General features: G+C 36.8%; 57 protein-coding genes and 3 tRNA genes (1 of these 60 running past the window's edge). 13 read left to right on the top strand and 47 right to left on the bottom strand.

Annotation, left to right across the window (positions count from 1 at the left end; genetic code table 11):
• The 7 genes in view from mreC to K4G57_RS08045 are tightly spaced (at most 23 nt apart) and all read right to left on the bottom strand, a layout consistent with a single transcriptional unit that may run on beyond the window.
• On the bottom strand, positions 1–799 hold the 5' portion of the coding sequence (mreC, locus tag K4G57_RS08075; RefSeq protein ID WP_221532678.1) for a rod shape-determining protein MreC. The gene continues 44 nt to the left of window position 1, outside the view; the window shows 799 of its 843 coding nt (coding positions 1–799); it begins with the start codon at positions 797–799; its stop codon lies beyond the left edge, outside the window.
• A 13-nt stretch (positions 800–812) separates the two neighbouring features.
• Positions 813–1847, bottom strand: coding sequence for a rod shape-determining protein (locus tag K4G57_RS08070; protein WP_221532677.1), 1035 nt, complete (start codon positions 1845–1847; stop codon positions 813–815).
• A 23-nt stretch (positions 1848–1870) separates the two neighbouring features.
• Positions 1871–3118 (bottom strand): ATP-dependent Clp protease ATP-binding subunit ClpX, encoded by a 1248-nt coding sequence (clpX, locus tag K4G57_RS08065; RefSeq protein ID WP_221532676.1) that lies wholly within the window; start codon positions 3116–3118, stop codon positions 1871–1873.
• Complete coding sequence (gene lpxA / locus K4G57_RS08060) at positions 3111–3917, bottom strand: acyl-ACP--UDP-N-acetylglucosamine O-acyltransferase (RefSeq protein WP_221532675.1); 807 nt, start codon at positions 3915–3917, stop codon at positions 3111–3113. Before lpxA ends, clpX begins: the two co-directional genes overlap by 8 nt.
• A complete protein-coding gene (fabZ, locus tag K4G57_RS08055) occupies positions 3914–4384 on the bottom strand; it encodes a 3-hydroxyacyl-ACP dehydratase FabZ (RefSeq protein ID WP_221532674.1) in 471 nt (156 codons plus the stop codon). The genes lpxA and fabZ overlap by 4 nt, the downstream gene beginning before the upstream one ends.
• Before the next feature lie 19 nt (positions 4385–4403).
• Positions 4404–5783: a glycolate oxidase subunit GlcD gene (gene glcD, locus K4G57_RS08050; protein WP_221532673.1), complete on the bottom strand. Its 1380-nt coding sequence runs from the start codon at positions 5781–5783 to the stop codon at positions 4404–4406.
• A gap of 9 nt (positions 5784–5792) precedes the next feature.
• Positions 5793–6629: a plasminogen-binding N-terminal domain-containing protein gene (locus K4G57_RS08045; protein ID WP_221532672.1), complete on the bottom strand. Its 837-nt coding sequence runs from the start codon at positions 6627–6629 to the stop codon at positions 5793–5795.
• A gap of 243 nt (positions 6630–6872) precedes the next feature.
• On the opposite strand from K4G57_RS08045, the gene K4G57_RS08040 reads away from it, so the two are divergent.
• From K4G57_RS08040 to K4G57_RS08030, 3 genes are all read left to right on the top strand, one after another.
• On the top strand, positions 6873–7484 hold the full coding sequence (locus K4G57_RS08040; RefSeq protein WP_221532671.1) for an HP1233 family protein: 612 nt from the start codon (positions 6873–6875) through the stop codon (positions 7482–7484).
• A gap of 58 nt (positions 7485–7542) precedes the next feature.
• Positions 7543–7620: transfer RNA gene (locus K4G57_RS08035), tRNA-Met, on the top strand.
• A 27-nt stretch (positions 7621–7647) separates the two neighbouring features.
• Positions 7648–7724, top strand: a tRNA-Arg gene (locus K4G57_RS08030).
• 101 nt (positions 7725–7825) lie between these two features.
• Here K4G57_RS08030 and K4G57_RS08025 read toward each other — a convergent pair.
• From K4G57_RS08025 to K4G57_RS07960, 14 genes are all read right to left on the bottom strand, one after another.
• Complete coding sequence (locus K4G57_RS08025) at positions 7826–9484, bottom strand: cation acetate symporter (protein ID WP_221532670.1); 1659 nt, start codon at positions 9482–9484, stop codon at positions 7826–7828.
• Positions 9468–9812 carry a DUF485 domain-containing protein gene (locus K4G57_RS08020; RefSeq protein WP_221532669.1) on the bottom strand — a complete coding sequence of 115 codons (345 nt, stop codon included), beginning with the start codon at positions 9810–9812 and terminating at the stop codon, positions 9468–9470. The genes K4G57_RS08025 and K4G57_RS08020 overlap by 17 nt, the downstream gene beginning before the upstream one ends.
• A 242-nt stretch (positions 9813–10054) precedes the next feature.
• Positions 10055–11131: a bifunctional diaminohydroxyphosphoribosylaminopyrimidine deaminase/5-amino-6-(5-phosphoribosylamino)uracil reductase RibD gene (gene ribD / locus K4G57_RS08015; protein ID WP_236033281.1), complete on the bottom strand. Its 1077-nt coding sequence runs from the start codon at positions 11129–11131 to the stop codon at positions 10055–10057.
• An 8-nt stretch (positions 11132–11139) separates the two neighbouring features.
• Positions 11140–11604 (bottom strand): ribosome maturation factor RimP, encoded by a 465-nt coding sequence (rimP, locus tag K4G57_RS08010; protein WP_221532668.1) that lies wholly within the window; start codon positions 11602–11604, stop codon positions 11140–11142.
• 1 nt (position 11605) lies between these two features.
• Positions 11606–11974 carry a 30S ribosome-binding factor RbfA gene (gene rbfA, locus K4G57_RS08005; protein ID WP_221532667.1) on the bottom strand — a complete coding sequence of 123 codons (369 nt, stop codon included), beginning with the start codon at positions 11972–11974 and terminating at the stop codon, positions 11606–11608.
• Positions 11974–14721, bottom strand: a complete 2748-nt coding sequence (infB, locus tag K4G57_RS08000; protein ID WP_221532666.1) for a translation initiation factor IF-2 — start codon at positions 14719–14721, stop codon at positions 11974–11976. The genes rbfA and infB overlap by 1 nt, the downstream gene beginning before the upstream one ends.
• Positions 14714–14959 (bottom strand): DUF448 domain-containing protein, encoded by a 246-nt coding sequence (locus K4G57_RS07995; RefSeq protein WP_221532665.1) that lies wholly within the window; start codon positions 14957–14959, stop codon positions 14714–14716. Before K4G57_RS07995 ends, infB begins: the two co-directional genes overlap by 8 nt.
• Before the next feature lie 19 nt (positions 14960–14978).
• The gene (thrB, locus tag K4G57_RS07990) at positions 14979–15902 is read right to left on the bottom strand and encodes a homoserine kinase (protein ID WP_221532664.1); all 924 of its coding nucleotides are present in this window, start codon (positions 15900–15902) and stop codon (positions 14979–14981) included.
• A 9-nt stretch (positions 15903–15911) separates the two neighbouring features.
• Entirely contained in the window at positions 15912–16472 is a 561-nt protein-coding gene (locus tag K4G57_RS07985) for a DUF6115 domain-containing protein (protein ID WP_221532663.1), read from the bottom strand.
• Positions 16465–17007 carry a hypothetical protein gene (locus tag K4G57_RS07980; protein ID WP_221532662.1) on the bottom strand — a complete coding sequence of 181 codons (543 nt, stop codon included), beginning with the start codon at positions 17005–17007 and terminating at the stop codon, positions 16465–16467. The genes K4G57_RS07985 and K4G57_RS07980 overlap by 8 nt, the downstream gene beginning before the upstream one ends.
• A 12-nt stretch (positions 17008–17019) precedes the next feature.
• Complete coding sequence (mqnP, locus tag K4G57_RS07975) at positions 17020–17877, bottom strand: menaquinone biosynthesis prenyltransferase MqnP (protein ID WP_221532661.1); 858 nt, start codon at positions 17875–17877, stop codon at positions 17020–17022.
• An 8-nt stretch (positions 17878–17885) separates the two neighbouring features.
• The gene (locus K4G57_RS07970) at positions 17886–18428 is read right to left on the bottom strand and encodes a DUF502 domain-containing protein (protein ID WP_221532660.1); all 543 of its coding nucleotides are present in this window, start codon (positions 18426–18428) and stop codon (positions 17886–17888) included.
• Between the two features lie 41 nt (positions 18429–18469).
• Positions 18470–19762, bottom strand: coding sequence for a ComEC/Rec2 family competence protein (locus tag K4G57_RS07965; RefSeq protein WP_346727946.1), 1293 nt, complete (start codon positions 19760–19762; stop codon positions 18470–18472).
• A 43-nt stretch (positions 19763–19805) separates the two neighbouring features.
• Entirely contained in the window at positions 19806–20627 is an 822-nt protein-coding gene (locus K4G57_RS07960; RefSeq protein ID WP_221532659.1) for a universal stress protein, read from the bottom strand.
• Positions 20628–20889: 262 nt separating this feature from the next.
• On the opposite strand from K4G57_RS07960, the gene K4G57_RS07955 reads away from it, so the two are divergent.
• Entirely contained in the window at positions 20890–23463 is a 2574-nt protein-coding gene (locus tag K4G57_RS07955; protein WP_221532658.1) for an ATP-dependent Clp protease ATP-binding subunit, read from the top strand.
• A 76-nt stretch (positions 23464–23539) separates the two neighbouring features.
• Here the strand turns inward: K4G57_RS07955 and flgG are convergent, their stop codons facing one another.
• The 3 genes from flgG to K4G57_RS07940 form a co-directional block, all read right to left on the bottom strand.
• Positions 23540–24331, bottom strand: coding sequence for a flagellar basal-body rod protein FlgG (gene flgG / locus K4G57_RS07950; RefSeq protein ID WP_221532657.1), 792 nt, complete (start codon positions 24329–24331; stop codon positions 23540–23542).
• 11 nt (positions 24332–24342) lie between these two features.
• Complete coding sequence (locus K4G57_RS07945) at positions 24343–25176, bottom strand: flagellar hook-basal body protein (RefSeq protein ID WP_221532656.1); 834 nt, start codon at positions 25174–25176, stop codon at positions 24343–24345.
• Positions 25177–25395: 219 nt separating this feature from the next.
• Positions 25396–26883 carry a flagellin B gene (locus K4G57_RS07940; protein ID WP_221532655.1) on the bottom strand — a complete coding sequence of 496 codons (1488 nt, stop codon included), beginning with the start codon at positions 26881–26883 and terminating at the stop codon, positions 25396–25398.
• 291 nt (positions 26884–27174) lie between these two features.
• Here K4G57_RS07940 and K4G57_RS07935 point away from each other — a divergent pair, with 291 nt between their 5' ends.
• Together K4G57_RS07935 and K4G57_RS07930 are read left to right on the top strand one after the other, a co-directional pair.
• Positions 27175–28464 (top strand): O-acetylhomoserine aminocarboxypropyltransferase/cysteine synthase family protein, encoded by a 1290-nt coding sequence (locus tag K4G57_RS07935; RefSeq protein ID WP_221532654.1) that lies wholly within the window; start codon positions 27175–27177, stop codon positions 28462–28464.
• A 9-nt stretch (positions 28465–28473) separates the two neighbouring features.
• Positions 28474–29361: a homoserine O-succinyltransferase gene (locus K4G57_RS07930; protein WP_221532653.1), complete on the top strand. Its 888-nt coding sequence runs from the start codon at positions 28474–28476 to the stop codon at positions 29359–29361.
• Here K4G57_RS07930 and K4G57_RS07925 read toward each other — a convergent pair.
• The 5 genes from K4G57_RS07925 to K4G57_RS07905 form a co-directional block, all read right to left on the bottom strand.
• Complete coding sequence (locus tag K4G57_RS07925; RefSeq protein ID WP_221532652.1) at positions 29348–29812, bottom strand: hypothetical protein; 465 nt, start codon at positions 29810–29812, stop codon at positions 29348–29350. The genes K4G57_RS07930 and K4G57_RS07925 overlap by 14 nt on opposite strands.
• A gap of 3 nt (positions 29813–29815) precedes the next feature.
• Positions 29816–30289: a hypothetical protein gene (locus K4G57_RS07920; RefSeq protein WP_221532651.1), complete on the bottom strand. Its 474-nt coding sequence runs from the start codon at positions 30287–30289 to the stop codon at positions 29816–29818.
• Complete coding sequence (gene carB, locus K4G57_RS07915; protein ID WP_221532650.1) at positions 30289–33555, bottom strand: carbamoyl-phosphate synthase large subunit; 3267 nt, start codon at positions 33553–33555, stop codon at positions 30289–30291. The genes K4G57_RS07920 and carB overlap by 1 nt, the downstream gene beginning before the upstream one ends.
• 72 nt (positions 33556–33627) lie before the next feature.
• A complete protein-coding gene (gene gmk / locus K4G57_RS07910; RefSeq protein ID WP_221532649.1) occupies positions 33628–34242 on the bottom strand; it encodes a guanylate kinase in 615 nt (204 codons plus the stop codon).
• The gene (locus K4G57_RS07905) at positions 34242–35963 is read right to left on the bottom strand and encodes a midas domain-containing protein (RefSeq protein WP_221532648.1); all 1722 of its coding nucleotides are present in this window, start codon (positions 35961–35963) and stop codon (positions 34242–34244) included. Before K4G57_RS07905 ends, gmk begins: the two co-directional genes overlap by 1 nt.
• An 80-nt stretch (positions 35964–36043) precedes the next feature.
• Between K4G57_RS07905 and K4G57_RS07900 the strand changes: the two genes are divergently transcribed.
• A complete protein-coding gene (locus K4G57_RS07900) occupies positions 36044–36577 on the top strand; it encodes a phospholipase D-like domain-containing protein (RefSeq protein WP_221532647.1) in 534 nt (177 codons plus the stop codon).
• Between the two features lie 55 nt (positions 36578–36632).
• Here K4G57_RS07900 and pseH read toward each other — a convergent pair whose 3' ends face one another.
• The 8 genes from pseH to aspS form a co-directional block, all read right to left on the bottom strand.
• A complete protein-coding gene (gene pseH, locus K4G57_RS07895) occupies positions 36633–37091 on the bottom strand; it encodes a UDP-4-amino-4,6-dideoxy-N-acetyl-beta-L-altrosamine N-acetyltransferase (RefSeq protein ID WP_236033280.1) in 459 nt (152 codons plus the stop codon).
• An 8-nt stretch (positions 37092–37099) separates the two neighbouring features.
• Positions 37100–37843, bottom strand: a complete 744-nt coding sequence (locus tag K4G57_RS07890; protein ID WP_221532645.1) for a cytochrome c biogenesis CcdA family protein — start codon at positions 37841–37843, stop codon at positions 37100–37102.
• A gap of 7 nt (positions 37844–37850) precedes the next feature.
• A complete protein-coding gene (locus K4G57_RS07885; RefSeq protein WP_221532644.1) occupies positions 37851–39125 on the bottom strand; it encodes a TRAP transporter large permease in 1275 nt (424 codons plus the stop codon).
• A gap of 16 nt (positions 39126–39141) precedes the next feature.
• Positions 39142–39699 carry a TRAP transporter small permease gene (locus tag K4G57_RS07880; RefSeq protein ID WP_221532643.1) on the bottom strand — a complete coding sequence of 186 codons (558 nt, stop codon included), beginning with the start codon at positions 39697–39699 and terminating at the stop codon, positions 39142–39144.
• A gap of 22 nt (positions 39700–39721) precedes the next feature.
• Positions 39722–40744: a DctP family TRAP transporter solute-binding subunit gene (locus K4G57_RS07875; RefSeq protein ID WP_221532642.1), complete on the bottom strand. Its 1023-nt coding sequence runs from the start codon at positions 40742–40744 to the stop codon at positions 39722–39724.
• 98 nt (positions 40745–40842) lie between these two features.
• Positions 40843–41361 (bottom strand): inorganic diphosphatase, encoded by a 519-nt coding sequence (gene ppa, locus K4G57_RS07870; protein WP_221532641.1) that lies wholly within the window; start codon positions 41359–41361, stop codon positions 40843–40845.
• Positions 41362–41452: 91 nt separating this feature from the next.
• Positions 41453–42025 carry an adenylate kinase gene (locus K4G57_RS07865; protein WP_221532640.1) on the bottom strand — a complete coding sequence of 191 codons (573 nt, stop codon included), beginning with the start codon at positions 42023–42025 and terminating at the stop codon, positions 41453–41455.
• Positions 42026–42035: 10 nt separating this feature from the next.
• Positions 42036–43787, bottom strand: coding sequence for an aspartate--tRNA ligase (gene aspS, locus K4G57_RS07860; RefSeq protein WP_221532639.1), 1752 nt, complete (start codon positions 43785–43787; stop codon positions 42036–42038).
• 213 nt (positions 43788–44000) lie between these two features.
• Between aspS and yedE the strand changes: the two genes are divergently transcribed.
• Genes yedE through K4G57_RS07840 form a run of 4 tightly spaced genes read left to right on the top strand, consistent with a single transcriptional unit; the run spans position 44001 to position 46744 of the window.
• Positions 44001–45059 (top strand): YedE family putative selenium transporter, encoded by a 1059-nt coding sequence (gene yedE, locus K4G57_RS07855; RefSeq protein WP_221532638.1) that lies wholly within the window; start codon positions 44001–44003, stop codon positions 45057–45059.
• 9 nt (positions 45060–45068) lie between these two features.
• Positions 45069–45278 (top strand): sulfurtransferase TusA family protein, encoded by a 210-nt coding sequence (locus K4G57_RS07850; RefSeq protein WP_221532637.1) that lies wholly within the window; start codon positions 45069–45071, stop codon positions 45276–45278.
• 45 nt (positions 45279–45323) lie between these two features.
• The gene (locus tag K4G57_RS07845; protein ID WP_221532636.1) at positions 45324–46493 is read left to right on the top strand and encodes an aminotransferase class V-fold PLP-dependent enzyme; all 1170 of its coding nucleotides are present in this window, start codon (positions 45324–45326) and stop codon (positions 46491–46493) included.
• Between the two features lie 17 nt (positions 46494–46510).
• Complete coding sequence (locus K4G57_RS07840) at positions 46511–46744, top strand: putative Se/S carrier protein (protein ID WP_221532635.1); 234 nt, start codon at positions 46511–46513, stop codon at positions 46742–46744.
• 310 nt (positions 46745–47054) lie between these two features.
• Here K4G57_RS07840 and K4G57_RS07835 read toward each other — a convergent pair.
• Positions 47055–47129 (bottom strand) — tRNA-Asn (locus tag K4G57_RS07835).
• A gap of 144 nt (positions 47130–47273) precedes the next feature.
• On the opposite strand from K4G57_RS07835, the gene K4G57_RS07830 reads away from it, so the two are divergent.
• On the top strand, positions 47274–47987 hold the full coding sequence (locus K4G57_RS07830; protein WP_221532634.1) for a YebC/PmpR family DNA-binding transcriptional regulator: 714 nt from the start codon (positions 47274–47276) through the stop codon (positions 47985–47987).
• 83 nt (positions 47988–48070) lie between these two features.
• Positions 48071–48391 (top strand): thioredoxin family protein, encoded by a 321-nt coding sequence (locus K4G57_RS07825; RefSeq protein WP_221532633.1) that lies wholly within the window; start codon positions 48071–48073, stop codon positions 48389–48391.
• A gap of 273 nt (positions 48392–48664) precedes the next feature.
• On the opposite strand, the gene K4G57_RS07820 is transcribed toward K4G57_RS07825, so the two are convergent.
• The 9 genes from K4G57_RS07820 to K4G57_RS07780 all read right to left on the bottom strand — a co-directional run.
• Positions 48665–49111, bottom strand: a complete 447-nt coding sequence (locus K4G57_RS07820; RefSeq protein WP_221532632.1) for a YqaA family protein — start codon at positions 49109–49111, stop codon at positions 48665–48667.
• Between the two features lie 3 nt (positions 49112–49114).
• Positions 49115–50440 (bottom strand): sodium-dependent transporter, encoded by a 1326-nt coding sequence (locus K4G57_RS07815; RefSeq protein WP_221532631.1) that lies wholly within the window; start codon positions 50438–50440, stop codon positions 49115–49117.
• Positions 50441–50788: 348 nt separating this feature from the next.
• Positions 50789–52519, bottom strand: a complete 1731-nt coding sequence (locus tag K4G57_RS07810) for an ATP-binding protein (RefSeq protein WP_221532630.1) — start codon at positions 52517–52519, stop codon at positions 50789–50791.
• Positions 52507–53388 carry a cation diffusion facilitator family transporter gene (locus tag K4G57_RS07805; RefSeq protein ID WP_221532690.1) on the bottom strand — a complete coding sequence of 294 codons (882 nt, stop codon included), beginning with the start codon at positions 53386–53388 and terminating at the stop codon, positions 52507–52509. Before K4G57_RS07805 ends, K4G57_RS07810 begins: the two co-directional genes overlap by 13 nt.
• 74 nt (positions 53389–53462) lie before the next feature.
• Positions 53463–53954: a hypothetical protein gene (locus tag K4G57_RS07800; protein ID WP_236033277.1), complete on the bottom strand. Its 492-nt coding sequence runs from the start codon at positions 53952–53954 to the stop codon at positions 53463–53465.
• Complete coding sequence (gene lpxC, locus K4G57_RS07795; protein WP_221532629.1) at positions 53947–54834, bottom strand: UDP-3-O-acyl-N-acetylglucosamine deacetylase; 888 nt, start codon at positions 54832–54834, stop codon at positions 53947–53949. The genes K4G57_RS07800 and lpxC overlap by 8 nt, the downstream gene beginning before the upstream one ends.
• Positions 54831–55454, bottom strand: coding sequence for a septum site-determining protein MinC (locus K4G57_RS07790; protein ID WP_221532628.1), 624 nt, complete (start codon positions 55452–55454; stop codon positions 54831–54833). The genes lpxC and K4G57_RS07790 overlap by 4 nt, the downstream gene beginning before the upstream one ends.
• 9 nt (positions 55455–55463) lie before the next feature.
• Complete coding sequence (locus tag K4G57_RS07785; protein WP_221532627.1) at positions 55464–56912, bottom strand: M23 family metallopeptidase; 1449 nt, start codon at positions 56910–56912, stop codon at positions 55464–55466.
• A 63-nt stretch (positions 56913–56975) separates the two neighbouring features.
• Positions 56976–57671: restriction endonuclease subunit S (locus K4G57_RS07780; protein ID WP_236035818.1), on the bottom strand; the 696-nt coding region annotated here is incomplete at its 5' end.

Here is a 57671-nt window from a genome sequence, read left to right as displayed (position 1 = left end):
TGGATTCTATATTTTCCTCTAAGGTAAGCTCTGCTTTTTGACCATCAATATCCACTAGCCAATAAAACTCCACTGCTCTCTCAATGTCTGGCTTAATACTAGCAATCTGATACCCTTGTTGTTCTTCCACAGACTCAACAATACCTACAAGCACACCGGGATAAAAAATCTCATCAAACCCGCTTGTATAAACTTGTTCTCCTACTTCAACCTTAGGATACAAAGGGATATAATCCACTACAAAACCTCTGTTTAAATCGTATTTTGCAACACCCGGAGTTTTCTTGTTTCCTATAATGACACTATAACTGCATTTTTCATTACCATTTAAATAGCCTAACAAACGATTACTTTGTATTACAGCGATTCCTGCTACTTTATTCTCACTAATCAACCCAAAAATCGCATTTTCTCTTTGTCTGAATGCTTCTTCTTGCTCAAGCCAAACCTTTGTGTAATTATTCATCTCCACATAGGAAATCATTCTAGAAAGCGTAATTTGCATTGCGCTTGGCTTAGATTCCAATGCCTGCAAAAGTGCATTGTGTTCCATCTTTAGTGCATCATAGGAGTATTGAAGCTTTTCTTTATCTTTAAGTGCATTTGTCAAGTTTTTAATCTGTTGCACTTGATTAAAATAACGTGTGATAATATTTGAAAAATTATTATTTAAATTTAAAATCCCAATTTTAACTGCATCACTTAGATATAAGACTTTTGCATGGAATTCTTTGGATACTTGAATTGCAAGAAAAAATGTAACCGCTAAGAATACTATCCAAAGAAATAACTTTTTCAATGCGCACCTTCAATCACTCATATGTAAGCTGCTGTAAGATATCAATTTCTTCTAGTGCTTTACCTGTCCCTTTTGCGACACATAGTAAAGGATCATCACCCACATACACAGGAAGCTTTACAATATCAGAAAGATACTTATCAAGCCCACGAATTAATGCTCCACCTCCTGTTAGTGCGATTCCATTCTCTACAATATCCCCTGCTAAATCTGGTGGCATTTGCTCTAGCACATCTTTTAATGCATTAGAAATTTCTTTTAACGTTTCTTTCATTGCCTCTCTTACATCTTCACTTGTAAGTTCAATAGAATTAAGTAAGCCACTTACTTGATCACGTCCTTTAACCTGCATTGAAAGTGGCTCATCAAGGCTAACTGCCGAACCAATTTGAATCTTAATCTCCTCCCCTGTGCGCTCACCAATTAATAAACTATACTTTCTGCGCACATAATCCACAACTGCCATATCTAATTTATCTCCAGCAGTGCGCAGAGACTTTGAAATCACAAGTCCTCCTAAAGAAATCACACCAATTTCTGTTGTTCCCCCACCAATATCTACAACTAAACTTCCTTTTGGTTCTTTAACAGGAAGTCCTGCTCCAATTGCTGCTGCCATTGGCTCTTCAATCAAAAAAACTTCCCTAGCCCCAGCACTAATAGCAGATTCTCTAACTGCCTTGCGCTCAACACCAGTTAGCCCATAAGGCACACACACAATGATTCTAGGGCGCATTAGTGCTTTTCTATGATGTGCCTTTTCAATAAAATGGCGAATCATTTTCTCTGTCATATCAAAATCCGCAATTACTCCATCTTTCATAGGACGCACTGCTGTAATGCTTCCTGGTGTCTTGCCCACCATTTCCTTTGCTTCATGCCCAACAGCTAAAATCTTATTTTTTCCATAGCGATCATTTTGCACTGCCACTACTGAAGGCTCATTAATAATCACTCCCTTCCCTTTTACCAAAACAATCGTATTTGCCGTCCCTAAATCAATTGAAATATCATGTGAAAACCAACCAACTATTTTATCTAGTAACATATTTTCTCTCTTTTTAAGTGGATTTAAGCGCTTTTTTTGCTTGTTTTTTTCTGCTTCACCAACATTGGTTTTGCCTCCTTTAGCACAGCTTCTTTTGTGATGATGACTTCATAACCCTTAAGCTCTGGTAAATCATACATTACATCTAACATAATATCCTCCATAATTGCACGCAAACCTCTAGCCCCAGTCTTTCTAGAAATTGCAAGTTCTGCGATTTCCTGTAATGCCTCTTCTTTAAATGTAAGCTGTGCGCCATCTAGAGCAAAAAGCTTCTTATACTGCTTTGTAAGTGCATTTTTTGGCTTTTGCAGGATTTCTACCATTGCATTCTTTGTGATTTCCTCAAGCGTAGCAAACATATGCAAACGCCCAATTAATTCGGGAATTAACCCATAATTTACTAGATCATCAGGCTCTACAAGATCCAAAAGATGTATAGATTCTGCTTTTTTGCTCTTTTTATTATGGAATCCTAATGTATTACCCCCAAGACGACGTTCAATAATATCTTTTAATCCATCAAATGCACCTCCACAAATAAATAAAATATCCTTTGTGTCAATTTGGATAAAATCTTGGTTTGGATGCTTTCTGCCACCTTTTGGAGGGACATTTACCACACTTCCTTCAATAATCTTTAAAAGTGCTTGTTGCACACCTTCCCCTGAAACATCACGTGTAATGGAACGATTTTCTGAAAGCCTTGAAATTTTATCAATTTCATCAATAAAAACGATTCCTTTTTGCGCCTTTTCCACATCACCACCTGCTTCTTGCAAGAGCCTTGTTAAGATATTCTCCACATCTTCACCCACATAGCCAGCTTCTGTTAGACTTGTTGCATCACAAATAGCAATGGGGATATTTAAAAATTTTGCCAGAGTTTGCGCCATTAGTGTCTTGCCGCTTCCTGTTGGACCGATTAATAAAATATTAGATTTTGCAATTTCTGTATCATCTGTTTCTGTTGCAGCTCCTTGCAACACGCGCTTATAATGATTATACACCGCTACACTAAAAACTTTTTTTGCCTTTTCTTGTCCGATTACATATTCATCAAGCACCGCTTTTAGCTCTTTTGGAGGGACAATTCTTAGCTCACTCTCTTCCTTGTCTATCTCTGCTTCCTCATCTTTATGCCTCATTCCAAAAAGCAAATTATAAGAAGCAATGATACAATTTTTACAAATACAAGTGTCATTACCAGAAATTAAAGGATTCTTATTAGATTCCTTACTTTTACAAAAATCACAAACTCTCTCACTCATAATTCTTCCTTACAAAAGGGATTCCACGCGTGGAATCCATCACAAATTGACACATTTTAACCACATTTTCATCTTGTAAATCTTCTTCTAAAATCTCTTTAGCAATTTCCTTAATGGGTGCATTACCAAAAAATAGACGCTTATAAGCGTTATGGATTTTATCAACTTGATGGTGCTCAAAGTTTTTACGCAATCTATGCAAGTTTAATCCACGAATCACCGCGCGATTCCCCTCTGCCATACAAAAGGGCGGAATATCTTGTGATAGCGCACTTGCTCCTGCAATCATCGCATAATCCCCAACTTTCACAAACTGATGGATAGGAGTTAAGCCACCAATATTGATATAGTCTCCAAGCACGATGTGCCCACCTAGCGTCGCACCATTTGCTAAAATACAAGAATTCCCAATAATACAATCATGTGCAATATGCACATACGCCATTAATAAATTCTTACTTCCAATAATTGTTTTACTCCCTCCGCCTTCTGTACCGGGATTTATCATCGTAAATTCTCTAATTTTGTTGCAATCTCCAAAAATTAGAGAATTTGATTCTCCATTATATTTCAAATCTTGCGGTTGTGTTCCAAGCACTGCATTTGGAAAAACCTCGTTTCCCTTGCCTAAAGTCGTGTTTCCAAGAATGGTTACATGATTATAAAGCTTACAATTATCACCAATTTTTACATCTTTTCCGATGATACTATAATGCCCAATTTCTACATTTTCTCCAATAACTGCACCTTCTTCAATAATTGCAGTTTGGGCAATTTTTGCTGATTTTGCGATGCTCACTTTTGTGCCTTTTTCTTTGCGTTATCCACAACCATTGCCTTAAGTTCCGCTTCTGCAACAAGTTTATCATCTACATACGCATAGCCTTGAAGCACCCAAATTCCTCCTTTTTGTTTAATCACTTCCAGCTTATACACAAGCCTATCCCCAGGAGCTACAGGATTCCTAAACTTCGCCTTATCAATGCTCATAAAATACACAATTTTATCGCCATTATTATACGCTTCTTCACCGAACATACTTACAAATGCTAAAACCCCCCCTGTTTGTGCCATTCCCTCAATAATATAAACTCCCGGATAAATTGGTTGAATCGGAAAATGCCCATTAAACACATCTTCATTAATTGTTACATTTTTGTAACCCTCAATGCATATATTTGGTGTAATTGCCGTAATTCTATCTACTAATAGCAGCGGGTAGCGGTGCGGTAAAATTTCACGAATCTTTTGCACATCAAAAATCATCTCCATTCCTTGTGTTATGTTATAATGCCATTTTGCCCGGATTTAAAATATTATTAGGGTCAAAAGCTTGTTTAATTGCACGAAATAACTGCATCTCTTCTCGTGAAAATGCTAAGTGCATAAAAGGTGCTTTAGAGAGACCAATTCCATGTTCGCCACTTAGAGTTCCGCCAAGCTCAACTGTGATTTTAAAAATCTCCTCAATAGCCTTGTGTCCCTTTTCTAACTCCTGCGGATTTGAGCCATCTACCATTACATTAGTATGCACATTACCATCGCCTGTATGTCCAAAACACGGAATCACAACACCATATTTTTTAGACACTTCGCCAATTTTCTCTAAGAGTTCTGGGAGTTTTGAACGTGGCACAGTAATATCCTCATTTAGCTTTTTACTTCCATAAATGGTAATGCTAGGACTTGCGTTTTTGCGCGCAAACCACAAATCCGCTTCTTCTTGTTCATTGTTTGCCTTAATAAAATCTACCGCACCATTTTCTTGAAATTTCTCTTGAATTTTATTGATTTGGTAAGTAATTTCTTCAGGCAAATTTCCATCTACTTCAGTAATTAAGATTGCTCCAGCATCTCTTGGCAAACCCTTGTTAAACTTCTCTTCCACTGCTCTAATACTAAGATTATCCAAAAACTCCATCGCAACAGGCGTAACTCCGCTAGCCATTGTTTTATACACTGCATTCATTGCAGATTGAATACTAGGAAACACACCCATAGCACTTTGTTTAAATTTTGGCTTACTTAAAAGTTTTAAAGTAATTTCTGTAATTACCCCAAGTGTGCCTTCGCTTGCAATTAGGATTCCAGCAATATTGTAGCCTGCCACATCTTTAATTGTTTTTTTGCCTGCACGAATCACATCTCCATTGGGAAGCACCGCACGCAAAGCCATAACAAAATCTTTTGTGATTCCATATTTTGCAGCACGCATTCCACCAGCATTTTCACTCACATTTCCACCAAGCGTGGAATAATGCTCACTTGCAGGATCAGGAGGATAAAACAATCCAACTGCTTCTACTGCCTTTTGGAGTTGCATATTCACAACACCAGGTTGCACACGCGCTACCATATTCTCCATATCAATTTCTAAAATTTGATTCATATATTTCTCTAATGCTAACACAACACCGCCATTAACCGCCAACGCTCCCCCTGTAAAGCCACTCCCAGCACCGCGTGGAACCACAGGAACCAAATGTGCATTGCAATATTTTAAAACTGCACTCACTTCCTCTTCGTTATGAGGAAAGACCACACATTCTGGATATTTACGCTCTTTTGTTGCATCATAACAATACGCACTTAAATGTGCCTTATCGCTAAAGCACTCACCTTTGCCAACAATAGCTTCAATATCTTTGAAATTTTGCTCCGTCATCTTGCGCCTTTAGAAAATACTTTTAACTTGATTTGTAAAATACTTTGTTAAGCGCCCAAAAAATGTCGCATCTTCATCGCTAATTTCACCTTTTAAAAGAGCATCAAAATATAAATAATAATCACGCGTTGTTACATCGTTAATGAGATAAGAAAACCACTTTTGATTATCATTTCCAATGCGTGAGAAAAAAGGCAACATTCTATCCTTAATCGGCGCACGCCCTGTGATATAATCTTTCTTTATGGGTCTAAAAGTCTGACAATCTAGAGCCTGTCCTTCATTAAGATTTACCAAATACACAACCCCAGCCGCATACTGCGTGCAGACTTTACGAAAATCTCCTTTAACAGGGGAAGTGTGTCCAACATCCATTAAATAAGCTGCTAACAAATCTGGGTGCAGCCAAGTAATCTCTGGATATGCAGCTTTAACTTTCTCATAAATCTCTTGAGAAGGAGCTACTAAAAACGCACGATCATTAAAAGAGCGGAAGATTACTTCATCATTTTTCTTAGGAAACAGAATCGGTGCTGGAAAGGCTCCTTGCTCTAAACCCTCAAATGGCTCAAACGCTATCTTTGCAAGTTCATCTTTAATCTCTATAACTGCAACTCTAGCAACAATTGCTGAATGATCTTGCGTAAACCAATGCACAATTTCACCGCTCTCACCGACCTTTAAATCAAATGCTGGAACATACGCATAATGCTTGGAATCCTCATCTAACTCAACAATAGGAACGATGAGTCTATTACCAAAAGGAGAAGTATGCGCAAAAACGCTAAAAAGCGCAATAAATAGGAAATACCTTAAGAAGCATTGAAAGAAATTTAAAAATTCCATGAGCAAACCTTTTAAAAAGCCAATAATCACTGCAACAGAGTATGCAAAACCCAAACATGAATGTGTGATTTTAATTTATATTTGCTTAAAGCGTGGCAATATTTTACGCAATTTTTGCGCATTTTTACAAATTTTTAAGTTTTACATATCCTAAATTAACACCCTTTTTAAGTTTAAAATGTGGAATCTTTTTTGCTTGAAACGACTTATAGTTTATCTTTTTGAAAGGATTTTAATCTAAAAATGCTTGTTAATCACAGCTTAAACGCATCGGGTTTAAATGAAATTTTTAATGAAGCAAATCGGCTTTTGGACAAGGAAACACAAACAGCCCAATCTACTACAAACACACAAAACATTAACAAAATCTCTCTGCAAAACAATGAGCAAGATTCCGAATTTTTAGAAAAAGAACGCATAACTTATGGACTCATAAGTCTTGAGATAATGAGCAATGAGCAGTACAAGGCGTTTGAACGCGTTACTGCTAATATGTCACCCAATGAAAAAATCGCCGTAGCGCAGATTCTAACGCGCGCTGGAAATCTAAGCGCAAGCGTAGAACACATTAGAGAGCAAGAGCGCGCAATTGCTGAACAAAATACCAAAAGCGCACAAAGCGACAAACAAGGATTCTTAGGCGTTACACAAGATGGATGGAAAGAAGTGGCAAAAGAATTTCAAGAAAATCTTAACAATCTTGATGGAATCTACACAAAAAGCTACAACAAAAACTTAACAAGCAACTATAACGATATTTTGCGCAAAAATGGTGAAGCAAAGACTCAACGCATTTTACGTGAATTTAGCCACGCAATTTATAGTGGCAATATACAAATTGATACAATCGGTTAGTTTTTATCATTTTTTAAAGAAAAGAATAATACAATGCGGATTCTTCTTTTTTTGGTGTGCCAAGGTAGCTCAGCTGGTTTAGAGCGCTGGTCTCATAAGCCGGAGGTCGGGGGTTCGAGTCCCCCCTTTGGTACCAAAATCTAGACTTTATATTATTATTTGTGCGCTCATAGCTCAGCTGGATAGAGCAACGGCCTTCTAAGCCGTAGGTCAGAGGTTCGAATCCTCTTGGGCGTACCACACTGATTCCACGTTTTAGATTACGCACTTGCAAAATCCCTTTCAAATTTTTTATTTATTGTTCCTATTTAAAGACCAAAATTCTTTTTGTCGGCGCAAAATTAATGCGCCACTGCTTCACTAATCCCTACACCACTTTGTGCGCGAAAATCTTGCGCATCAAATCCTGCTCTATCAATCTTAGCGCGCTCACTATTATCTAACTTTGAGATAAGATAAATAAGCACAAAGGTTAATGGCATAGAAAAAAGTGCTGGATGATCATAAGGAAAAATTGCTTCTGCAAAACCAAAGCTTTTTACCCAAATACTTGGACTTAAAAGTACCATTGTAACAACTGTCACAATTCCAATCAATCCACCCCAAAATGCACCTTTTGTTGTAAGACCTTTCCAATAAATGCTTAAAAACAAAATCGGAAAATTCACACTTGCGGCAATAGCAAAAGCAAGCCCAACTGTAAAAGCAACATTTTGATTTTCAAACACAATCCCTAAGACAATCGCAAAAATTCCAATTCCAATTGTGGCAATTTTTGTTACTCTCATCTCAAGTCTTGGATCGCATTGTCCATCTTTACAAACATTCACAAATAAGTCGTGTGAAATTGCTCCAGCCCCAGAAATTGCAAGTCCAGCAACGACTGCCAAAATCGTAGCAAAAGCAACCGCGGAGATAAAACCTAAAAAATAATCCCCGCCAATGGCTTGTGCAAGTGTAATTGCCACCATGTTAGGAATACCATTAAAGCTCCCATCAGCGTTTGTAAATTGCGGATTTCCAAGTAATAAAGCAATTGCTCCAAAACCAATAATGAAAGTCAGAATATAAAAATATCCAATTAATCCTGTTGCATAAAATACAGATTTTCTAGCCTCTTTTGCATCCTTAACGGTAAAGAAACGCATTAAAATGTGTGGTAAGCCTGCTGTTCCAAACATTAACGCAAGTCCTAAAGATAGAGCAGAGACACTATCAGGCAAGAATCCTCCTGGAAGCATAATTGCTTCTCCTTTTGGATGATTTTCCACTGCTTGGGCAAAATAATAGCTCAAATCAAACTTTGTTAAATACAAAATCATAATCGCCATAAAAGTTGCGCCACCAAGCAATAAAATCGCTTTTATAATCTGCACCCAAGTTGTTGCGTGCATTCCACCAAAAACAACATAGCAAATCATTAAGATTCCAACAAGCACAACAGCCACCGTGTAAGGAAGCCCAAATAAAAGCTGAATTAGTTGTCCAGCTCCCACCATTTGCGCAATGAGATAAAAAACAATCACGCTTAATGCCGAAACTGCCGAAATCACACGAATAGGCTTCGCGTTTAAGCGATATGCAGTAATATCTGCAAAAGTGAATTTGCCAAGATTTCTAAATTTTTCAGCAATTAAAAATAAAATAATAGGCCAACCTGCTAAAAATCCAATGGAATAAATCAAGCCATCAAAACCATTTGTAAAAACTAAGGCAGTGATTCCAAGAAAGCTTGCCGCACTCATAAAATCCCCAGCAATTGCTGTCCCATTTTGCATTCCTGTAATATTTCCCCCTGCTGTATAAAATCCACTCGCACTTTGACTCTTTTTATTAGAGTAATAAGTAATTAAAAGTGTGCCAAGCACAAAAACCACAAACATTGTTACTGCAATAGGATTAAATGCACTTTGTGCTACATTTTCTACATCAAAACCTGCCGCATTTGCGAAGCTTACACCAAGCAATATGCCAAAAATTATTCTAATATTTTTTACCATTTTTCAAATCCTCCAATGCTCCACTTTGTTCTAAATCTTGTAAAATCTCATCTTGTCGCTTATCAAAATACTGATTTGCAAAAAATGTATAAAGCCCAGTAACCGTAATGCACAATACAATCAAAAAGATACCAAACATAATCCCAAGTGTGATTGAACTAGGTCCTAAGCGGTATCCTAAAATATCAGGAAAAAGCCCAATGCTAAGCACAAAAACATAATAGCAAAGCAACACGACAGCAGATAACCATAATGCTACTTTGCTTCTAAATGAAACAAATCCCTTAAACTCTTGAATGGATTGTTGATAATCCAAATGTTCTCTCATTAAATACTCCTTACAAATTGTAATTTATTCTATTGTTACAAAAATCCTATAAATAAGTATATAGTAAGTAGATTTTTTAGGAGAATAAATTATATATTGTATATTTTAGTAACATAATTAAGAAATAATTACTTTTTGTAACATATTAAATTATAATGATCCACAAAATTACTCTATTTTCACAATGCAACTAAAATAAACTGATTTTATTTGCACTAAAAGTGGAATCCTAAAATACGATTCTAAAAATTAGAATCTAAAACGCAGTTTTTAGATTTTGGCATAAGCCACAAAAAAATATCATTAGCAATTTGCATACTATGGAGTAAATTAAAGCTTGCATTTAGCGACATTGTAAGTGTGGAATCTTTTTTGAAATTTGGACTTAAAATCACAAGCACCAAATCAATGGAATCTTGTAACGTGTTAAAAAATCCAACACCTCCTTCACAAAAGACAAAGCCACATAAAGATTTTACTTGCTCTAACGTATGCAAAATTTTTACACTCCTATTTGGAACTGCAAATAAAGGCGCTATTTTTGGAAAGTCTTCTTGACGTGTCAAAATCGCAACATTGGGATTCTTTTGCGCTAAAGTCGCAAAGCGCGAATCAAGACGTGGATTATCCACGCGCACACTCTCTCCAGAGATGAGTAGCACATCTGCCTTTGTGCGATAATCGTGCATTAAACTTCGCGCCTCATCTCCACTAATTTGCCCACCATTAATACTACCATCAAGCCTACTTGCGTATTTAAAAAGCATAAACTTCCCTTTTGTTTGCAAAGCTTGAAAGGGCAACAAAAGAGCATTCGCTCTCTTACAGCACTCCTGCAAAGATTCCTCTTGCCATGCCTTAATTACTGCAATTCCAGAATCCAAAAGCTCTTCTGCACCACCTTTTGCGCTTTTGTTGTAATCTTGCGTACCGATTACCACACATTTTGGTTTTAGAGCTCTTAATAATGCCGCACACGATGGCGTTTTTCCTCTTTTTCCGCTACCACAAGGCTCCAAAGTTACATAAAGCGTTGTATCTTTGAAATAGGGAATCGCATTTTTCAAAAGATAATCATGGATTGCTTCAGAATCTTGCAAAAAGAGAATTGTTCTATCACCACTTAAAGAAGCATAAGCACTTTGTAGTGCTAAAATTTCTGCGTGGGGCTTACCACATTCTTTATGTGATTCTAGGCTTACAATTGCACCATTTTTATCTAACACAAGGGCAGCAACAGCTGGATTTGGCAGTGTTTTTAGCTGCTCTCTCCACGCACATTCCAAACATAAATCCAAATAAAATGCGTGTGTTATCATCGCTCTAGCTACCACTTAAAATAAGTTTGTGCTTTTTTTATCGCATTTAGCGGAATCTTTACGTCATTTCCTAACACAAGGACACTTTCATCTACACTTACTAGTCTGCCTTTAAACTCCTTCTTACCCTCAATTTCTTGAAATGTTTTAATTTTCACAAGCTCGTTAATCGCACCCTTATAATGCTCAAACGTTTTTAAAACACGTTCAATCCCCGGTGAGCTAACCTCTAGATAATATTTCTCAAAATCTGGCATTTCCACATCAAGCAAGGGAGAAAGTGCAAGACTTACTTCTTGACAATCATCAAGGCTAACTTTTTGGGACTCCACGTTACTTGTATCTTGCTTTGTAATACAAATTCTCAAAATTTGGTTCTCATTTTCTTTAAGGCTTAAAATATCATAAAGCCCAAAGCCTAGACTTTCCACTAGGATTTTAATCTTTTCTTCTAGGCTTGGAGAAAGTGTCATTCTACGATTCCTTTTCTTTGTTCTCACGCTCTTTTTGCAAAATTTCAAAGATTCTATCCAAGCGATTTTCTCTCTCCAAACTTCCATCAAAGAAAAATTTAAAATCTGGACAACGAAACCAACCTGTCTCTTCTAAGCAAAATTCTTTAATTAAGCTGTGTGCTTTTTTGAGTTGTTTTAAAATCTCAGCTTTTTCTTTATCGTTTGCAAAAGGCATACTTAAAAACACCTCTGCAGAGTATTTACCACGTGAGCAACGCACATCTACAACATTTAGTGCATTTAGACGTGTATCACTCAAATTTGCTAGTGCGCTAGGTAGAATCTCTTTAAGAAGCGATTGTGTGCGCGCTAACTTCACATCTTGCATTAAAGTATCCTTTGTTTTTCCACTTCTTTGTAAGTCTCAAACACATCACCCACTTGAATATCATTATAATCCTCTAGCATAATCCCACACTCAAAACCTTTTGCAACTTCTCTTGTGTCATCTTTGAAACGTTTTAGCGAAGCAATATTTCCTGTATGAATTACCACACCATTACGGATTAGGCGCACTTTGATTCCGCGCTGAATTGTTCCCTCTGTTACAAAACATCCAGCAACTGTGCCAACTTTTGCAATACTAAATGTTTCTCTAACTTCAGCTTGTCCTGTGTTTTCTTCCTCCATAACAGGCGAGAGAAGCCCACCAAGTAAGGCTTTAATATCATCTAACAAAGAATAAATAATGGAATAAGTTTTAATCTCAATTCCAAGTTCTTTTGCCTTATTTTTAACACTACCTGTTGGACGAACATTAAAGCCCAAAATCACACAATTTGTGCTAGCTCCAGCAAGAGTAACATCACTCTCTGTAATACCCCCAACGCCCTTGTGAATAATATTCACTTTTACCTCTTCATTTTGAAGTTTTTCTAAGCTTCCACGGATTGCCTCTAGGCTTCCTTGTGTATCCGCTTTAATAATAACTGGCAAGCTTTTCAACTGCCCCAAAGCCACCATTGAGCTTAGTTCATCAAAAGAAACTTTTGTAGAGTGTGAAAGCTCTTTTTGTCGCAAATGTGCTACACGTTTTTGTGCGTAATCCCTAGCAATTGTGTCATTTTCCACCGCTAAAAGCACAGAACCAGCTAATGGCACTTCGTTTAATCCCGTGATTACGCCAACACCGGAGGGCGCAATAGAAACAATTGAACGTCCTAAATCATCATTAATAGCTCTCACACGCCCAAAAGCAGTATCAGCAATGATACTATCACCAACCTTTAACGTTCCATTTTGAACGATTAATGTCGCCACTGGTCCTTTACCTCTCTCTAAACTGCTTTCAATCACAACAGCGCGCGCAGGACGATTTGGATTTGCCTTTAAATCCAAAATCTCCGATTGCAATAAAATCGTTTCTAATAAATCATCAATCCCCTCACCTGTTTTTGCAGAAATATGCACAAACTCATATTCCCCTCCCCACTCTAGCGGTGTAAAACCTAGCTCTGCGGCTTCTGCTTTTAATTTATCTGGGTTTGCATCAGGTTTATCAATCTTATTTACTGCAATAATAATTGGTGCATTTGCTGCTTTTGCATGGTTTAGAGCTTCAATAGTTTGTGGCTTCACACCATCATCTGCAGCAATAACGATAATGGCTATATCAGTTACAGATGCTCCTCTTGCACGCATCTCACTAAAGGCTTCATGTCCGGGTGTATCAATAAATGTAATCTCTCTGCCATTTTTACTAATCGTATAAGCACCGATATGCTGAGTGATTCCCCCAGCTTCACCAGAAGCAATTTTTGTATTTCTAATATAGTCTAGCAAGGAAGTCTTACCATGATCAACATGCCCCATAATCGTAACAACCGGCGCACGTACAATTAAATGTTCTTCTTTATCCTCATTATCATGAAGTTGTGTGTAATCTAACTCATCAGCAGTGTTTAGTAACTCTATTTGCACACCAAATTCCTCTGCTAAAATTTCAATAGCATCTTTTTCCAAAAAGTCATTTTTAGTAATCATCATTCCAAGACCAAAAAGCACCTTAATCACTTCTCCTGTGCTTCTACCAATCTTCTCTGCAAACTCATAAGCTCTAATTTCTTCTGGAATCTTAACTAAACCACTTACTACTTCTTGTGTTTTTTGGATTTTTGGTGCTTTTTTACGGCTAGAACGTCTTGTGCTACCCCGCTCCATAAAAGGATTATGACGTTGCACTTTAATACGCTCAGTTGTTGCCTTGCGCTCATTTTCTTCTTCATCTATATCACGTTCATCTTGCACACTTAAATCAAACAAAATGATTCCATCTTCTTCATCATCATGCATACTTTGAAACTCACGATTATCCATTAAATCTATTTTTTGTTGTCCAAGATTCTTACTGCTTTGTAAGCTTGATTTTTCTTTTTTCTTTTTCTTTGGTTGTGTGTGGTTCTCTTCTAAACTTCCTAGCAAATCCTGCAATGTGCGCGGAGATTCCTTATGCTCTTCTCTTTGGGATTCTCTTACGCTCTCTTCTTTTGTATTTGTATCCTTAAAATCACGCTTTTTGACAATCCTTAAACCTGTGCGCTTAATTGCTAGATTGTCCTGTGTGCTAATGCTTGTGTTTTTAGGGTTTTCTGCAAGATTTTCACTAACCTCTTTTAAAGGCTCTTGCTCAACTTTTAGAGTAGTTTCTTTTTTAGCACTAAGTGCTACTTTACTCTCTTGTGCCGAATCCTTTGGGGATTTAGTAGTTTTTGACGTTGTAATTTTAGTTTTTTGAGTCTCTTTTTCATCTTTTATGCTACTTTTAGCTTCACTCTTTACACTAGACTTTGTTGCCTTAACACTAGTTTTCACACTCTCTTTTGCGCTTTTTTTAGAATCTGTAACTTTAGATTCCGTAATTTTAGACTTGGTAGCCTTTGCTTTTGGAACACTTTCTTTGCCTGCGTTTGGATTGACCCCTAATAAAATGTAGTTATAAAGAACATCAGCTTCTGTGGCAGTAACAGCACTTGAAGCAGTTTTCACCCCAAAGCCCAATTCTTCTGCCTTTTGCAAGACTTCTTTGCTTGTTTTACTTAACTCTTTAGCAATTTGACTAATACGGATTTTATCCATATAAAAAAATCTCCTTTAATGCGGATTTAATCGTTTCTTTGTGCTTTTTATCCAATCTACAAACTTTTGTGATGTGTTCGCTTAATTTTGGCGCATTTTGGCAGTTTTGACAGACATAAAAGCTCCTACCAAAGCCCACAAATACTTGCAATTTAGAATCCTGATATTGCAAACGCAGTAAAGACTCTTGCGGAAATCTCCCCCTACACACAACGCACATTCTAACCGGACTATGCATAAACTCTCATTATAGCAAACTAGAACTTAAATTCATCACCAAAATGTTCTAGACTTTCATCTTCAAACAACACGCCATTGTTATCAAACTCCAAGCTTAAAACTCTTAGTTTTGAAAACTTCTGGCTGAGCGCATAAAATAAGTGCTTTGTGTCATCTTTATAGCATAGACTAAAAAAACTTGAACCACTGCCTGAGAGTGTGCTCATTAATGCGCCATTTTGCAAGGCAGTGCGTTGGATTTCAAAAAGTAATGGAATTTGTTTCATTCTATAAAATTGATGGAATCTATCCTGACTTGCTTCGCGCAATAACTCAAAACGTCCTGTGATAAATGCACTTGAAAGTAAGCTTGCATGAGAGAGATTAAACACAGCATCCTTTTGGAAGTAGCGCTTAGGGAGCGTTTTGCGTGAGAGATGCGTGGAGGTTGATTGATTAGGAATCACAACCACAGCAGCAATACTATCTGGCAAAGATTGATTGATAAAGCGCACTTCTTTATCACGATTTGCTAACATACAGACGTTAAATCCCCCCATACACGCGGGTGTGATATTATCTGGATGGGACTCATAACGCAAAGCAAAGTTTAGAATCTTTTGTTTATCAAAAGGCGCTTGTGCAACTTTAAATGCCGCAGAAATCGCACCAATAATCACTGCTGAACTGCTCCCTAAACCCCTAGAAATTGGAATCTCATTATCAAATACAAATTTAAAAGGAATCACAGAACCCGTTAGCTTTTTAAGTTGCTCATTAAAAATTCTAACAAACACATTATCCACGCGTAATTTCGGATTCCCAGAACCCTCGCCACGAATTTGGATGGAAGTAATTTTAGAGGGTTTTAAACTAAAACGATTATAAAGACTAAGAGCTAAGCCCAAACTATCAAAGCCCGGACCCAGATTAGCACTTGTTGCCGGAACACGAAATTCCATTACCACTCCCTAGCTTAGATTTGCAAATTTTAAGGTAAATTCCACTTCACCCTTGCCAATACGCAACTCTTTTGCAATAGAATCCACACTCCAACCATCTTTAAACATAGAAATAATCCGTCCTTCATCAATATTCGTGGAGCTTGTGGGTGTGTAGGCAAATTCTTTAACTCTATCTTCAAGTGCAAAAATTTTATTCTCCAAATGTCCAACATTCTCTAAAACACTCTTAGTTTCTTGCCATTGGGATTTTAGAGATTCCATATCGTTACGCAAAGGCGCGACTTGTGCATTTAAATTTGTATCTAGCAAGTTTTTCATCTCTAAACGTGTATCTTGATAAATCTGTGCTTTAATGCTAACCTTAAAACGTTCAAGCTCACTTTCTTGCTCTTTTATACGCTTTTGTAAGCGATACGCTTCTTTGTTTAGTTCTTCAATAGATTTCTCATAACGTCTTGTGCGCCTATTACTTTCACTTTCTTTTAGATACAAATACACAATTAATAAGATAAAGGCAACTGCGACTCCAACCCCGCCCCAAAGCACAATATTCATCTCATTACCCATTTTCTACCTTTTTATTCCTAATTGAGCGGATTAACGCACGCTCCTTACTTGCGACATAACCATCCCATTCTGCCTCATCACGTCCATGAATGCGCTCAATCCATGCAAGCCCTGAATGGTATATAAAATACACAGGAACAATGCGCGTAGGAAAAGTCGGAAGCTCTATTCTACCATAATAAAGCGTGTTTTCTGAAAGTTTGGAATCTGTAAGGGCAAAACAACTATGTCCAATCGTGCCGACGCTTCCCTTGTTTTTCAGCTCCACATAATTCTTTGTTTCTCCACTAATACGTGCTTCAAGGGATTCAATTTTTCTATAAATCTCCACAAGCAATTCTAAAATCACCACATTATCCGATTCTAAATTTCCCTTTTTAGCGCGCGTTAGACGCAGCCATTCACCAATTGGATCTTCATCACTTTGTGTGAGTTTATTAAACTCTTGCGCAAAAGCTTCTGCATTGTTATGCACCACTTCGTATTCAATATTCAAGAGCGTTTTAATTAAACGGCTTTTTGTAAAATTTTCCATCTATTCTCCAATCTATTTGTCAATCAAATCTACAATACAAAATCCCAAAAATGCGATTCCTAAATAGCCATTGATTGTAAAAAATGCGCGCGGAATATTACGAAAATGCTTAGAGACTAAATACTGCTCAAAACACAGCGCCGCCACTGCCACAACAAACCCTATCCACATCCAAAGCCCAAAATTTGCCTCTTTTACAAATAATGCCCAAAAGATAAGCGTTAATGTGTGAAAAATGCGCGAAATCCAAAGTGTTTTTTGCACACCGAAAACACTTGGAACAGAATACAATCCTTCCTTCTTGTCATGTTCAATATCCTGTAAAGCATAAAGTAAATCAAATCCCGCTACCCAAAATGACACGCCTATACATAAATACACACTCCACAGCGGAATCTCCCCACTAACTGCCACCACTCCAGCAATAGGTGCAAGTCCTAAAGATAGTCCAAGCACTAAATGTGCAGCACTTGAAAAGCGCTTCATTAGCGAATAGCTTGCCAAAATGATTAGTATCGGAAATGAGAGATAAAAACACAAAGGATTAATCGCATATGCCATTGCAATGAATATTAGCGCATTAACAACGATAAAAAGCAGCATTGCCTTTGGCGAGATTCTACCATCTACACTTGGGCGACCCTTTGTGCGTGGATTTGTGCCATCAAATTTTCTATCAACAAAGCGATTAAACGCCATTGCAAAATTCCTAGCACTTATACTCGCAATCACGCCAAAAAGCAAGAGTTTAAAACCAAACCACCCTTGAGTTGCGGTAATCATCGCAATAAAAATAAAAGGCATAGAAAAAATACTATGCTCAAACATCACAAGCTCTCTAAAATCCCTAACTTTTTGTAAAAACTGCATAAACTTCCTTATTTCACGCCCAAAGAGATGATTTTCTTAAAGCCTTCACTCACCGTTAAATCCGAGATTCTAACTTTCTCTTTTGAAATCCTTAGCACAAAGCCTGAAGTAGGGTTTGGAGTGGTTGGCACAAAGACCCATAACATATTTTCTTCTTCTTTTGTGATAAAGCCCACAAGCTCAATATCCCCTACATCTACATACGCCACACCCAAATAGCCATCTTTATTTTTGCCAGAAAAAATATTTAATACCTCTTTAATACCAGAATAAATGCTCTTAACTAGTGGAATCCTGCCGATGATAATCTCTGTAACCTTAATAAGTAGCACTTCTTTATTTTTATCCACCAAATGCCCGATATAATAGAGCAATGCGAGACTTAAAACAAAGATTAAAAGCGTGATAAATAGGTTTGCATTTGTGATTCCAAACACGGAATAAAAAATTTTTGCACAAAAACCATACACGAATGAAAAAATCCAAAATAACAGCAAAAAAGGCAAAATTGCAAAGATTCCCTTACTTACCTTAGAGATAATAACATCCACGCAGTATCCTTATTTAAAAACTAAAAATGACAAATTCTAACCTAAATTGCATAAAAATACAAATACACTCCATAGCCAAAATATGTAATATTAAGTGCTAAAAGCGCTAAAAATGCGATTTTGTATTTAAGTGCAATAATACTTAAAACATTGCAAACTAAAAACACATAGGTTACGGGATTTAAGGCAATTGTATGCGTTTTCAGACCAAGCCACCAAAGCAATGGCATATCTAAGATTCCACCAAAACCTAAAAAATGCGCTAACACAACAAAAGGATAATACAAACTAAAAAGTGGTGTAAGGACTAGTGAGAGAAGGGATAAGGGCGAAAAAGGAGGAAAGAAATAATAGACAACAATTCCCATTTGAAAAAATGTAGAAGCATTAAGCGCAATTCCATAAAATAGCTTCTTTAATACTCCTTGTGGAATCCTAAAATATTTAAAGAAAAGAAAAATATACAAAACTCCAAGACAAGAAAAATAAAAGCCGACAGAAAAAAGTAGCTGCGGAAAAAGTGCAAGCAAAATCACAACACACCAAAACAGCATTTCAATGCGCCAAATGTTAATCCCTCTCCACAGCATAAAAAATCCCACCACACCCATTGCAATTGCACGCAAATACGAAGGGGATTGCGTAAGAAGAAAATAATAGGCTAAAAGCAATGCAATCACCACAGAACCCACATCATAAAAGAAATTTCTAAAAGGGAAAAATCGCGCTTGCAAAGGCTTATATAAAAGACCTAATATAAAAAATCCCACCACGCTTAAGATTCCAGTATGGAATCCAGAAATAGCAAAAATATGTGCGATTCCATAGCTTTGGGCTAGATTTCTCCACTCCTTTGGCAAACTATCCGCTAAAAAAAGCGCTAGATAATACTCACCCATTATTTGCGTGTTATGCTGGGATAAAATATTTTGACGCAAAGTTGTTTTAAGTTTTGATTTAAAAGTAGAATCCTGTAACAAAATAATACTAAAACTTGGCGCATAAAAACCTTTTAAAAATTCCCAAAATCCTATATTTTCAAGCACCAAACGCAACAAAATTTTTCTGTGCCTAATATCGCGCAAATCTTCATAGGTTGTCGTATAAAAGATTCCAAAATCACTTTTAAGTTTTAGCACAAAATAGGTTTTATCGCTTTTAGTTTTTGTGTATTGCAATAGCACCTCTGCCATAATTTGAGGCGTTTTCTCTAGTTTTAAAGCGCGGAATTGATAATATTTAAAATTTAATGTTGCACAACATACAAAAATCAAGAAAAGAACTAAAACAAAACGTTCTTTAAAACTAGAAAATAAAGGGACTGCAAATTGCACAATTTAAGAGGCTCAAGAATCACAAAAAGCGATTCTTATTGTATTAAAATTTGCAAATGAAAACATCCACACTAGAGTTTTGTAACACATCTAACGCAAAAAAGCTAATTTTTCCACTTGTTGGCAAAGCAATCAAAGAAGCGTTTTTGGATTCTGCAACGCTTAGCAATCTTGTATAAGATAAGATTCCGCTATCTAACACCACTTCACTTTTACCTGAGAAGTTTTTTAAGAATTTTTTAGAAATTTCTTTTGCCTTATTTTCAGAATCTTTATTGAAGCTCGAGATTTGTTCATCATCGGCACCATAATGTCCTAAACGCAACTCAAATGGGCGCGCAATCATATGATAGAAAATCAAATTTGCGCTTGGAAAAAACTTGCGTGTTGCTTTAGCGGTCTTTAAAGAATGTTCTGAAAAGTCTGTTGGTGAAAAAATGTTTGCATAATCTGGCAAAGATTCATCTTTTGTTACAAGCACTGGAATTTCAGATTTTCTTACAATGCGTTTTGCCACAGAGCCTAGCAAAACATCCGTCAAATGTTGTGTTTCACCTGTTGCGCCAATCACCAACAAACGACACCCTCTATCTCTTGCGTGTTTATGGATTTCTTTATGGATTGTCCCCACATAGCAAAATTGTGAAATTTCCACTTCTGGCTTTGGAAAGTGATCTACAATAAACTTTGCTAACGCCTCTTTTCCAGCTTTTTTATCCTTTTTGGGATTATGAAAAACGGAATACTCCACAATATGCACAACATCAAGAGAGCATTTTTCTTTTTTTGCCAAATACATTGCCTTTGTCAAGCTTGTTAAACTACTTGTTGAAAAATCTGTTGCAACTACGATTCTATCTTTCATGATAAACCTCCACCCTTGTAAATTTTATTTTAGATAAAATAGTCTAGATTATACCAAATACAGCATTAAAAGCAGCCAAAAACTCCATAATTTTCTAAATTTTGATAAACAATTTTCAAAACTACTCACATTTTAAAATTTTTAATACATTACATAGCTTAGCTTATAACATTTAGAAAATCTTAGTATTTAATCATTATAAAACTTGACAATACTAGACTAAAGTTATATAATGCGCAGAATTTTAATCAAAGGAGTTCTTATGAATCTTTTAGAAAAACTCACAAACACATTACAAGAAACTTTAGAACAAGGTGCTTCCCTTGCCTTACATAATAAAAATCAAGAAATTGAACCTATCCATCTCTTTTGGGCTATGCTAACAAATACTAGCTCTCTCTTAAACCAAGCATTAAACCGCTTAAACATTGACAATGCAGCTCTTGAACTAGAAGCAAAAAGTATCGCTAACACGCTTCCACAAAGCAGCAATGTCAGCAAAGAGAATCTAAAAATCTCTCATAAGCTAAACGATGCACTAAACCAAGCCAATGGACTAGCTACCAAAAATGGTGATTCCTATATCGCACTTGATACTTTTATTTTGGCAAATTTGCAAGAGCTAACAATTAAGAATCTTTTTTCTAAATATTTGGATATTAATGAACTTAAAAAGACCTTTGAAACTATGCGCGCTGGAGCAAAAATTGACTCCCAAAGTGCAGATGAAAACCTAGAATCTTTAGAAAAATTTGGCATTGATTTAACAAAAAAAGCCATTGAAGGTAAGCTTGACCCAGTCATTGGCAGAGATGAAGAGATCACGCACATGATGCAAATTTTAATTAGAAAAACAAAAAATAATCCCATTCTTTTAGGTGAACCAGGTGTTGGAAAAACCGCTGTTGTAGAGGGATTAGCACAAAGAATTATCAAAAAAGAAGTGCCTTTATCTTTGCAAAATAAGCGCGTGATTGCGCTTGATATGAGTGCGCTTGTTGCTGGAGCAAAATATCGCGGTGAGTTTGAAGACCGCTTAAAAAAGGTTATTGATGAAGTTAAAAAAAGTGGAAATATTATTTTATTTATTGATGAAATCCACACCATTGTAGGAGCAGGCGCAAGTGAGGGAGGAATGGATGCTGCAAATATCCTAAAACCTGCACTCGCAAGAGGGGAACTCCACACAATCGGAGCGACAACACTCAAAGAATACCGCAAATACTTTGAAAAAGATGCCGCACTACAAAGGCGATTCCAACCTGTAATGCTCAATGAACCAAACGTAAATGAAGCCCTACAAATCTTACGTGGCATTAAAGAAAGATTAGAAGCACACCATAATGTAACCATAACAGATAGTGCGCTTGTTGCCTCCGCTAAGCTCTCAAACCGCTACATTACAGATAGATTTTTACCCGATAAGGCAATTGATTTAATTGATGAAGCAGCAGCAGAACTTAAGATGCAAATAGAATCTGAACCTACTGAACTAGCGAAAATCAAGCGCGAAATGGAATCTTTGCAAGTTGAAAAAGAAGCCTTACTTATGGAAAATAATGAAAAAAATCGGGCAAGAATCGCAGAAATAGAAAAAGAACTTAGCAACAAAGAAGAGACCAAAAAAATGCTAGAAGCACAATTTAATAACGAAAAAGAAGTGTTCAACAAAATTGCAAGCATTAAAGTAGAGATTGATTCCTTACGCACACAAAGTATGTTAGCTAAACGCAATGGAGACTTTAGCAAAGCAGCAGAAATTGACTATGGCAAGATTCCAGAATTACAAAAGGCATTAGAATCCCAAAATGAAAAATGGGAGAAAATGCAAGAAGCAGGAACACTTCTAAGAAATGCAGTGTTACCAGAATCCATTGCAGCAGTGATTAGTCGGTGGACACAGATTCCTATTAAAAAAATGCTACAAAATGAAAAAGACAGAATTCTAGGCATTGAAGAAGAGCTTAAAAAAGATGTTGTAGGGCAAGATAACGCATTACACGCCATTGCACGCGCAATTAAGCGCAATAAAGCGGGTTTAAGCGAATCTAATCGCCCCATTGGAAGCTTCCTATTCTTAGGTCCAACAGGCGTTGGAAAAACAGAATCTGCAAAAACTCTAGCACGATTCCTTTTTGATAGCGAGAAAAATCTTATCCGTATTGATATGAGCGAATACATGGAGAAACACGCTGCAAGTAGGCTAGTTGGTGCGCCTCCGGGATATGTAGGCTATGAAGAGGGTGGGCAACTAACAGAAGCTGTGCGCAGAAAACCTTATAGTGTTATATTATTTGATGAAATTGAAAAGGCGCACCCTGATGTGTTTAATCTACTTTTACAAGTGCTTGATGATGGGCGTTTAACTGATAATAAAGGCGTAACCATAGACTTTAGAAATACCATTATTATTTTAACAAGCAATATCGCAAGCAATGCAATTATGGAAATTAGTGATTTAACAGAACGTGAGAGGGCGGTTAAAGACGCATTAAAGGGTTATTTTAAGCCAGAATTTCTAAACCGCTTAGATGATATTATTATCTTTAATCCTTTAGGTTTAGAACAAATCACACGCATTGTAGATATTCTCTTTAAAGCAATCCAAAAGAAAGTTGCCGAACGTGATATTAGTATTACATTAGAAGATAGCGCAAAAGAATTTATTGCAAAAGCGGGCTTTGACCCAGTTTATGGAGCTAGACCGCTTAAACGCGCCCTCTATGAAGAGATTGAAGACCGCCTAGCAGATTTAATTTTACAAGATAAAATCAAAGAGGGAAGCAAAGTGAGCTTCTATGCTGAAAACGACAGTATGCACACTAGAATCTCTTAAGATTCTATGCTACCGCACTAAACGTAGAAATTACCCCCAGGCACATAGATTGCGCCTAGTTTCGTGCTACTTAGCGTTAATTACGTTTGAGTTGATTGACGGTTTGTAGCATTGCATCTGCTGTTTGAATAGACTTAGAGTTCGCTTCATATGCTCTTTGCCCGACAATCAAATCCGTCATTTCCTCTACAAGCTTTACATTACTTGTTTCTACAAATCCTTGTGCTAATTGCCCAAAGCCATTTAATCCCGGAGTGCCAACAATAGGGTCGCCTGATGCGTTAGTATTAAGATAAAGATTATCCCCTAGTGCGTGTAAGCCCGCTGGGTTAATGAAGTTCACCGTTTCAATTTGTCCTAGTTGATTGACTTCTGTTTCATTTCCTTGCACAACCGTTACCGTGCCATCTTTTCCAATATTAACTTGTGTTGCATCATCTGGGATTGTGATATTTGGGACAAGCAAATAACCTTGTGCATTAACAACATTCCCTTCATCATCACGTTTAAAAGAACCATTACGTGTATAAGCAATCGTTCCATCGGGTAATTCAATTTGAAAAAATCCATTTCCTGTAATTGCTACATCAAGATTCTGCTCTGTCTCTTTAAAATTCCCTTGTGAAAAAATCTTTTGCACAGCAACTGGACGCACACCAAGTCCAACTTCAATTCCTGTGGGACTTAGTGTTGTCTCACTCGTGCTAGAGCCTGCATATTGCAAAACTTGATGAAACAAATCTGCAAACTCTGCTCTCTCTTTTCTATAACCAAATGTATTAACATTTGAAATATTATTTGAAGTTACATCAATTTGTAATTGCTGTCCTAACATTCCTGTTGTTGCTGTATATAATGCGCGCATCATTGTGAATCCTTTTATGCTTTTGCTGCGAGTTTAGTTATCGCTTCTGTATTTAACTCGTCCATATGTGTTTTTAAAACTTTAGAATATGCTTCTACAAGGCGGTTTGTTTCAATTAATCCTGTCATCTCCTGCACAACATTAATATTGCTTTTCTCTAAAAATCCTTGTCGCACCGCTCCACTTTGCTCTAGTGCTTCGCGCTCATCTGTACGTTCTTGTGGATAAGAGTAGAGGTTATCACCAATTTTTTTAAGATATTTTGGATTTTCAAAAGAAACAACTCCGATATTTGCAATCAAAGCCATTTCGCTAATACCCTCATTATTTAAATCTCTCGTGTAAATATTACCATTGCCATCAACTTCTACTTGGAATCCATCAATAAATTCAATGTATTGTGGCGCATCTAAATATTCGCGTGGAAGCACTGGATAGCCTTCTTTTGTTACTAATCTGCCCTGCTCATTTAACACAAAAGAACCATCACGTGTATAGCGGATCCCATCTGGAGTTTCCACCATAAAATACATATTTTCTTTGCTTAATGCAAAATCAAAAGTATTATCTGTAACCATCATTCCACCCACTCTATTATCCGTAAATTCCTCTACGATTTGTGGCACACGATTTAAAGAGCGGTTATAAAACTTCGCTGCATCTTTTGTCTGCTCATCAATAGGCAAAAACTCTTTGTGCTGCTCATACAAACGCATAAAATCACCAATAACAACATCATCACGTTTAAAGCCTGTTGTATTAGCATTTGCGATATTGTTTGCTATCACATCTAAGCGGTTGATTTGCGTAACCATACCACCTACAGAATTATAATATCCACCATGCATTCTAAGCCTTTTTACTAAACTTTACACAGCTTAAAGCAAAAGGCATTCCACAATGAAAAATTTTTAAAATATGGTATCATCTCCTTGTAACTTTATAAATTTTCACCACACTGATAACATAAACAACAAAATTAAGAAATAATAAGAAAAGCATAAAAACTTAAAGAAAGAAAATTAAAGAGATGCAAAAGAATCCAAAAAAGGATTCTTTATTTAAAACTACTGAAGTAATCTTAAGATATTTTGTTGTGCTGCATTAGATTGACTTAATGCATAGCTTCCAGCTTGAGCTAGAATGTTTAGGTTAGAGTAATTTGCAGATTCACTCGCAAAATCCACTTCCCTAATACCAGATTCCGCAGACTTCACATTCACTTGAGTTACAGTGATGTTATTAACTGTTGATTGCATTTGTTGTTGCACAGAACCTAAGTCGGAGCGGATAGTATCAAGTTGTTTAATTGCAGACTCCGCAATATCCATAACTAGCATTGCACCTTTTAGTGTTGTTACCCCTGCACCTAAGGTTTGACCAGCTGTTGCAGAATTTGCCGCATTAGCACCTGTCGCAGAACGCACATCTGCATTAAAGGTTCCTTTAACATTTCTCAAAGTCACAGTCGCTTGTGCTGTTCCACTAGCTAATGCAGCCCCTTGAACACCGCTAAATTTAATATCATTAGAACCCAATCTTGTAAGTGTAAGCGTTCCTACAAATGTGCTTCTAGCATTTGCTGCTGTTACAATACCTGCTCCACCAGCACTCATACCGCCTCCTTGGACTTGGATAGCTCTACCATCAGTTGAAGTAAGCACCAATTTTCCATCTTCGCTCATAGAGGCTTGAACGCCTGTTTCTTCTTTATAAGCATTAATTGCTTGAACCAATCGCCCATCTCTATCAGCTTGTTGGACACCTACAACATCACCAATTTTTACTCCATTGATGGTTAAGCTTGTAACATTTATTGCTCCAACTTGCTGTGTCCCTGTTCTAATAACTGTAGCTTCCGCACGAATACCGCCTAAGTTATCAGAGTTTTTATTAATCACTTCAGCTACAGCTCCTAAACCTGTCCCTGCTGAAGTAGAAATAACGGTATTTTCTAATTTTACATCTTGTTGATTTTTTGCACCAATAAAATTCATCGCAACATTATTAAGCGCTGAAAATTTTAGAGACTCTACCCTTGCATGTCCGATTTTATCAGAGCTTGTCGCACCGATACTTGCACGAATTGTTTGGTTAGAATACGCACCAACTTGGAATTCTTTATTTGTAAATCCACCAGCAAGCAAGTTTAGACCATTATAACTTGTTGTTGCAGCAATGTTATCTAAAGACTCTATTAAGCGGTTAATATCTGCTTGAATCGCTGTTCTTGTAGTCGTAGTTTGACCATCTTGCGCAGCTTGTGTTGCTTTTGTCTTAATTGTGTCTAGAATCTTAACTTGCTCATCCATAGCTTTATCTGCAATTTGGATAATACCCATACCATCATTTGTGTTTCTAATTGCTTGTCCTAACGCATTTGCTTGAGAACGCAAACTATCGGCAATCGCCATCCCTGAAGCATCATCTTTTGCAGAGTTAATTCTTAACCCTGAACTTAATTTTTGTAATGAACTAGAAAGACTAGTTTGTGTAAAAGTGCTTTGTGCATGTGCGTTTAACGCATTAACATTGGTATTGACTTGAAATGCCATTTGTAACTCCTTTTGTTTTTGCTAGCACTTCCTTGTGCTATGCATTTAAATTCTACAAAGATTTGTGTGAATTTATCTTTGCAAAGCTTAAACCAAAGACTTAATTACGCCTTGTAAAGTTTAGCTATGCAATTATATCGGATAAAAATCTAAAAGAATAAGAGAAAAATATAGAAAATTGTGCAAAATCTACAACATTTTGAAAAATTTACATTAAATTTTATAAATACATATTGTATTTTTTAAATTTAATGTTATAATGCTACGAAATTTAATTTAAAGGATAAAAAAATGGCAACACAAAATTACAAACAAGAGACTTTAGCACTCCACGCAGGCTATAACTTTGATACACAACGTACACTTAGTGTGCCAATCTATCAAAACACAGCTTATAGTTTTGAAAGTTTAGAGCAAGCAGCGGCAAGATTTGCCCTACAAGAGCTTGGGAATATCTACACACGCATCGGAAACCCAACAATCAATATATTAGGTGAGCGCCTTGCTGCAGTTGAGGGTGGAGCATTTGGTGTTCCAACAGCAAGTGGGACAGCGGCGATTTTTTATGCACTTGCTAATCTTGCTCAAAATGGCGATAATGTCGTGTATTCCAATAAGATTTATGGAGGAACACAAACTCTTATTGTGCATACACTAAAACGTTTTGGTATAGAATCAAAAGTTTTTGATATTGATAATATTGAAGAATCTCTAGAAAAAGCAGTTGATTCTAAGACTAAGGCAATTTTATTTGAAAGTTTATCTAACCCACAAATTGCGATTGCTGATGTGGAAAAAATCACCAAAATTGCTAAAAAACATGGAATCGCAACCATTTGTGATAATACAGTAGCAACAGCATTTTTGCATAAACCTTTTGAATTTGGTGTAGATATTGTAGTGTATAGTCTTAGCAAATATGTCAATGGACAAGGAAGCGCACTTGGTGGAGTAGCAATAGAGCGCAATGGCTTAAACTCCTTAATCGTGGATAATCCACGCTATCCAGCCTTTAACACCCCTGATGCAAGCTATCATGGATTAGTCTATGCAAGCCTAGCAGATTCCTTGCCAATTTTTAGCATTCGTCTTATTACTGAATGGCTAAGAAATATCGGCGCAACGCTTTCTCCGCACAATGCATGGATTGTTATTCAAGGGTTAGAAACACTAGAATTACGTATTAAAAAACATAGTCAAAACGCCCTCGAAGTTGCAAGATTCCTACAATCTCACCCAAAAGTTAAAGAAGTCTTTTATCCCGGATTAGAAGGAAATCCTTATAATGCTTTGCTTAAAAAATATTTTAAAGACTCCAACTCTAGCGGACTTTTAAGCTTTGAAGTAGAAAGCTATGAAAAAGCAAAAAAAGTTTGTAATGCGTTAGAGATTTTTGAAATTGTCGCAAATATCGGTGATTCTAAATCACTTGTGATTCACCCAGCATCCACAACACATTCACAATTAAACCAAGATGAGCTAGACTCCGCTGGAATCACTCCTTGCACAGTGCGCTTAAGTATCGGACTAGAATCCCCACAAGACTTAATTGCAGATTTAAAACAAGCACTAGAAAAATAAGGATTTTAAGTGCCGCTTATTATTCCAGAAGACATTCCAGCTTTTGCATTGCTTAAACAGCACTCCTTTATTATGGGTTGCAATCGCGCAAAAGCACAGGATATTCGCCCATTAGAAGTGCTAATTTTTAATCTAATGCCAACAAAGATTCAAACAGAAAATCAGATTCTATCTTTACTTGCAAACTCTCCTTTGCAAGTAAATATTACACTACTAACAACGACTAGTTATACAGGAAAAAACACACCAAAATCACATTTAGATAGGTTTTATGTAAATTTTGAGGAGATTAAAGGGCGCAAATTTGATGGTGCAATTATTACAGGTGCGCCCATTGAGCATTTAGAATTTGAAGAAGTAAAATATTGGGGAGAGCTTGTTAGGATTATGGATTTTTTAAAAACCCATTGCACAAGCACAATGTATCTTTGCTGGGGAGCAATGGCTGGGCTGTATTACTTTCATAATATTCCAAAAATTTCTTTAGATTCTAAATGTTTTGGTATATTTGAGCATTTTTGGGTGGAACAGGATTTAATTTTAAATGGGCTTGATGAGCTTGTTAAGATTCCACATTCTAGACACTCTGGGATTGATGAAGCACGTACTAGAGCTAATAAGCATTTAAAAATCTTACTTGAGGGCAAAGAAAGTGGAATCACTGCTTTAAAAGATGAAAAAGATTTTTTCATTTTAGGGCATCCAGAATATTCTAAAGACACACTAGATTTAGAATACAAGAGAGATTTAAATAAAGGCTTAGAGATTGCAAAGCCCAAAAACTACTATAACGCGGAGCTACAACCCATTTTTTCATGGCGTTCAAGTGCTAGCATGTTGTTTGCAAACTGGCTAAATTTCTCTGTCTATCAAGACACGCCATTTATTCTACAATAGGTTTTTCATGATAGACAAGATTCCTCTTGCGCGTTTCAAAATCATCAGAATCCGCACTTAGATACACAATATAGCGGTAATTTTCATATAGGCTTTGGATTCTCTTTTGCTCACCTTCCTCAGTGATTACCTGTTCTTTAGCTAGAAAAATGCTTCCTGCTGTTTTTCCAAAAGGTGGTACAAATAACAATAATGCACCCGCTAAAAACACAAAAAACAAAATCTTAAATACATTATTAATAAAAGGAAGTGCTAACCCCACACCAAAAATCCCGACACAAATAAAAAACGCCACAGGATTAAAAACATTACTAAAAAAGGGATTAAAGAATTCTCTAATTCCATAATACTGCATATAGCTAGCATAAATTGCTGCCCAAAAAACACAAAACAACACAAAAACCAACATTAAACCCAATAAAAAAGATTGCAAAATATCTGTTACTTTCATTATTTACCTTATTTTTCTTATCCTCGCATTAACGATTTTATACATCTTTGAAGGCTTTTGTGCGCTTAAAAACCTCCAATCTAACACTACAATATCTGCTTTTTCTAACGCAAAATCTAAATCAAACTCTGCTTTATGCGCATTTGCTGAACTTGAATACAAAAAGGGGAAAAAAGCTAACAAGTTGCTATGTTCAACTTTTTCTCTAATCCCTTTTGGCACAAGACGAATCGCTAGAGATTCTATGCCCTTAACGTTCCTACCCTTATAAACAAAAGTCTTTTTTTGACTACGTCTAACCCTATTTTTATGCGCATTTGGAACACGTACAAGTTTTTTTAACTTCTCTAAACTCTCTAGCGTTAAAAGCACATTTTGCTTTACATTACGTCCTTTTATGTGATTTAACACATTAAAATTCTCGCACAAAAACCCAGCTGTCGTATCACTTTGTGCAAGAAAAATTGGTGCTTCCATTAGGCAAGATAGTCTTGAATTGCTTTAGCAACATTTGGATTCTTGCTTCCTATCTCACAAATCGCACTCACTGCCACGCGTGCTGCTTCAATAGTCGTAAAATAAGGAACATTGTTGCGCAACACTTGTGTGCGAATCTTATCTGTGTCATCTTTGCTAGAAGCCTCATCACTTGTATTAATTGCTAGAGCAATCTCGCCATTTGCTAACCTATCACCGATATTTGGACGCCCTTCACTAATTTTTAATTCCTCCTCACATGCAATTCCATTTTGATTTAAAATCTCCGCTGTGCCTTTTGTTGCGCAAATACTAAACCCAGAGGATTGCAAATCTTTAGCAAGCTCTACGGCTTGTGGCTTGTCTAAACTACGCAAAGACATAAAAACTTTGCCACTTGTTGGCAAGGCATTTTTACATGCCATTTGGCTTTTTGCAAAACTTAACCCAAAGCTTTCGCTAATCCCCATAACTTCACCGGTTGAACGCATTTCAGGACCCAAAAGCATAACTGCACCATTTAGCTTATCAAATGGAAATACGGATTCTTTTACTGCAATATGCTTTAATGTCTTTGGTTTATAAAGCCCATTTTGGAATTCCACCTTTTTAAAAGTATCATAACGTTCTAGTGCAGATTTCAAGTTGCGATTAACCATGACATCTGTTGCAACTTTTGCTAGAGGGATTCCAGTTGCCTTACTCACAAATGGCACAGTGCGGCTTGCACGAGGATTAACTTCAATAAGATATAACGTCTCCTCAAAAATCGCATATTGCGTATTCATAAGCCCAACAACACCTAGATTTCTAGCAATTTTTGCAGTTGTCTCTTCAATCTCTTTAATCTTTTGTGTAGAAATACTAATTGTTGGCAGTGAGCAAGCAGAATCTCCGCTATGGATTCCAGCCTCTTCAATATGCTGCATAATTCCTGCAATATACACATCTTTGCCATCACAAATAATATCTACATCAAGCTCAATAGCATTATTTAAAAACTTATCAATCAACACCGGAGAATCCTCGCTCACGCTAACTGCTTCCCTCATATATTCTTGTAATTCTAAGATATTATACACAATGCGCATTGCACGCCCACCAAGCACATAGCTAGGGCGCACAAGCACTGGAAAGCCGATGTTTTGTGCAATAGAAATGGCTTCTTCTTTTGTGTAAGCTGTGCCATTTTGAGGCTGCAAAAGTCCATTTTCTTCTACAAACTTTGCAAATTTTTCTCTATCTTCAGCAATATCAATGGTTTTTGCACTTGTGCCAATGATTTTTGCACCAATAGTTGTAAGCTTTTTTGCAAGTTTTAAAGGTGTCTGCCCACCAAAATGCACAATGATTCCATCAGGTTTTTCTCTCTCAATCACACTGCGTACATTCTCGAAAGTAATGGGTTCAAAGTATAACACATCACTCGTGTCATAATCTGTGCTAACCGTCTCTGGATTGCAGTTATACATAATGCTTGTGTAGCCCATATCACGTAGAGCAAAGCTTGCATGCACACAGCAATAATCAAACTCAATTCCTTGTCCAATGCGGTTTGGTCCTCCGCCTAAAATCATCACTTTTTTGCGTGAATTCTCTTGTGTTTGTGCATTTGTATTCTCTAATGTGCTAACAAATGGAATCGTGGAGTATAAATACGTTGTTTTTGTTGCAAATTCTGCTGCACAAGTATCCACTTCATTATAAGCAAGTTGCACACCTACTTTTTCTCGGAGCGCATAAATATCCTCTTCACGTAACTCTAATAATTCGTTTTTGTTAATCAAAAAGGCAAGCATTTTATCGCTAAAGCCATTTGCTTTTAATGTTCTTAAAAATTCTGCATCACTTAGCCTCTCAAAAGAAATTTCTTTCTCTAAAGCAATAATTTCCGCAATCTGTCCTAAAAAATATGCATCAATCTTGCACCATTTTTGCACTTCCTCTACACTCACGCCACAACGCAAAGCATCGGCTACATAAAGTAGTCTTTGCGCATTTGGACGACGCACTTCGTGCTGAATTTCACTTAAATCAGTGCTAACTGGATTAAATCCAAAGATTCCAGTTTCAAGGCTATTAAGTGCCTTTTGTAAAGATTCTTTAAAGGTTACACCAATTGCCATAACTTCGCCAATAGATTTCATAGAAGTTGTAAGTGTAGAATCTGCTTGTGGAAACTTCTCAAAAGTAAAGCGCGGAATCTTTGTAACAATATAATCAATACTAGGCTCAAAACTAGCAGGTGTCCCTGTAATGTCGTTTTTGATCTCATCTAAACTAAAACCCACCGCTAAAAGCGTGGCAACTTTAGCGATAGGATAGCCCGTTGCTTTAGAAGCAAGAGCAGAACTTCGTGAAACGCGTGGATTCATTTCAATAACCGTCATTCTCCCTGTGCTAGGATTTATCGCAAATTGCACATTTGAACCACCCGTATCCACTCCAATTTCTCGCAAAATAGCAAAAGAGGCATCACGCATTCTTTGGTATTCTTTATCTGTTAGTGTCAAAGCTGGTGCAATAGTGATGGAATCCCCCGTATGCACACCCATAGGATCAAGATTTTCAATACTGCACACGATGATACAATTATCCTCTTTATCGCGGATAACCTCCATTTCGTATTCTTTCCAACCAAGCAAAGATTCTTCAATTAAAATTTCATTAATAGGACTAACTTCTAAGCCGTTTTGAGCAAGCATCTTAAATTCATCAATATTATACGCAACACCACTTCCTCCTCCAGCTAACGTATAACTTGCGCGGATAATTAAGGGAAAGCCGATTTCTTTTGCCGCTTGAAGAGCTTCCTCAAGCGTGTAAGCATAACGTGACTTTGGCAAATCCATACCGATTTTTAACATTGCTTCTTTAAAAGCCTGTCTATCCTCACCTTTTTTAATTGCTTCAGGCTTTGCGCCAAGGAATTTCACTCCCTCAAGCATTCCTTTCTCAAATAGACTCATCGCAATATTTAGCGCCGTTTGTCCGCCCATTGTGGGCAAAATTGCATCAACTCTCTCTTTTTGTATAATATCTGCAATAATCTCTTCAGTAATAGGCTCAATATAAGTTCTATCGGCAAATTCTGGGTCTGTCATAATAGTTGCAGGATTAGAGTTAATTAAAACAACCTTGTAACCAAGCTCTTTTAAAGTCTTTGCAGCTTGTGTTCCAGAATAGTCAAACTCGCAAGCTTGCCCAATCACAATGGGACCAGAACCGATTAATAAGATTGTATGAATGTCATTTCGTTTTGGCATAGAGTCTCTCTAATTTGGGTTAAAAAATTTGGTAATTCTAGCGTTTTATGACTTAATCTTAATAGAAAATATTTATTTTTTCCAATTTTGCAAAAAGGATTCCATTTCATAAAGAGAAACCTTACAAAATGCACTCCTTGCAATACACAATAACTTACTTGCGGCTTCCTCTAAATTTTCATTAATAATAAGATAGTCGTAATTTGCTAAACTTCGCACCTCATCAAGCGCATTTTCTAAACGTTTTTGAATCACATTGTTCATATCGCTCCCACGCCCACCTAACCGCTCTTGTAAAATATTCCTATTTGGCGTTGTAATAAAAACACTTGTCGTATGGCGCGGAAAAGTTTGCTTGAGATTTGCCTGCCCTTGCACATCAATATCAAAAACAACAAGTTTATCTTCTTCTAGTGCATTAATTACTTGTGCCTTAGAAGTGCCATAATAATTATCATGCACCTTTGCCCACTCTAAAAACTCACCCTTATTAACCCCAGCTTCAAAATCCTCTTTGGAGATGAAATTATAATGCACACCATCAATCTCACCCTCACGCTTTTGACGCGTTGTAGAGGAAATAGAGAAGTAATGGTCAGGGAATTCTTGTGCAAGCCGTTTATACAACGAGCTTTTACCAGCACCACTAGGTCCAGATAAAATAAGAATTGCTCCTTTTAGTTTCATTATTTATCATCTTTTTTGGGAAACTGAATGTTAATATTAATCGTAGCACCACTTAAAAGCTCTTTTAAAGTTTGTGTTTGAAGGGTTTGAAGTGCGCCAATTAGCGATTCTAATGAATTTGCTTGAATACTGCTTGGAAGTTGCATTTCTTGAGCTGGTGTATCTTTTGTAACGATTGGTGTTGGGATTGGTTCTTTTTGAATCGGCTCACCTAGAGCCTCTCCCATCTCTTCAAGACTTAACGTATCAAAATCATCGCTTCCATTTGTTGAAGTTGTAGAATCTGTTTTTAATTCCACTTTTGGCTCTTCTAATTCTACTTCTGGATCTATTTCTAGCTCTGCTTTAGATTCTATTTGAGAATCCATTTTAGGTTCTATCTCTAAATCCGCCCCCAAATCTAAATTCTCGCCAAAATCCGTTGTAGAATCTGTTTCTAATCCCACATCTTTTGAGGTTTCAGATTCTCCATTTTGCATTTCTAAAATCGCTTCATCTGTTCCTTCATCTTGTGCTTCGTTTTCTAAAGTTTCATTTGTTGCCTCTATGTTAGATTCTATATTTTCCTCTTTGTTTGTATCCTCTAAGTTAAAGTTCTCTAAATCAAACTCTGCTAAATCATCATTTGCAACATCACTCTCTGCATTTGCTTTATTAGTGGAATCTTCTAGATTAGATTCCTTATTTAAATCCTCTAAATCAAGTTCAAAATCCGCATTTTCAGACTCTGCTGCTTCTGTGCTTTTGGATTCCTCACTTTTAAATTCCGCATTTTCCGAAGTTTCCTCACTTTGAGATTCTGCAACATTAGAATCTAAACTCGCAATATCATCTAAATTAAAATCAAAGTTATTTTCTGTATCCAAAGCGGAATCTGTGGAATCTGCTACATTATCAAACCCTTCCATTGCTTCTAGTGTAGCTTCTTGACTCTCCTCTTTTTGTTCGGCAGTTTCTAGCTCTTGCTCTACATTATCCGTCTTGCTAGATGCTAACTCTATGCCTTCTTCCTCCGTGCTATCTGTGATTCCTTCAAGTTCTTTATCCAAATCAAAGTCAAGTGAAGAATCCTCTGCAACAGCTTCCTTAGAATCATCCAGCAAATCCTTGATTGTATCTACATCATCTTTGTCTAGCACCTGCAAATCTTCACTCTTCCCCTCATCTCCTAGTGAATCTAGTGTATCTTCTGTTTTAGCAAATTTCGCATTGTCTTCAAGTCCTTCTAGCCCATCATCACCACCAAAATCAAGTTGCGTATCGCCATCATCGTCTAGCTTTTTATCCAAATTTAAATCCTCTAAATTAGAAAAATCTAACGCATCGTCTAAATTTAATTTACCTAAATCATCATTGCTCTCAAGCTCTAAAATATCACTCTCTACGCCCTTTTTAGAAGTGTCTTCCACGCTAATGCCTGAAATCTCGCTTAAAGTATTCACTAAATCTGTGGGTAAAAAAGGCTTTTGGATATAAGTATCAAAACCATCAATGCGTTCTGTTGCCTTAGAGTAGAATAGAATCATTTTTGCTGTTGTATGTTCCGCCTTATAAGACGTAAAACTCTCCACATCAAAACATTCATCATCTATTAATACAAGCTCTGCACTAATGCTAGTATCTATTTCTTGAGATTCCACCATTTCCACACTAAGCTTAGAAGCGCTTAAGGCTACGAGTTTATTAATAATCGGATTTTTGTTGATGAGATATAATTTCATAAATGCTCCATTTCTCTTGGCTTAATCAAAGAATTGCTACAATTTTAACAATTTGTATCTTAATTTTTGGAAGGATTTTAATGTTTAAAAAAGTTTTAACTCTCTTTTATTTAAGCGCATTGTGTTTTAGTAGTCTAGTTGCAAACGATTTGTATTTTATGCCAAAAGAACAGGACAAAGCACTAAATGCACTCTTGCACACAATCAAAAACACACAAAACACACTAGATATTGCCATTTATAGTTTTACAAATCGCGAGATTAGTAAAGCAATCCGAGATACCGCAAGAAAAGGCGTAAAAGTGCGCATTATCTATGACAAAAAAAGCAATAAAGACCCTAATAAATCCACCATTGGTTATCTCGCAAAGCTCAATAATATAAAAACTTGCCTTTTAGAGGGGGAGCGCTCAAGAAATGGCAAATACAATGGCTTAATGCACATTAAAATGGCAATTAGTGATAATAAGCGCCTCGTGCTAGGGTCGGCGAACTGGTCTAAAAGCGCGTTTGAGACAAATTATGAAACGCTTTTAATTTTAAAAGATACTAAACTCATAAAACAATCACACACCGCATTTGAAGAAATGTTTAGGAAGTGTGAAAAATATTAACACGTTTTAAAAGAGGTTTCCATTTTTAGCAAATTGCGACCTTAATGCAAAAGAGCTATTTTGCCTCATCTCCGCGGTTAAAATAGCACATTCTTGCATCTCTTTTTGTAATCTCAAATCCAAAGCGCAAATACAAATCAATTGCTTTTGTATTCGCATTAAATGCACACGCACGCAACTCCTTAACCTTCAGCACATTAAATGCGTAATCTAGAACTTTTTGCATCAGAATCTCTCCATAACCTTTTAAAAATGGGCTTTGGTAGATTCCAAACTCACAAGAAAATCCACGCACAATCTCAATAAAATCAATCACTCCAATTGGAATCGCATTTGCAAAAACCAAAAAATACTCTTTTGAAGTATCATGTTTTAGAGATTCCATGAAATTTAAATGCTCTGTTTTTGTAATGTTTTTTTGCTTCATAAAAGCTGCTACACTTGCATGATTACGCCACTCTAGCACAAGCGCACCCTCTTTAACGTTTAATTGTGCAAAGTTTTTAAGCTTCAATTGCATCCTTATAAAACCTTTACTAAATACGCCGAAACAACACTCATTCCACCACTTGCAACTAGAATTCCAATGCTAATTAGTAAGACTCCAGCACACCACTCAATAATTTTAAAATAGCGCTTGATTCCCTCCAAGAAACTAAACGCATAGCCAATAAGTAACGCACAGAGTAAAAAAGGAAGTGTTAATCCAAGTGTGTAAATTACAAGTAATGTGATTCCGCTTTGTTCATCTAAGCTAGCAAGCGCAATAATACTTGCCAAAATCGGACCTACGCAAGGCGTCCAACCAAGAGAGAAACTAACGCCAAGCAAAAAGGGCGTTAGAAAATCTCTTAAGACTCCAAAGTTTCCGCTAGTGCGCAATGTTTTTTGGTAATTCAAAAATGGAATCCTAATCACCCCAAGTGTATGCAACCCAAAGACAACCAACACTCCTCCAGCAAAATAACGCAAAACCGGACTTAATAAGATTCCACCATTTAAAATTCTAGCAGCCACTACACCAAGGAGAACAAACACAAGCCCAAGCCCAAATACAAAAAATAGTGCGCCTCTTAAAATTCTAAAACGCTTTTTTAAATCCAACACCCCAGTATTTTTTAATTCATCTAAAGAAATTTCAGAAATATAAGAAAAATATGCAGGAATAAGGGGAAGCACGCAAGGACTAATAAAAGTTAGAATCCCTGCAAGAAAACTTATCAAATGCGGGGCATTCTCAAAAATTCCAAGTAGTGATTCTTCCATGTGCTTATTATCCTAGCAGACTAGGCAACCAAAGTGAAATCTCTGGAATATATGTGATTAACCCAAGCCCAATTAATAATACACAAAGCCAAGGAATAATAGAGAGCGTAATATCTTTTAAACTAAGTCCTGTTAGTGAGCTAGCTACGAAGAGATTTAACCCAACAGGTGGCGTTAGCATTCCAAGCTCCATATTCACAATCATCACAATCCCAAAATGAATAGGGTCAATCCCAAGTTTCAAAGCAATTGGCAAAAGCAATGGTGTCATAATCATTACCACTGAGCTAGGCTCCATAAACTGCCCCATAATAAATAGCGCAATATTTACAAAAATTAGGAACATCCACCAACTCATCTGCATATTCACAAGATATTCCGCAATCGCATGTGGAATCCGCTCTCCGGTTAAAAAATGCGCAAACACGACTGCAAAACCGATGATAAAGAAAATCATTGCTGTTGTAATCGCCGCATCTAAAAATACCACATACAAATCTTTAAACTTGATATCCTTATACACAAAAAGCGACACAATAAAAGCATACACGGCACTAATCCCAGCAGCCTCTGTTGCAGTAAAAATCCCAGCATAGATTCCGCCAATGACCACAAAAACAATCAAAAGCGCCCAAAATGCTTCTTTAAACTTTAGCCACCTTGTCTTAAGACTTGCCGGCTTTGTTGCTTTAAATCCTAAACGTTTCGCTCCAAAATAGGCATAAAGCATCATCATGCCACCAACTAATAGCCCCGGAACAACCCCTGCAACAAAAAGTTTTTCAATAGAGACTTCCGCAGTTACTCCATAGACAATCATCACAACAGAAGGTGGAATCAAGATTCCAAGACTTCCTGCTGATGTGATTGCTCCTACAGAATAGCTCTTAGGATATCCTGCTTCTTTTAATGCTACAAACATCACTGAACCAATTGCAACAACCGTCGCTGGTGAGCTCCCACTTACTGCAGCAAAAATAATACACGCTAGGATAGCACTCATTGGCAAACCACCGGGCAAATGCCCAACAAGACTTTTTGCAAATTCTACAATTCTATTTGCCGAGCTTCCTTTACTCATTAAAGAACCTGCTAGAATAAACATTGGAATCGCCATCAATGCTGGTTTTAAGCCATTTAGCATAATCTCTGGCACAGCCATGACATCATAAGAGCTAAATAATAACATCGTCAAAACAGCGCTCACCCCTAGCGAAATCGCCACAGGAACGCCAAGTAACAATAATCCAAATAAAACAATTAACAAAAATGCAACACTCATAAAGTCCCCTAGTTTCCTAATCTTTCACCACAGAATCGTGAATCATCTCTTCTTCTGCGCTTTTTGCCACTTTATCCGCTGACATCAAAGAAACTTCATAAATCTTCTCCAAAGAGCGATAAGTTGCACCCAAAAATGCAATAGGCAAACACAAAAGAAACACCCACAAAGGAACATTATGTAGAGCTTCGCTCATATAACCAATTTCATAATTTAAATAGCAAACCATCAAGCTTGCATAAAACATAAAGCCTAAAAATACAGAATTTAAAACATGTGTTAGTAGCACACATGTTTTTGCAACAACTGGAGGAAATTTCTCAATTAACATTGTTACAGCAATATGCACTCCTTTTCTAAAGCCATAAGCTGCCCCAAAAAATGCCGACCACAAGAAACAATACCTTGCCACTTCCTCTGCCCAAGTAAGGGACCCAATTTCTGGATAAAATCCTGCAATGTAGCGCACACAAACATTAATTGCTGTAATTACGATTCCAGCTAACAGCCCAAATACAGCAACATTCTTATTGATTCCAACAATGACCTTATCCAACACTTGAAAAAAATTCACTAATGCCCCTTACTCGCATTTATTATTTTGTATTGATTGTTTTTTCAATCAACTCCTTACCAACTAAATCATAAAATTTAGGGTAAATTGCAATCATTGCATCTTGCCATTGCTGTTTTTGCGCAGCATCTAACTCATACACTTTTGTGCTTGTCTTATCATTTGCTTTTAAACGTTCAAGTAATACTTTTTCCTCTTTTGCGCTTTCCTCTCTTTCATAGATTGTTGCCTCACGCATTGCAATTGTAAATTTTTCTTGTAAATCTTGTGGCAGAGTATTCCAAAATTTTTCACTAGCAACAACCAAATAGCCTAAATATCCATGATTTGAGATTGTAATAGAACTTTGCACTTCATAAAACTTAGAGTTATAGAGATTTGAAAGTGGGTTTTCAGCAGCATCTACGACACCTGTTTGCAATGCAGAATACACTTCACCAAATGGTAAGACTTGCGGAATTGCTTTAATTGCTTTTGTTTGTTCTTCAAGCACTTTAGAACTCATAATACGCATTTTTTGCCCCTCTGCATCACTTGGTAGAACAATTGGTTTTTTATTTGTGCTAAATTGCTTAAACCCTGCATCCCAGTAATCTAGTGCAATGTAACCTTTAGAGCTAATCACATCTCTTAAGATTTTTCCTACTTCTCCATCCATTACATTATGTAAATGCTCCGTGTCACGAAACAAGAAAGGAACATCCCATAGATTAAACTCTTTTGCAAAAGGTGTAAATTTAGAAAAACTTGGTGCTGCAAGTTGCACATTATTGCGCTTTAATTCTTGAAAAACTTTGTCATCATCTACAAGTTGCGCAGAAGGAAAAACATGCACTTTAATTTGTCCATCTGTTAGCTCCTCCACCCTCTTTGCAAAGAAATTTGCTGCTTTGCCCTTTGGCGTATTCTCACTCACAACATGTGCGAATTTCACTTCATATACTTTTTTATTATCGCCTGATGCACCCGCTATTGTATCTTTCTCGCCACCACAACCAACTAGCGCAAACGTCGCTAACACTAAAGCTAAAACGATTTTCTTCATTATATTCTCCTTTGAAATAGACTCTAAAATTTAAGAGCAAAGTTCTCTTAAAAGCTATGATTCTTAATACTAAAATTACTTTTAGCAACAAAATGCAATTATTTGTAATTCTTAATTGCCTTATCTAAAATCTCTTTTGCCGCATTCAAATCTTTGTATTCCTTGACTTTCACCCATTTATTTGGCTCTAGCATTTTATAAGTTTCAAAGAAATTCTTGATTCTATCTAAAGTGATTTGCGGTAGATCCTCTAGGCTTTTGACCCTATCATATCTGGGGTCAATTTTTGAAAGCGGCACAGCAATAAGCTTTTCATCTAACCCACTCTCATCTTCCATAATCAAAACACCAATCAAACGCGCCTTAATAACGCTTCCAGCTTGCAGTGGATACTCATTAATCACAAGCACATCAGCAGGGTCCCCATCATCACTTAGTGTATTTGGCACAAAACCATAATTTGCTGGATAAAACATTGCACTATACATCACCCTATCTACGACAACTGCACCACTATCCTTATCAATTTCGTACTTAATATTTGAACCATACGGAATCTCAATGACTACATTTAATTTATTTGGATTGCTTCCTACTTCAATTTTACTTAAATCCATTGTTTGCTCCTTAATTTTTATTGTGATACATTAATATAATGTAATCTGCCACTTCAGCGCAAAGTTTCTACCATATTAGCACTGCTCTCCTTTAACATTTTGATTTAATAAAATCTTCCATTTCGCTTGTAATTTCTTCAATCGTGCGCTCACCATTGACTTTGCACAGAATTCCTTTTTTGCCATAAAATTCTTGGATTGCTTTTAAAGGCTCTTGAAACACACGCATACGATTATTAAAAACTTCTACATTGTCATCAGCTCCCCTAGCACGTCCTAAAACTCTATCACAAGCTGTTTTCTCGCTAACTTCTACTTCAATTACACTTGCAAGTGTAATGTCATTTTTATCTTGCAGAATCTTATCTAACTCTATCATTTGCTCCACACTGCGAGGATAACCATCAATTAATACTACATCTTTTGGCGCATTAGAAATTGCATCTACAATTGTTTTAACTACAATCTCTAAGGGCACAAGATTTCCTTTGCTTGTAAAACTATCAATAAGTTTCCCTAGCTCACTTCCGCTTGCTACTTCTGCACGTAAAAGTTCGCCTGTAGAATAATGCACCATAGATTCACCATTGTTTTTACTAATAATCTCTGCATCGGTTGTTTTTCCACTTCCAGGTGCGCCAATGACTAAAAATAACTTTTTCATCTCTTTCTCCTTACTTTTTGGTTTCTCTCACTCTAATATGCAATTCTCTTAATTGCTCTTCACTTGCGACACTTGGAGCCTCTGTTAAAGGACAAGTTGCTTTTTGTGTTTTAGGGAATGCGATAACATCACGGATAGAATGTGCTTTGCTTAGCAACATAATGATTCTATCTAAACCAAAGGCTAATCCTCCATGTGGTGGCGCTCCAAACTGCAATGCCTCAAGCAAGAAGCTAAACTTATCTTGCGCCTCTTCCTTAGAGATTCCAAGCAATTCAAACACGCGACTTTGAATCTCTTGCTTATGGATTCTAATACTACCTCCACCAATTTCAAATCCATTTAGCACCACATCATACGCCACAGAATTAATTTCTTCTAAATCCTTCACTTCTAAATTACTAGGCATTGTAAAAGGATGGTGGAGTGCTGAAATACTGCCATCATCATTGCGTTCAAACATCGGAAAATCCACAACCCATAAGAATTTATACGCGCTAGAATCAATCAACCCCATATCTTGTGCTATTTTTTGACGCAAACGTCCCATATAATCCCACACAACTTTTTTCTCTCCTGCTCCAAAGAAAATAATATCCCCGACGCTTGCACCCACACGCTCTAGCAAGATTTTTAGATTGGCTTCACTTATGAATTTTACAAGCGGACCTTTTATGCCTTCTTCTTTAATTTGAATATATGCTAAACCTTTTGCTCCAAATTTTCGCACAAACTCCTCTGCTTCACCTAAAGTTTTACGACTAAAGAATGTATCGCCACCTTTAACACAAAGAGCTTTAAAGCGATTCTTTTTAGAATCTTTTGCAAGGGATGCAAAAATTTCATTGCTTGAATCTACAAATAAATCTCCCACTTCAACAAGAGGCAAATCAAAGCGCAAATCAGGCTTATCACTTCCATAAGATTCCATAACTTCCTTATAAGAATAACGTTCAAAGGGCGTAGAAATTGTAATTCCACACGCATTAAAGATGGAGTGCAATACCTCTTCCGCTACCTCCATCACATCATCTTCGTTACAAAAACTCATCTCTAAGTCAATTTGTGTAAATTCTGGCTGACGATCTAGGCGCAAATCCTCATCTCTAAAGCATTTTGCAATTTGAAAATAGCGGTCAAACCCACTCACCATTAAGAGCTGCTTAAAGAGTTGCGGACTTTGAGGAAGTGCATAAAATTCTCCATGATGCACACGACTAGGCACTAGGTAATCCCTTGCACCCTCTGGTGTAGCCTTTGTCAAAATTGGCGTTTCCACTTCTAAGAATCCTAAATCACTTAGTGTATTGCGCGTTGCCTGCGCAACTTTGGAGCGCATAATAAAAATTTCTTGCAATCTAGGATTTCTTAAGTCCAAATAGCGATATTTTAAGCGCACATCCTCACCCACACTCTCATCACCCACAGCAATAGGAGGCGTTAGGCTCTTATTTTCAACCACTAAAGACTCCACAAGCACTTCAATTTTTCCTGTTTTGAGTTTAGGATTCTCTAACCCCTCGCCTCTTTTGCGCACTTTTCCTTTGACAATTAATACATATTCATCACGCACTTCACTTGCAATTTTATGCGCTTCTTGATAGTCTCTTGGGTCAAAGACAAGTTGGATTAAACCGCTACGATCTCGTAAGTCAATAAAAACAACTCCTCCATGGTCGCGATAAGTGTTACACCAGCCACACAACTGCACCACTTCCCCAATGTTTTGCTCACCTAAATCTGTGCAATAATGGCTTCGCATGCTCTTAACTCCTAAAATTTTTACTAAGCAAGATTCTAACAAAAAATAATAGAATAAAAAATTAAATCCAAAAGTTTGCAGTAATTTAAGCAACACTCTGCTAGAATGCACAACTTCAATTTAGCTTGAGGCTCAAGCAAACAGCTGCATTCTTAAAATCTTCTCCTTTGCACTAGCTGTCTTAATTTATCTAATTTATCTTAGGAGTTTATTATGAAATTGGCGACTTTGCCGATTCTAGCAGGAATTGCACTTGGAGTTCTAGCACCTATCTTAGTGCATCTTGGAAATCCGGGCAATATGGGCGTGTGTGCAGCATGCTTTACGCGTGATATTGCAGGTGCGCTAAACTTACATCAAGCAGGTATTGTGCAATACATTCGCCCAGAAGTGATCGGATTAGTTTTTGGAGCACTCATTGCAGCATTTATTTTTAGAGAATTTCGTCCGCGTGCAGGTTCTGCACCCATTGTGCGCTTTATGCTTGGAGTCTTTGCCATGATTGGCGCACTCGTGTTTTTGGGATGTCCTTGGAGAATGTGGCTACGCATAAGTGCTGGGGATTGGAGTGCTATTGCTGGTGTGTTTGGGTTAATATTTGGAATCTTAATTGGCATATTTTTTCTAAAACGTGGTTTCTCTCTTGGTCACAATCGTCCAGCAAGTAAAATCGTAGGATTCGTATTCCCTATCTTTGTGCTAGGACTTTTAGGATTCTTAATTTGGGGCTTACTTGATTCTAATACACCCATTAAATTTTCTCAAAAAGGACCGGGTTCTATGCACGCACCGCTTATTATTTCACTCATTGCAGGATTATTCTTAGGTGCGATTTTTCAAAAAAGCCGATTTTGTATGATTGCAGCGGTACGTGATGCCGTGCTTTTGCGTGATACACATATTTTACAAGGTGTGATTGCGCTCGTAATTGTGGCATTTATCACAAACCTCACATTAGGATTGTTCAATCCGGGCTTCACAGGACAGCCTATTGCACATAATGATATGCTTTGGAATTTTCTAGGAATGGCACTTGCTGGAATTGCTTTTACGCTTGCTGGAGGTTGTCCTGGTCGTCAGCTTATCTTAAGCGGTGAGGGCGATGGTGATGCAGGAGTGTTTATTATGGGGTTGCTTGTAGGTGCTGCCTTTGCACACAACTTCGCCCTTGCAAGCTCTCCAGCAGGAATTGGAGCGAATGCACCAATTGCTGTAATTATTGGATTTATTTTCTGTTTGCTTGTTGCGACATTTGCGAAAGAAAAACACTAAGGAGAAATTATGGCAGAACTTGATGTGCGTGGGCTTAGCTGTCCAGAACCTATGTTAAACTTAAAACCTTTATTAGAAAGGGGCGAAAGCGCAATTAAAGTATTATGCAGTTGTGGTGCAAGTAGCGATAATATCCGTCGTCTAGCGACACAATACGGATATATTGTGGAATCTCAAACCAAAAATGGTGAGGATTTAGAATTTATTTTGAAAAAATAGACATTTAGGATTCTATCTTTTGGAATCCCAAAATAAAGAGAGGCAATGCAAACACAAGATTTTCAAAAATACATTTATTTAGACAATGCTGCGACTACTTTTCCAAAAGCACCAGGCGTCAAAGAAGCCGTAAATGTTTTTTTGAAAAATATTGGAGCAATCCCCGGACGAAGCGGACATGCGCTATCTATTCAATCAGGCAGAATCTTATTTCAAACACGACGTCTTTTAGCAGATTTACTAGGCTTAAAAGACTGCAAACGTGTTTTATTCACGCTCAATGCAACAATGGCGATAAATACCTTATTGCAAGGTTTTTTAAAACCCAATGATATTGTTGTTACTACACAAATGGAGCATAACGCCATTAAACGCCCTTTAAATGCGCTTAAAGAGACTTTAAATATTGAAGTGCGTGAGATTCCTTGCAATAGCGAACATGTGGTGGATTTAAAAAGCGCAAAAGAACTCTTAAAGGGAGCAAAACTCCTCGCTTGCACACACATTAATAATGTTAGTGGCGCAATAACACCCATTGAAGAGCTTGCAAAAATCGCACACGCAAATGGTGGTAAAATCTTGCTTGATGGTGCGCAAAGTGTTGGTTGTGTGCCTATGCAAGAGATTATGCAACAAGTGGATTTTCTAGCTCTTAGTGCGCACAAAGGGCTTTTATCTCCTATGGGAGTTGGTGCGCTCTTAATGAGCGATTCTTTTGATTTTAACACACTCTCTCCGCTTGTATTTGGCGGAACAGGAAGTGCAAGCGAAGAGGAGATTCAGCCATATTTTTTACCCGATAAGTTTGAGGGTGGGACACCAAATATGCATGGAATTTCTGGATTAAAAGTGGGGCTAGAGTGGATTATACAAAAAGGAGTGGAAAATATCCACGCTTATGAGTTGCATTTACGCAATATGCTAATTCAAGGTTTAAATAATGCAAAAAACATTAAAATTTATCACACAAAAGGCGATAGTAGCGGCATCTTATCTCTTACAATCTTAAATTGCGCATTATCCGAAGCTGGAATGCGTCTAAGCAATGAATATGGAATCTATGTGCGTGTGGGACTACACTGCTCACCTTCTAGCCATAAAACTCTTGGCAGTTTTACAAGTGGTGGCACAATCCGCTTAAGTCCGGGGATTTTCAATACGGAATCTGAAATTGAAACTACCATTTGGGCATTGCGTCATATTGCAAAAAACTAGAATTTAGGAAAAATAGAATGGGACAACAACACATTGAGGGCTATGTTCTAGTATATACCACTTCCAGTGCATTTGAGAGTGAAAATATCTTGCAAAATCTTGGGATTAATATCAAACTTGTTCCAACTCCTAGAGAGTTTTCAAGTGATTGTGGAATCGCAGTTTGGTTTATGTGTGAGGATTTAGAAAGCATTAAACATGCCTTAAATTCTGCGAAGATTGAATACGAAATCCAATGCGTAAAAAAATAGGATTGCTAAATTTTATCTTTTAAGAGGTTTGCTGACTTATATTTTCAAATCCTACATTTTGCACTACTTTTTTATTTTCTAATTACATAGGACTCCACAAGAATACTTAAAATTTAAGCAGTAGAAATACATACGAAACTTCTAAAAAACACAAAAGCCTTTACATATGGAGGCAACTTTCCAGAATAACACTGCATTTAATTCTAGTTGCACATAAAATTTGCTTTGCAAAAATACAACCCACAAATTACTAGGATTGCCAATCTTAGATTTTATATCGCAATGCTTAAGGGATTTTAAAAACTGAAAGTGGCTCCGGATGTAGGATTCGAACCTACGACCAAGCGGTTAACAGCCGCCTACTCTACCGCTGAGCTAATCCGGAATAATTTGAAGCTCTTTTGGAGAGGGGATTATATAACAATCAGTATTCTATGTCAAGAGATTTAACTCTATTATGCGAATATTTAGGAGTTTTAAACTTTAAAATACTACAATTCCAATTTTAATCCACATTGTAAGGTTATGTATGGGACGAGCATTTGAATACCGCAGAGCAAGCAAAGAAAAACGATGGGATAAGATGTCCAAACTTTTCCCAAAACTAGGCAAAGCAATTAGCATTGCTGTCAAAGAAGGAGGCAGTGGGGATCCTGATATGAACTCAAAGCTAAGAACTGCAATCCTTGCTGCAAAAGCGCAAAATATGCCAAAAGACAATATTGAAGCAGCAATTAAAAGGGCATTAGGCAAAGATGGAATCCAAATTACAGAGGTCAATTATGAAATTAAAGCACCGCATGGAGCGCTGTTTTTTGTAGAATGTGCTACGGATAACACCACAAGAACAGTTGCAAACCTAAAAAGCTATGCAAACAAACTTGGCGGACAAATGCTAACTAATAATTCCTTAGAGTTTATGTTCTCGCGCAAAGCACATTTTGAAATTAGTAAAAACGGAATCACAGATTTAGAAGAATTAGAGCTCAATCTCATTGATGCAGGATTGGATTCTATGGAAGTAGAAGAAGATATTATCCATATTTATGGGGATTACACAAGCTTTGGCACTCTAGCAAATGCACTTGAAAAAATGCAAACAGAAGTCAAAAAGGCAGCCCTAGAACGTATAGCAACAAACCCTGTGGAATTTAGTGAAGAGCAACTTGTAGATATTGAAAAACTCCTTGATAAAATTGAGGAAGATGACGATGTGCAGGCAGTTTTCACAAACATTATGTAGCCATCACAAATCTAATACCTTGCTATCTTTTAAGCAAATTTATCACACAATAGTGAATTGAAATTCAAAATTAAGGAAGTATTATGCTAGAAAAATTAACAAAGGATTCTTATCAAAATGCAATAAAAGAAGGTGTATGCATGGTTGTAGTGGGTGCGCCTTGGTGTCCAGATTGTCGCAAAATCGAACCTATTATGGGAATGCTTACACAAGAATATGGCGAGAGAATGAAATTTTTTGCAGTAATGGCAGATGAAGAAGAGGCATTAAAGGAAGAATTAAGTGTGCGCAGAATCCCGACGTTGATTTTTTACAAAAATGGCGTAGAAGCAGGTGAGCGCTTAGTTGAACCAAACTCTAAACCACTCATTGAAAACGCAATTAAAATGGCTCTAGAAGTTTAAGACTTCTAGTTGCTTTATTACTCATTTTACAAACACACCAATTTAAAATTACTTTTTAACGATAATAACAAAAAGATAAGCTAACGAATTTTCATACATTTATTGCAAAAGAAAGTTTGACTCCAAGCTCCTAAAAACAAAGAATCTATTTTGATTTTCTAGTAGATTAGAGTTTGTGATAATCTTAGGAAGCTCAAAACAAATGGCAAACTATTCCAACTATCACCCAAATAATGAGATTCCATTTAGAAACATTTAATAAACAAGAAATAGCTAAAAACCATGCTGATATTTGTTATACGCTACAATTAACACCAAATAGCGCACACCCTTTCCTAGTGCAATAAAAATACAACTCTTAAGAATAGAATAACGATACACACCAAGCCCAAGCACAAACACATCACCAACAACAGGCAAAAAACTAAAAAATGCGTAGAGAAATCCTCTTTTTTGGATTCCATCTGCATAGCGGTGAATTTTTGCGTGCACTCCCTTAAAGTGCTTTAAAAAATAAGAATCTCCAATATATCCGATTCCATAAGTTACCAACGCGCCTAGTGTGTTTCCAAACGTTGCGACAATCCACACTAAAACCCAAGCATAATCCAAAACCAAAAATCCAACTACAAAAGCTTCAGAACCTAAAGGGTAGAGACTACTTGCTAAAAAACAGACTAAAAATAACCCAAATAGCCCTAAAGATTCCAACGTATTCACGGACTAAATCAAACTCACCATTGTAAGCAAGATTCCAAGTGGTGCAATATAGCGGATTACCTTATACCAGCCCTCAAAATAAATCCCTTTTAAGTATCCCTCACCCATCGCATACACACGCTCTTTTGGCAGAATCCAACCCATATAAATACACATAAATACCCCTGCAAATGGAAGCATGAAAGAACTTGTAATATAGACAAACCAATCAAAAAGATTCTTTCCAAAAAATGTCAAATCCTCTGAAAACACCGCCGTATTACTAAGTAATACAACCACACCCAATAAATACGCACAAAGCACACTAATGAAATTTGCATTACGACGTTTCATTCCATAACGTTCAATAAGATAGCTATTTAATGGCTCTAGCATAGAAACAGCCGAAGTAATTCCTGCAAAAATAAGTGCGACAAAGAACAAAAATGCAATCACTTGCCCACTTACTCCCATATTTGCAAAAATTAGTGGCAAAGACACAAATACAAGCCCAACTCCCTCTGTTGGCTCTGCACCATAACTAAAAATGAAAGTAAAAATTACAAGCCCAGCAATGAGACAGAAAAAGAAATTAAGCAGCGCGACCATAACTGCAAAGCGCACAAAATTGCCATGTTTTGGCATAGAATTTGAATAAGTCAAAATCACACCAACCCCCAAAGATAGCGAAAAAAAAGCTTGTCCAATAGCCTTTATTACAACTTCTGAAGTGATTTTGCTAAAATCTGGTTGGAATAGAAATTTAAAGGAATCCCAAAATGCATCTTGTAACGTTGAATACACTAAGAGCCCTAAGAAAATAAACAACAGCATTGGCATTAAAATTAAATTTAGTTTCTCAATCCCAGCTTTTACGCCACGATTTAAAATATATGCACAAATTGCCACAATCACAAAAAGCCACAACATTTGCCAAAGAATCTGACTAGAAGCAAAATTTCCCCATAAGTTTTTTGCGCCCTCTAATGTCGTTGGCATTCCAAAAATGCTTAAAAACATATAATGCACAAGCCAACCTAATACCACCGTATAAAAGGAGAAAATCAACACGCCAGAAATCACCATAAATCCGCCATATTTTAGGAATCCTAAATGTTTTGGAGCAAAGCTTTCAAAGGTGCTAACTGCATTTTGTCCGCTTGCCCTACCAAAAAGCATTTCTATAATAAACACACTCACTCCAAAAACTAAAAACGCCACCACGAAAACCAACACAAATGCAAAGCCGCCATTTTGCCCGACCAAATAAGGAAAACTCCAAATTCCTCCAAGCCCAATCGCACTCCCAGCGGTTGATAATACAAACCCAGCTTTAGAAAATCTCGTCATAATATAGCCTTTAAAAATAAGCTTAAGATTATACAAGATTTTATGAGGTTTTTGTTTTAAACAACAATAAACACTGCAATAAGTTTTACCAACACAATGAAGAAAAATCTTAAAAAATAAAAATAATTTAGTGGCAACTTTAAAAACGTCTATCATCTCCAAAAAAATAACCACCTAAGAAGCAATCACTTTAAAAAGCCCTTACACACTCCTAATAAAAAGAAAACTAAAAAGAATACCCCACAGAATCAACCAACTTGAAACCATAAGAGTTTAGAAATTCCACACTCAATAAAAAATTTTATGCTTCCTTGTGTGATTAATGCTAATTAAGTTTTAATTAAAACATTAAATATGGAATCCCATTTCACGCGCTCCATCAAAATTAGACTTTAATTCACGCTTGATTTCCTCTAAAAAACTTTGTGTGCTAAACTCTGGATTTTTGGCACTTGCAATATTATAAGCAGTGTTTTTAACAACAAGAGCAATTTGTCCTCCACTTAGATTAAATTCCGCAAGTTTTTTTATATTAAAATCCTTCTGAAATGGTGCATTTTTGGGCAGTAGCTTCTCCCACAAGCGCACACGCTCCTCAAAATTTGGACGCTTAAACTCAATCTTATAATTAAATCGCCTAGAAAAAGCGGTATCAAGCGTCTCAAGCAAGTTTGTTGTGGCAATTAAGATCCCATCAAATTTTTCAATCTGCTCTAAAAAAATATTTTGCATTTGATTGTGCATTTTATCTGCTCCGCTACCACTTGTCGTGCGTGTGCTTAAGAATTGGTCTGCTTCATCTAAAAGCAAAATCGGATTTTGCTTTGAGCTTACGCACAGCTCCTTATAAGATTCAAAAATCTTGCGCACATTTTTCTCACTCTCACCTACATACATAGAAAGAATTTTAGAACAATCAAAACTAAGAACAGGCTTTTTAAGAGACTTTGCAAGCGCAAGTGCAGTCATTGTCTTACCCGTGCCAGCAGCACCATAAAAGATAATCTTTGCGTCGATTCCACGCTTTTTATCCTTAATCCCCCAATCTTTTAAACGTTGCAGAACTTTAGAATCCATTTGTTTTAATAACACTTCAAGCGTTTCTTTTGTGCTAGTATTTAGCACCACATCATTTAGGGTTACCTTTGGGCGTAAAAATTCAAAAATCTCTTGCTCCTGCACAAGTGATTCTAAGCTAATACGTTCTTTTTTGCTTTGCGCTTGTGGATGCGTGATTTTCTTTAAAATTACATCAGGGACAAAAAATGTGCGACTCACACCGCCAAAAGGATTTAAAATCTCATCATAATCTACAAGCCCCTTTTCTACCAAACGACTGCGATCATCAAGCAAGGAGCGATTTTTCATTCTCTCATAATCATTCATGCTCACCAGATTAATAAGAGTGCTAAGCTCCCTACCCTCACTCTCTTTTCCTAAATACTCCTCCCTAACAAGTGCTAAAAAAATAATCTTTTCTTGCGCATTTAAATTAAACTCTTTAAACATACTCTCTAAACTTGGCTTCTCTTTTGTCAGCTCCAAACGCTCTTGAATGCGTTCTTGTAAAAGCTTATATTTTTGCATTCCTTTTTTCAAAAGTGGCGATGCATGGCTGTCTTTTTTATGCGGACTTAAGCTATGCAGTAGCTCAATACAAGCAAACTGATCTTTTAAATACTCTAAATGGTCATTATAAGGTGCAATTTTTGGAAGCTTAGGATTGATTCCACCCTCTTCAAGTAGCTTTAAAAAGCTCGTACTCAACGAAATAGTCATATTTAGCAACTCTAAGAGCAATTCTTCTTGACTTATGGTTTTTAAAAAAATATGTTGTGCAATCCAACCCGTATCTAGTAAGTTTTTAAAATAGGGTAAATATTGCAAAATTTCTACTTCATTTTTTGGAGAAAAAAGCGCATTAATCACATCTAAACAGGCAATTTCGTGCTCACCCTTTAAAAACTCCCTGCACAAATAGCGTAAAATCAATGCTTCTTCTTTGCTGCATTTCAAAAAAGGGTAGATTTTTGCCTTATTAATATTCCCTACTTGTAGAAAATCAATCAAATACTGCACGCTTGAGCCCCTTCATCATCGTAAGGATCAAGGTGAGTGATTACTATCCAATTGCCTTGTAGATTTTGAATTTTACATTCAATGGAATCTGCCACAGCATGCGCCTCCCTTAGTAAAATTTCAGGATTAAAAACCAAATGCACCTCTACAAAATACACATCTCCGCTTTGACGCGTTTTTAAATCATGGTAACTTTTCACCTCCTTTGCAGAATCCAAAATCGCTTTTATCGCATTTTGTTTATCATTATCTAACGCTCTATCAAGCAAAACTAGCACACCCTCCTTTAAGAGTCCAAAAGCAGAATACCCTACATACAGCCCAATTGCAATTCCAAATAGTGCATCAATAATGTTAAACCCTGTTAGTTTTACAAGCACTAATGCTCCAAGCACAGCTACATTACTCAAAATATCTGTTTTATAATGCAATGCATCGGCTTTTATCACAAGATTATTGCTAACTTTTGCCACATAACTAAGATATAGCACAAGCGCAGTAGTCAGCACAAGGGAGAAAATCATCACATATAAGGACAAATCAATACGCGCTAATTCACTTCCTAGCAAGATTTTCTTAAGCGATTGATACAAAATAAAGATTCCAGAGACCAAAATCACGCTACCTTCAATCACTGCAGCAAGAGATTCTATCTTTCCGCGCCCATAATTAAATTTCAAATCCGCTGGCTTTTCTGCTTTTGTAATCGCATACAGATTAAATACTGAAGCAGATAAATCAAGCAATGAATCAATTGCACTAGCTAAAATTGCCACAGAACCACTTAAGATTCCAGCAATAAATTTAACCACAATCAACACACTTGCAACAAGACTAGAAACCACTGTTGCCTTGCGCTGGATACTCATTTTTGGTTTTTGAATCTCCGGATTTATCAAACAATTATGCGGTAAATTCCCACTCATTATCACACCTTAATGCACTAAACTGGAGGCAGTAAATATAGCGGTTTTAGATTTGTATCAAAAATGCTTGTATCTAGCACTTTTGGCAAGACAAAAGGTGTAATGTGCGGAATCGTAGTGAAATTTTTAACTCTGATTCCAAAACCACTAGTTTGCACACTTTTTTCTGCATTCTCGCAAACAAAATAGCAATTTCCATAGGCTTTAATTGGAGAGCTTGCATTAAAGTGAAATGCATGTGTGGCAAAAAGTTTGATTCCCTTTGCAATTTCTAGTGTTTTAGCAAAGAGGTAGAGCAATTTTAACGCCATAAAACTCCCAGGTCCGCGCACAAAATACAATGTATCAAACTCCACACCATGTTTTTCTAACTCCACAAATAAAGGCACCAAAGCATCACTTATAGGAGAAGTGAGCGCAAACTCTTTACAAAGCGTAAGATCTGCATTATATACACCCACCAAAATAGGCTCTCTAGCAACATTTGGGAGAATCAAAACTTTATACATTTTGCAAAGCGTATTCATAAACTTTTTGAGATTCTTCACTCTCTAAAATTTCATAAGCATTACTATTCTCAAAAAGCTTTTTAGTTAATAAATGATTAAGCTTGTGGCTTCCTGCATAAGAAACATACGCCCCAAGAAGAGGAATCCCAAGAAGAGCCATATCACCAATGGCATCCAAAATCTTGTGACGAACAAATTCCTCTTTATAACGCAAACCATCTTTATTTAAAATGCTTGATTCATCAAGAACAATTGCATTTTCTAAAGACCCGCCAAGTGCAAGCCCAATAGAGCGCAAATACTGCACTTCACCTAGAAATCCAAAAGTCCTAGCACGTGCAATTTCCTCTTTGTAATTTTTAGTGGAGAAATTAAACTTATATTGCTGCATACCAATAGCAGGGTGTGAAAAATGGATAGAGAAATCAAACACACAACTCTCATTTGGCTCAAAACGCACGAATTTATCGCCATCTTTAACCTCAATAGGAGCTTTAATTTTTAGAATCTTTTTTGTTGCCTCTTGCTTGATGATTCCAGCTTCTTCAAGGAGCATACAATATCCAATGCTACTGCCATCCATTATTGGCACTTCTTCATTATCCAACGTGATTTTTAGATTGTCAATCCCATAAGCATGAATTGCAGAGAGTAAATGCTCTATGGTAGAAACTTTATGTCCATCTTTTGCAATCACCGTTGCCATTGTCGTATCTACAACACTTTCAGGCTTTAGCGGAATACTAGCCCCCACATCATTGCGATAAAAATAGATTCCACAATTTGCATCCAGTGGCTCAAGCACCATTTTCACCGGCACACCCTTGTGCAATCCAATTCCGACTAATTCTACTTTTTTTGCTATGGTTTGTTGCTTCATTGCAATTCCTCCACCATAATGGAATCATTTTTTTTATAAATTTTATTGCGCGGATATTTTAACAACTCTTTATCTACAATCTCTCCATCAAACAGCACATTGCCCTCACTCACTTCACCTAAAATCATGTAATCTCCATCACAAAACACATTTCCGCTAATTGTGCCAAAAATCTGCACATTTCCGCTACTTTGAACATGCGCACCATTATTGATTCTACCAAAAATTGTCAAATCACCCTTTGTGATAATCTCCTCTCCGCTGCGAATTGTGCGATGAAAAACTAGTGTAACCGCACTTTGTTTGGATTCTGTATCTTTAGATTCCATATTTTGAGTCTTTTCATTTTTGGATTCTTTTATATTTTCGCTTTCTCTTTCTTTTTGGATTTGTCTCGTATCTAGTCTTAGGCTCTCTACGCTACCTGATTGCACAAAGTTTAACTGCTTGCTTTGTAGATACTCTAAAAGTGAAGCATAATTGTCATTTAAGGGATAAGCAAAAATCAGCAAAAGACTCTGCAAAAAACCCAAATTTTTGTCAATATAAGCAATGGTTTCTTGCTCTTCACCCTCTACAAAAATAAATGCACGAAAATTCTTCTGCCTTGTTTTTATCATTTTAGAGCCTTAGATTTGGTTAATAATCGCTTTTGCCTCATTAATCACATCAGTAATGTTAAGCTTAATCCATTTTGCATCCATCCACTCCGCATTCCACACTTCATAGCCTTGCACTAGTACGCTAAAATGCAAATGGTCTCCAAGTGCAAGCCCAGTGTTTCCGGTGTTTGCAATCTTCATATCAGATTCCAACACATCGCCTACATTGACATCAGAAGTTGTTAAATGCGCATACAAAGTGGATAACCCAAGTCCATGATACACCACAATACTATTTCCATCAATCCCCACAAACTCATTAAGCGTTACAATACCCGGATTATTTAATATCACAGGTGCTTGCTTGATGCTTGCTAAATCCAATCCCATATGATGCGATTCGCTAACAATTTCACTCTGATAAGTAAAACGACGATAATCCCCAAAGCTTGCCATTACAGCACCACCTCTTAACGGAGCAAAAGGTTTAATATGAAAATTCTCCACAAGTGATTCTGTATCAAATTCTGAGGCAGCTTTGAAAACCCTATCAAAACTTTGCTGACGCACACCCTCATTAATATAGCGAAAAATCTCAACTTTACTTTCAAACTCATCTAAACTTTTCTCGCCAATCTCCTCTACAAGAGTTGAAATTTTGCCATCAATAAAAGAATCTGTTAGTGGAATCGTAGAATCTTTATAACGTTTCTTTTGTTGAAAATAACCAATAGGTGCTATACTCACATTGCCTGCACTATCTTCAGCAATGATTTTTGGAGTGAAATTATCATGCATCTTTGACCACGCAATCAATGCAATATAAAATCCTTCTTTATAGAAAGGTTGCGCTTTAAATTCCAAATTTCCATTTGTAATCGTAAGATTCTCCAAATTCTCATCTATTGCGCGAAAAATCACAAGTGCGCTTCCGCCTTGCGTGATTTTATAAGAATTTGAAACCACAGCAAGTTGTGGCTTTTTAGAATCAATTGCAATATTAAATTGCTGTGTTGTTGTGTTGCCTTTAAAAAGATTCCATTTGCTTGTATCAGTAACGCTTACTTCAAGCGTAATAAATTTTGCATTATCTTTCACTCCTGTTGGCTTTTGAATCCCAATACAAAAACTCTTTGTAGGGGTTGGTGTGATAATGTTTTGAGTTAGTGGAGAAAGATTTGCATTTTTTGCTACGCACATTGTATCTTGTGCATTGATTTGTTGCACATCAAGTGGAATCCTTTGTCCATTCTCAATAAGTGCAACACTATAACTTTTAATAGCAACATTATCACTAATCTCAATAGGAAAAGAATCTTTAAGATTCCATACTGCTTTATCTCTAATTGTAATCTTTGGTGCTTCTTTTTCAAAGGAATCTAAGCTTAAAACCAAAATCCCTCCGCCAATTAGCACAAAAATGAAAACTAAACCTAGAATCTTTACAAAACCACTTTTCATATTTGGATTACACATTACTTCCCTTTTTCTTTATAAATAATGCAAAATTTTCCGCGATTCTAGCCAAAAAGTGCTTATTTAGAAGTAAAAATTAAAGCTTAATAGCTTTTCTCTATAATATTCGTATTGCTGTCTTCTAGCTTTTATTTCTGCGGGGATTCCTTTGCTTAAGTCATTAACCAAGCAATCAAATTTATCCAAGATTGCAACAATTGCATTTTGCACTTCTAGGGGAGGGAGGGGAATGGGGAAGTTTTTAAACTTACTCATATCTACTGAAGCAAAGCCAGAGACATTAATATTTTCCTTACACCATTGCCCTAAAATAAAGCCATAATAAAACATAAATTTCATATTGACAGAATCCAACAATTCACTTTTTAGACTTAAACAAGTGAATTGTTGATTACTTAAGTAATCAACGATTATAAGAGCGTGTTCGCCTATGGTTGCAGTGGTGGCAATAATTAAAGAATTTGCAGGAAAAAGTTTGCCTCCCTTTACCGCTTCTTGTGTGATGTGCTGGATAGAATCTTTTAAGATTCTACCATTTGTGCGTATGTCTTCCATTCTAAACCAAGGAATACTACCTCCCTCCCAATATTCTTTTTTTGCTTTTGATGGAGTATAACCATTTTTGATGTGGAATACCTCCCCCAAAGGCTTATACTCTAAAGTGTAGTTTAGGAATTGTGTGTTTTTGTTAGGATAGATAGAATGCGTTTGTTGGGTTGTTAAAGCAGAATAGTTGGGGGGGGGGGCAGAATTAAAAGA

This window comes from Helicobacter turcicus (assembly GCF_019711685.1).
GTDB classification, from domain to species: Bacteria; Campylobacterota; Campylobacteria; order Campylobacterales; family Helicobacteraceae; genus Helicobacter_D; species Helicobacter_D turcicus.
This window is presented reverse-complemented; position numbering and strand designations above follow the sequence as displayed.

What these genes read in the sequence shown, in the direction of transcription:
- K4G57_RS07825 (WP_221532633.1), top strand. Translation starts at nt 48,071, where the DNA reads ATGCTAGAAAAATTAACAAAGGATTCTTATCAAAATGCAATAAAAGAA.
- K4G57_RS07790 (WP_221532628.1), bottom strand. Translation starts at nt 55,454, where the DNA reads ATGATAAAAACAAGGCAGAAGAATTTTCGTGCATTTATTTTTGTAGAG.
- flgG (WP_221532657.1), bottom strand. Translation starts at nt 24,331, where the DNA reads ATGATGCGCGCATTATATACAGCAACAACAGGAATGTTAGGACAGCAA.
- K4G57_RS08045 (WP_221532672.1), bottom strand. Translation starts at nt 6,629, where the DNA reads ATGGAATTTTTAAATTTCTTTCAATGCTTCTTAAGGTATTTCCTATTT.
- K4G57_RS07850 (WP_221532637.1), top strand. Translation starts at nt 45,069, where the DNA reads ATGGCAGAACTTGATGTGCGTGGGCTTAGCTGTCCAGAACCTATGTTA.
- K4G57_RS07985 (WP_221532663.1), bottom strand. Translation starts at nt 16,472, where the DNA reads ATGGGTAATGAGATGAATATTGTGCTTTGGGGCGGGGTTGGAGTCGCA.
- K4G57_RS07890 (WP_221532645.1), bottom strand. Translation starts at nt 37,843, where the DNA reads ATGGAAGAATCACTACTTGGAATTTTTGAGAATGCCCCGCATTTGATA.
- K4G57_RS07805 (WP_221532690.1), bottom strand. Translation starts at nt 53,388, where the DNA reads ATGAGTATCCAGCGCAAGGCAACAGTGGTTTCTAGTCTTGTTGCAAGT.
- mqnP (WP_221532661.1), bottom strand. Translation starts at nt 17,877, where the DNA reads ATGCAGTTTTTACAAAAAGTTAGGGATTTTAGAGAGCTTGTGATGTTT.
- K4G57_RS07980 (WP_221532662.1), bottom strand. Translation starts at nt 17,007, where the DNA reads ATGGAAAATTTTACAAAAAGCCGTTTAATTAAAACGCTCTTGAATATT.
- K4G57_RS07815 (WP_221532631.1), bottom strand. Translation starts at nt 50,440, where the DNA reads ATGACGAGATTTTCTAAAGCTGGGTTTGTATTATCAACCGCTGGGAGT.
- K4G57_RS07830 (WP_221532634.1), top strand. Translation starts at nt 47,274, where the DNA reads ATGGGACGAGCATTTGAATACCGCAGAGCAAGCAAAGAAAAACGATGG.
- clpX (WP_221532676.1), bottom strand. Translation starts at nt 3,118, where the DNA reads ATGAGTGAGAGAGTTTGTGATTTTTGTAAAAGTAAGGAATCTAATAAG.
- ribD (WP_236033281.1), bottom strand. Translation starts at nt 11,131, where the DNA reads ATGATAACACACGCATTTTATTTGGATTTATGTTTGGAATGTGCGTGG.
- aspS (WP_221532639.1), bottom strand. Translation starts at nt 43,787, where the DNA reads ATGCGAAGCCATTATTGCACAGATTTAGGTGAGCAAAACATTGGGGAA.
- fabZ (WP_221532674.1), bottom strand. Translation starts at nt 4,384, where the DNA reads ATGATTTTTGATGTGCAAAAGATTCGTGAAATTTTACCGCACCGCTAC.
- K4G57_RS08070 (WP_221532677.1), bottom strand. Translation starts at nt 1,847, where the DNA reads ATGTTACTAGATAAAATAGTTGGTTGGTTTTCACATGATATTTCAATT.
- K4G57_RS07875 (WP_221532642.1), bottom strand. Translation starts at nt 40,744, where the DNA reads ATGAAGAAAATCGTTTTAGCTTTAGTGTTAGCGACGTTTGCGCTAGTT.
- lpxC (WP_221532629.1), bottom strand. Translation starts at nt 54,834, where the DNA reads ATGAAGCAACAAACCATAGCAAAAAAAGTAGAATTAGTCGGAATTGGA.
- infB (WP_221532666.1), bottom strand. Translation starts at nt 14,721, where the DNA reads ATGGATAAAATCCGTATTAGTCAAATTGCTAAAGAGTTAAGTAAAACA.
- gmk (WP_221532649.1), bottom strand. Translation starts at nt 34,242, where the DNA reads ATGAAACTAAAAGGAGCAATTCTTATTTTATCTGGACCTAGTGGTGCT.
- K4G57_RS07845 (WP_221532636.1), top strand. Translation starts at nt 45,324, where the DNA reads ATGCAAACACAAGATTTTCAAAAATACATTTATTTAGACAATGCTGCG.
- K4G57_RS07800 (WP_236033277.1), bottom strand. Translation starts at nt 53,954, where the DNA reads ATGTATAAAGTTTTGATTCTCCCAAATGTTGCTAGAGAGCCTATTTTG.
- K4G57_RS07920 (WP_221532651.1), bottom strand. Translation starts at nt 30,289, where the DNA reads ATGGAAGCACCAATTTTTCTTGCACAAAGTGATACGACAGCTGGGTTT.
- yedE (WP_221532638.1), top strand. Translation starts at nt 44,001, where the DNA reads ATGAAATTGGCGACTTTGCCGATTCTAGCAGGAATTGCACTTGGAGTT.
- thrB (WP_221532664.1), bottom strand. Translation starts at nt 15,902, where the DNA reads ATGGAATTTCGTGTTCCGGCAACAAGTGCTAATCTGGGTCCGGGCTTT.
- K4G57_RS07885 (WP_221532644.1), bottom strand. Translation starts at nt 39,125, where the DNA reads ATGAGTGTTGCATTTTTGTTAATTGTTTTATTTGGATTATTGTTACTT.
- K4G57_RS07925 (WP_221532652.1), bottom strand. Translation starts at nt 29,812, where the DNA reads ATGAAAGTAACAGATATTTTGCAATCTTTTTTATTGGGTTTAATGTTG.
- K4G57_RS07960 (WP_221532659.1), bottom strand. Translation starts at nt 20,627, where the DNA reads ATGAAAGATAGAATCGTAGTTGCAACAGATTTTTCAACAAGTAGTTTA.
- K4G57_RS08040 (WP_221532671.1), top strand. Translation starts at nt 6,873, where the DNA reads ATGCTTGTTAATCACAGCTTAAACGCATCGGGTTTAAATGAAATTTTT.
- K4G57_RS07945 (WP_221532656.1), bottom strand. Translation starts at nt 25,176, where the DNA reads ATGCATGGTGGATATTATAATTCTGTAGGTGGTATGGTTACGCAAATC.
- carB (WP_221532650.1), bottom strand. Translation starts at nt 33,555, where the DNA reads ATGCCAAAACGAAATGACATTCATACAATCTTATTAATCGGTTCTGGT.
- K4G57_RS08025 (WP_221532670.1), bottom strand. Translation starts at nt 9,484, where the DNA reads ATGGTAAAAAATATTAGAATAATTTTTGGCATATTGCTTGGTGTAAGC.
- K4G57_RS07935 (WP_221532654.1), top strand. Translation starts at nt 27,175, where the DNA reads ATGGCAACACAAAATTACAAACAAGAGACTTTAGCACTCCACGCAGGC.
- K4G57_RS07785 (WP_221532627.1), bottom strand. Translation starts at nt 56,912, where the DNA reads ATGTGTAATCCAAATATGAAAAGTGGTTTTGTAAAGATTCTAGGTTTA.
- K4G57_RS07995 (WP_221532665.1), bottom strand. Translation starts at nt 14,959, where the DNA reads ATGCATAGTCCGGTTAGAATGTGCGTTGTGTGTAGGGGGAGATTTCCG.
- ppa (WP_221532641.1), bottom strand. Translation starts at nt 41,361, where the DNA reads ATGGATTTAAGTAAAATTGAAGTAGGAAGCAATCCAAATAAATTAAAT.
- glcD (WP_221532673.1), bottom strand. Translation starts at nt 5,783, where the DNA reads ATGACGGAGCAAAATTTCAAAGATATTGAAGCTATTGTTGGCAAAGGT.
- K4G57_RS07940 (WP_221532655.1), bottom strand. Translation starts at nt 26,883, where the DNA reads ATGGCATTTCAAGTCAATACCAATGTTAATGCGTTAAACGCACATGCA.
- K4G57_RS07905 (WP_221532648.1), bottom strand. Translation starts at nt 35,963, where the DNA reads ATGAAATTATATCTCATCAACAAAAATCCGATTATTAATAAACTCGTA.
- K4G57_RS08020 (WP_221532669.1), bottom strand. Translation starts at nt 9,812, where the DNA reads ATGAGAGAACATTTGGATTATCAACAATCCATTCAAGAGTTTAAGGGA.
- rimP (WP_221532668.1), bottom strand. Translation starts at nt 11,604, where the DNA reads ATGACACTTTCTCCAAGCCTAGAAGAAAAGATTAAAATCCTAGTGGAA.
- K4G57_RS07955 (WP_221532658.1), top strand. Translation starts at nt 20,890, where the DNA reads ATGAATCTTTTAGAAAAACTCACAAACACATTACAAGAAACTTTAGAA.
- K4G57_RS07865 (WP_221532640.1), bottom strand. Translation starts at nt 42,025, where the DNA reads ATGAAAAAGTTATTTTTAGTCATTGGCGCACCTGGAAGTGGAAAAACA.
- K4G57_RS07900 (WP_221532647.1), top strand. Translation starts at nt 36,044, where the DNA reads ATGTTTAAAAAAGTTTTAACTCTCTTTTATTTAAGCGCATTGTGTTTT.
- rbfA (WP_221532667.1), bottom strand. Translation starts at nt 11,974, where the DNA reads ATGCAAGATGTGAAGTTAGCGCGCACACAATCGCTTCTTAAAGAGATT.
- K4G57_RS07840 (WP_221532635.1), top strand. Translation starts at nt 46,511, where the DNA reads ATGGGACAACAACACATTGAGGGCTATGTTCTAGTATATACCACTTCC.